Genomic DNA, 50,745 nt, shown 5'->3' on the forward strand with positions numbered 1-50,745 from the left:
ATGTCAGCCGTGACCCAAACAACGGATATGTACTCAGCGCCCCCCGACAACCACAGCACTCAACCCGTAAAAAAAATGTGTAGATACCTATGCTCATCGCAGGCAAGCCCTGCTCCCACAGGAGAATGCATTCCAGCATGAGAACACGGTCAACGGTGGGAGCTGGCTTGCCTGCGATAGCGCCAGTAAGGGCGGCACAAGACTTCAGGCCCTATAGGCCCGCATAAACAACCCCACCACTTCCTGCACATGGGCTTCGGCGGCTTCCTCATTCAGTGGCCCGCCGCAGCCATACAGCAAGCAGAAATTCGCCGTGCCCTTGAGCAGGCAAAAGAAATGCTCGGCCGCCGTCAACGGTTTGTCGATGCTCAGGGCGCCGCTCTGGTCGATCCGGCTGAGCAGGCGCTCCATGCCCTGCAGCATGCGCATGGGACCGGCTTCGAAGAAAATCTGCGAGAGTTTCACGTCCTGATTGCCGGTGGTCATCATCAGGCGATGCAGGTTCACCGACTCCTCGCTGTTGATCAGCCGATGGAACCCCCGCGCGATGTTCAACAACACAGTCTCCACCGGCATGCCTTCGGGCAATTCGAAGTACATCACCGGCAATTGCTCCTCGCACTTGGCCACGACGGCGGCGGTGAACAAGGTCTCTTTGTCGGTGAAGTGGCTGTAGACCGTCAGTTTTGACACGCCGGCCTCCAGGGCCACGGCATCCATGCTGGTGCTGGCGTAGCCATTGCTCAAAAACAGAATTTTAGCTGCTTCGAGAATTGCCTGGCGTTTTGCCATGTCCTTGGGACGCCCGGGGCTATTGGTGTTCACTCGATTGTCGGACATTTTCACCTTTAATACTGGACTGGCGAGTTTGGTATTAATAACATACCGGCCAGTATAATTATTCCTAGCTCCATTTGCGAAAGGTCCTTCAGCATGCGCAGCACTTTCCTGCCCCTTGCGTTGCCTGTCAGCCTGGTCTTCCTATTGGCCGCCTGCGGCCATGAAGAAGCGGCCCAAACCACTGTCCGCCCGGCGATGGTGGTGCAACCGCAGCCTTCCGCCCAGGCAATGGACAGCTACCCGGGTGAAGTACGTGCCCGTTATGAGCCGGATCTGGCCTTTCGTATTGGCGGTAAAGTCAGCAAGCGGCTGGTGGAGGAGGGCGAGCGGGTCAAGGCTAACCAGCCGCTGGCAGAGCTCGACCCGCAGGATGTGCGCCTGCAACTGGAAGCCACGCGTGCCCAGGTTGCCGCCGCCGAGGCCAACCTGAGCCTGGTGCGCGCCGAGCGTGACCGCTACAAGACCCTGATGGACCGTCAGATGGTCAGCCGCTCGCAGTACGACAATTCCGAAAACCTTTACCGATCCGGTGAAGCGCGCCTGAAGCAGATAAAGGCCGAATTCGATGTATCGAGCAACCAGGCTGGCTATGCGGTGCTGCGCGCCCCACAGGACGGTGTCGTCGCCAAGCGCGCGGTGGAAGTCGGCCAAGTGGTGTCCGCCGGCCAAACCGTGTTCACCCTGGCCACCGATGGTGAGCGCGAAGTGCTGATCAGCCTGCCCGAGCAAGGCTTCGGCCGGTTCAAGATCGGCCAGCCGGTGTCGGTGGAGTTGTGGAGCCAGCCAGACCAACGCTTTACCGGGCGCATCCGTGAGTTGTCGCCCGCAGCCGATCCTAAATCGCGCACATTCGCTGCTCGCGTCGCCTTCACGGGTGGCAAAGTCCCGGCCGAACTGGGCCAGAGTGCCCGAGTTTTCATACAGGCTGACGGCGTAATTCCTCTGTCGGTACCGCTGTCTGCCCTGAGTGCGGAGAACGGCGCGTCCTTCGTTTGGCGTGTGCAACCTGACAACACGCTGAAACGCACACCGGTGCGCATTGGCGCCTTTGGCGAGAAAACCGTGCCGGTCCTCGAAGGCTTGGCCCCCACCGACTGGGTGATTGCAGCGGGCGTGCATGTGCTTCATGAGGGCCAGCAAGTGCGCCCGGTGGATCGCTCCAACCGAGTTGTGAATCTGGCGGCCAAGGAGTAGTCCCCGATGGGTTTCAATCTTTCCGAATGGGCGTTGCGTAATCGCCAGATCGTACTGTTCCTGATGATCCTGCTGGCTGTGGTCGGCACTCTGTCCTACACCAAGCTGGGGCAAAGCGAAGACCCACCGTTCACGTTCAAGGCCATGGTCATCAAGACCAATTGGCCCGGGGCCACCGCCCAGGAAGTCTCGCGCCAGGTCACCGAGCGTATCGAGAAAAAACTCATGGAGACTGGCGACTACGAGCGCATCGTTTCCTTCTCGCGGCCCGGTGAGTCGCAAGTCACCTTTGTGGCCCGCGACTCGATGCACTCCGCGCAGATTCCGGACCTGTGGTACCAGGTGCGCAAGAAGATCAGTGACATTCGCCAAACCTTGCCGCCGGACATCCAGGGGCCGTTTTTCAACGATGAGTTCGGCACCACCTTCGGCAATATCTACGCGCTGACCGGCGATGGCTTCGACTACGCCGTGCTCAAGGACTACGCCGATCGCATCCAGATTCAACTGCAGCGTGTGCCGGATGTGGGCAAGGTCGAGCTGCTTGGGCTGCAGGACGAGAAAATCTGGATCGAGCTGTCCAACCTCAAACTGGCCACCCTTGGCCTGCCTCTGGCGGCAGTGCAGCAGGCATTGCAGGAGCAGAACGCCGTGTCTACGGCCGGCTTCTTTGAAACCCCGACCGAACGTGTGCAACTGCGCGTGTCAGGCAACTTCAAAACTGTGGATGAGATCCGCAGTTTCCCGATTCGCGTGGGTGACCGCACGTTCCGCATTGGAGACGTGGCCGACATCCACCGTGGCTTCAACGACCCACCGGCACCGCGCATGCGTTATATGGGCGCGGACGCCATCGGCCTGGCCGTGGCCATGCGTGATGGCGGCGACATTCTGGTATTGGGCAAGGCCCTCGAAGGCGAATTCGCACGCCTGCAGAAGAACCTTCCGGCTGGCATGGAACTGCGCAAGGTGTCGGACCAGCCGGCGGCAGTGAAAACCAGCGTCGGTGAATTCGTCCAAGTATTGGCCGAGGCGTTGGCCATCGTCTTGCTGGTGAGCTTTTTCTCACTTGGGGTGCGCACCGGTATGGTCGTGGCCCTGGCGATTCCGCTGGTGCTGGCGATGACCTTTGCAACCATGTATTACCTCGGTATCGGCCTGCACAAAATCTCCCTCGGTGCGTTGGTGCTGGCCTTGGGGTTGCTGGTCGACGACGCCATCATCGCCGTGGAAATGATGGCGATCAAAATGGAGCAGGGTTACGACCGGATCAAGGCCGCCAGCTTTGCCTGGACCAGCACCGCGTTCCCCATGCTGACTGGCACGTTGATCACGGCGGCGGGCTTCCTGCCGATTGCCACCGCACAATCGAGCACCGGCGAATACACCCGTTCGATCTTCCAGGTGGTGACCATTGCTCTGCTGGCCTCGTGGGTCGCCGCGGTGGTGTTTGTGCCATATCTAGGAGAGAAACTCCTGCCGGACCTGGCGAAAATTCACGCGGCCAAACACGGCACCGATGGCCCCGATCCTTACGGTACGCCGTTCTACCAGCGCGTAAGACGTTTGGTTGAATGGTGTGTGCGTCGACGCAAGACAGTGATTGTCCTGACCCTGCTGCTGTTTATCGGCTCGGTGGCGCTGTTCCGATTTGTGCCGCAACAGTTCTTTCCCGCTTCCGGTCGCCTGGAGTTGATGGTTGACCTGAAACTGGCGGAAGGCGCTTCCCTGAGCAACACTGCCGACCAGGTCAAACGCCTGGAAGCCTTGCTCAAGGAGCATGCAGGCATCGAAAACTATGTGGCCTACGTCGGCACCGGTTCGCCGCGTTTCTATCTGCCCCTGGACCAGCAACTGCCGGCTGCAAGCTTCGCGCAATTTGTGGTGCTGGCCAAAACCATCGAAGAGCGTGAAAGCCTGCGCACCTGGCTGATCGAAACCCTTAACGAGCAATTCCCCGAACTGCGCTCGCGGGTCACGCGCCTGGAGAACGGCCCGCCCGTGGGCTATCCGGTGCAGTTTCGTGTGACCGGCGAACACATCGAAGAAGTCCGTGCCTTGGCCCGCAAAGTGGCGGCCAGGGTGCGCGAAAATACCCATGTGGTTAACGTGCATCTGGACTGGGAAGAACCTAGCAAAGTTGTCTACCTCAGTATTGACCAGGACCGCGCCCGTGCCCTTGGCGTGAGCACCGCCAACCTGTCGAAATTCCTGCAGAGTTCACTGACCGGTTCCACCGTCAGCCAATTTCGCGAGGACAACGAGTTGATCGAAATCCTCCTGCGCGGCACCGTGCATGAGCGCACTGAGTTGTCGTTGCTGCCGAGCCTGGCGGTGCCGACCGACAATGGCAAAAGCGTGGCGCTGTCGCAGATTGCCACCCTCGAATACGGCTTCGAAGAGGGCATTATCTGGCATCGCAACCGCCTGCCGACCGTCACCGTGCGCGCCGACATCTACGGCAAGGAACAACCAGCGACGCTGGTGCAGCAGATACTGCCAACACTCGCAGGCGTGCGTGCAGAACTGCCGGACGGCTACTTGCTCGAAGTTGGCGGCACGGTCGAGGATTCCGCCCGTGGCCAGAACTCGGTCAAGGCCGGTGTGCCTCTGTTCATCGTGGTGGTGCTGACTCTGCTGATGCTGCAACTGCGCAGTTTCTCACGCACTGCGATGGTGTTTCTGACGGCACCGCTGGGCTTGATCGGGGTGACCTTGTTCCTGCTGGTATTCCGCCAGCCCTTCGGCTTCGTCGCCATGTTGGGGACCATCGCCTTGTCGGGGATGATCATGCGCAACTCGGTGATCCTGGTGGACCAGATCGAACAGGACATCAAGGCTGGATTGGCGCCATGGCAGGCGATCATTGAAGCCACCGTCCGACGCTTCCGCCCGATTGTGCTGACAGCCCTGGCGGCGGTGCTGGCGATGATTCCGCTGTCACGCAGCGTGTTCTTCGGGCCGATGGCGGTGGCGATTATGGGAGGATTGATTGTGGCGACGGCGTTGACCCTATTGTTCTTGCCAGCCCTGTATGCTGCGTGGTTCCGAGTGAGGAAGGACGTCGCGTAATCATGCTGGCCACCGTTTCAGCCCTGATGTTGTTGTTGCTCGCCCCAGGCCCGACCAACACCCTGCTGTTCCGTGCGGGGGTGTTGTTCGGGTATCGGGCTTCGTGGACGCTGGTCTTTATCGAATGCCTGGCCTACTTGTTACAGGTGTCGGTGTGGGGCGTGGCGTTGCTTTATCTCGCGGCCTATTCGCCAGGGATGTTGAACATCACGCAACTGGCGGCGGCCTGCTACTTGTTGTATGTCTCGTTCAAGCTGTGGCAGCGCAAAAGCAGTGCTATCACTGCGACCGGGGATGGTTTTTCCGGCCTGTATTTTTTCTGGCTCACCGTGATGAACCCCAAAGGCCTGCTGATCGTTTCGTTTATCGCACCGGCCAGCGCCTTTGCTTCGCTGCAAGGCTATATAGGGTTCATGACCACCCTTGCGTTGGTGGTGATACCGGTAGGGGCTGCGTGGATCGTGCTGGGCAGCCGCTTTGAAGGCATTCAGAAGACGTGGCTCACTCCATTGAAGATCAACCGCGCGACATCCGTGGCCATCGGCTGTTTTGCAACGATCATGATCGGGCGGCTGGCGAGTTCGGTCATTCATTGATTTACATGCTGATGCAAACAGGCATCGGCGGCTGTGGAACGTTCGCCTTTTTCACTCCACTCAGCATTGCCTGATGGACAGGCACGGGTTTCGACTTCGCCTGTTGGGGGTCGGGCCTGATTCAATGAGTTTATGGAGTGTCATATGTCGTTTTGTACTGCGATTGCTGCTTTCAAAGAGGCGTTTTTCGAGGCATTGGTGGGCAATCATTTGCCTCGCAAACAGGTTGAGACCACCAGGGCGAAGAGACCGGTGTATGGACAGCCCGGGCCTCGCCGCCCTTATTCCGCCCAGCCAGTTGTAGGGCATACCCAATCCGCCAAGCCGAGCCACGGTAAACCGCACCCACAGCCATACCCGATCTGTGAGCAGCCATTGCCCTACAGGCCTTTGTATCCGCTGTTTCGCTAGCGCAAGACAACTGCGCCCAGGTGTGTCAGGAACTACCTGGGCGCAGAAGAGTGAAGGGTGACTCTGAGATATTACAGCGCGCCAAACACCTTCTTCGCCAGGCTGGTGGCCGCAGCCGCCGGGTTCTTGCGAATGGTTTCTTCCTGCTGCGCAATCATTTTGAACAAGCCGTCCAGCGCCTGTTCGGTCACGTAGCTTTCGACGTTGGCACTTTTGGCATCAACCGCGCCAAATGCCGCGGCCTTGCCCGCCAGGGCGTTGTACTGCTGTGCCACGCCAACCTTGTCGGTGGCGGCCTTGACGATCGGCAGGAACTTGGCGCGGATCTCTTCGCGGCTGCTTTTGTTCAGGTATTGAGTCGCCGAGTCCTGGCCACCGGTGAGGATGCCCTTGGCGTCGGTCACGCTCATGTTTTTTACCGCATTGACCAGAATCGGTTGCGCCTGGGTCACGGCAGTTTCAGCCGCCTTGTTCATGCTGGTTTCCAGCTGTGTGACTTGATCACCCATGCCGAACATCTTCAGCTTGTCGGCCACTTTGCCGAGCTTGCCTGGCAGACCGATTTTCACTTCCGGGTTGTTGCTGAAACCACCGGGTACGCCCAGTTGTTTCACGGCGATCTGTGCGCCCTGGGTCAGTGCGTCCTTGAGGCCGCCGCTGGCGTCGCTCTGGGACAGGCTGCCAAGTGACAGCGCCATGGCGTTGGCGCCAAGCAGCAGGCCGGCGCACAGGGCTGTGAGGCGAAGGGAGTTACGGAGCATGGGCGCTTCCTTTTGATCGGGCTTATGTTCTGGAAAATATCAGTGTGCGACCGCATCCACCCGCAGGCGCAGCGGTTGTGGGTCTTGACCATTAAGCTGCACAGCGTGCCGTTCGGTGGTGATAAACAGTAGCTTGCCATCCAGCTCGATACGAGCGCTCACCGAGTAAGTGTGCCCTGGCTTGATGTGGGCCGGGTCGTAGCTCAGGTGAAACGGCAGTGGCACCTGGCCTTTTACCGGGCCTTTCTGTTCGGCGAGGGTCACGGCCGGGGCGTCCATCAAGGATACGTCCTGCAGGCTGACGCTCAAGGTGGCGGCGGGCGGCAGGGCAATGCGTTGCAGGTAGAACACTTCGCCGTCGAGGCTGGCTTTGGCGGCGGGGTTCATGGATTGGCAGGCTCCGAGCAGGGCGGTCAGGCCGAGGAGGAGGATCTTTTTCATGGTACAGCTCCTTTTCAACGGCGCCGGAATCCGCCCGACGCCTCATTCAATCTAGCGGCTTTCTTCAGGTTTGACCGGCCCAGAGTCGACTGGCGCCTCGGCTGCGCCATCAACGCGATGCAACGCCACCTGCCGGATCGACAGGCGAATATCGGCTGGCAGCACGCGCTTCGCTGCGCCTTCAGCCAGTTCACCGAGCAGGTCGTGGTAGCTCAACTTGCCGGCTTCATCGCGGCGCAGCACATCTTGCTCCAGCAAAGTCTGGATGAAATGTCGGAAAAGGCTCTTGTCGAAGAACTCCGGGGCATTGAGGCCATGCAGGATCGACAGGCGCTGGGCCATGATCGTGCACAGGTCTTCCAGCTCCTCGGCGCTGATGCTGTTCTGGCCGCTGTTGAGCAGCAGCGAGATCGCCATGTAGAAGCGTTGCAGGGTCTGGGCGATGCTCTTGGACAGCAGCGTCAGCAGCACAAAGTGCCGCGAACTGGGGGCCGGGCGCAGGTAGACGTCGTTTTCGAAGCGCAGCAGGCCTTGCTCGACAAACGCCTCAAGCCACTGGTCAACCACCGCGTCCAACTCCTCCAGCGACCAGCGGATAAACAACTCCGATTGCAGGTACGGATAGAGCGCGCGGGTGTAACGCAGGATTTGTTCGCGACTCATCCGCGAGCTGCTTTGGAAGAAGCTTGCCAGCAGTGCGGGCAGGGCGAAGATGTGCAGTACGTTGTTGCGGTAATAGGTCATCAGGACGGCATTCTGCTCGTCCAGGTACAGGATCTTGCCCAGGGCGTCACTTTGCTCGGACAACAGGTCCATGTCCTTGACGTGCTTGATCAACGCCATGCCATCGCCTTCCGGCAACGTGGTATGCGACGAGTACGGCACGCGGCGCAGCAGCGCGAGGTACAGGTCCAACTGACGCGCCATGGCCTGTTCGTCCAGGGCCAGGCGGGTGGTGGACAGTAGCGCCAGCGCCACCAGGTTCACCGGGTTGACTGCGGCGGCTTCGTTCAAGTGGCGCGCCACCTGCTCACCGAGGCGGTTGGTGGTTTCGTTGAGCCAGGCGGGTTTGTAGTTCGGCCCCAGCTCCTGGCTGCGCCAGTCAGGTTGCTCGGTGTCGAGGAACTCGGCCAGCTTGATCGGTTCGCCGAAATTGACCGCGACTTGGCCAAAGCGCTGCTTGAGCGCGCCGACCACTTTGAAAATATCAAAGATCGATTCTTTCTTCTTGCTCGCGCCACGCAGCTCGCCGAGGTAAGTGCGGCCTTCCAGCACACGCTCATAGCCGATATACACCGGCACAAACACGATCGGCATGCGCGAAGAGCGCAGGAAGCTGCGCAGGGTGATTGCCAGCATTCCGGTTTTCGGTTGCAGCATGCGCCCGGTGCGCGAGCGCCCGCCTTCCACGAAGTACTCCACCGGGAAACCCTTGGTGAACAGCGTGTGCAGGTATTCGTTGAACACCGAGGTATACAGCGGGTTGCCCTTGAAGGTGCGGCGCATGAAAAACGCACCGCCACGGCGCAGCAGGCTGCCGATCACCGGCATGTTCAGGTTGATGCCGGCGGCGATGTGCGGCGGGGTCAGGCCATTCTTGAACAGCAGGTACGAGAGCAGCAGGTAGTCGATATGGCTACGGTGGCAAGGCACGTAGATCACCTCATAACCCTGGGCAACCTTTTGCACACCCTCGATGTTATTGACCTTGATGCCGTCGTAGATCTTGTTCCAGAACCAGCTCAGTACCACTTCGAGAAAGCGGATCGCGGTGTAGGTGTAGTCCGAGGCGATCTCGTTGCCGTAGCGCAGGGCCTGGGCCTTGGCTTTTTCCGGGGTGATTTTTTCGCGTTCGGCCTCTTCGCTGATGGCTTGGCGCACCAGCGGCATATTGACCAGGCCCTTCACCAAATTGCGGCGGTGGGACAGGTCAGGACCGATCACGGCGGTCTTCAGGTTACGAAAGTGCACACGCAGGATGCGCTGGGCCATCCGCACGGTGCGTTCGTGACCTTTATTGTGCTCGATCAATTCACGCAGGTTGATAGGCGCGGAGAATTGTACGCGGGTCTTGCGACCCAGGATCAGGATGCTCAACAGCCGGCGTAGACGGCCGGTGACGGCCCAGCTGTCGGCAAACAGCAGTTTCCATGGGCTGGACTCGCTCTCGGGCGACTGCCCCCAGAACACGCTGACGGGAATGATTTGTGCATTCTCTTCGGCGTGTTCGGTCAGGGTGTTGACCAGCCGGGTCAGGGTCGGCGGCGCGCCGCGCTTGTCCTGGCGGCCAAGCCAGTCCGGCTCCGGCGTGAGGTAGAAGAATGCGGCGGGTTCGATCAGCGAGCCTACCGATACCGGCAGCACCGGGCGCGGCAGGCCGGCCTTGGTGCACTCGGTATCGACCACGGCCAATTCGGTGAGGGAGGGCGATTGCAGGACGTAGAACACCGGCCGGCTGCGGTCGAGGTTAAGGGTTAGGGACGACTGGTTGATCGTCTCGGAGCGAACCCAGAGGTACAACAGTCGGCGCAAGGTGCCAAACACCAGACGGCGGAACGGGGAGCGGGTCATAGGCGTGCTGCTTCAAGTGGAAAAAACCGAGCAGGCGCTCGGGTGGGTAGTGTGCCGTATTCGCCGAAAATCGGCAAAAAAGCGGCGATGTAAACTTGAGTTGATCGTTTTTGAGCCTGTCTTATACTCGGCAGTTCAATGCGAACGACTCAACAATAAAAATGCATGTGGGAGTAAGACAGATGGCAACGCGCGAAACCGGCAATGTGAAGTGGTTCAACGATGCAAAAGGCTATGGCTTTATTCAGCGTGAGGACGGCAAGGATGTGTTTGTGCACTACCGCGCCATTCGCGGTGATGGCCACCGTTCATTGGCCGAAGGCCAGCAGGTGGAGTACGCCGTGGTGACCGGCGAGAAGGGGTTGCAGGCGGAGGATGTGGTCGGCCTGTAAGGCCGAGCCGCAAGTGACAAGCCTCAAGCTGCAAGCGGTTTTGCTTGAGGCTTGAGGCTTGTAGCTGCTCTTAAGCCGTTTTCCAGGTGATCTGCTCTTCACCGTCCACGCTGATGCGAATCCAGGTGTCAGCGCTTTCCTCGCCTTCTTCCTCAACCCAGGTACCCGGCGCGCAACGCACTTCGACGTTCAGCGCAGCAAACGCAGCGCGGGCGCAGGCGATGTCGTCGTCCCACGGGGTCTGGTCGCTTTCCAGGTACAGGCTGTTCCATTTGCCGACGGCTTTTGGCAGCCAGGTGACCGGCACGCTGCCGGCCTTGCACTTGTAGGTCTGGCCTCTCTGGACCCAGTCGGTGCACGGGCCCAGGGCGGCGCCCAGCCAGGCGGCAATGGCCTTGTAGTCGACGTCGGCGTCCTTCAGGTAAATCTCGATATCAGGTTGGCGCATGGATGTTCCTCGTTGCGGGATTCGAAAATCCATTCGCGGATGCTTAAAAGTCGGTTATTGAAGCACGAAATAATCGTAGCGCATCGACACAGTGACCTGCAGCGGCTCGGCGGCCTCAATCACTTCGGCGCGGCGCTCGGCACTCGCGCGCCAGCCGTGGGGCGTCATCGCCAGCAGGTTGGCGCGGTCTTTGGGTTCGGCCAGGCTCAGGGTGAACGCCAGGGTTTCGCTGTGGGCCAGGCTCATGCCGTCCGGCACCAGGGCCAAATGCTTGTCGTCGGTGTATTCACGCACTTCGTCGTACAGGCGCTCGCGCAGTTCCATCAGGTGGCCCGCGGTCGGGCCAACCTTCATCAAGCCGCCACCGGGGCTGAGCAGGCGTTTGGCCTCCTGCCAGTCCAATGGGCTGAACACGCTGGCGAGGAACTGGCAGCTGGCATCGGCCAACGGCACGCGGGCCATGCTGGCGATCAACCAGGTCAGCGCCGGGTTGCGTTTGCACGCGCGCTTGACGGCTTCCTTGGAGATATCCAGCGCGTAGCCGTCGGCATCGGGCAGGGCTTCGGCGAGTTGCGCGGTGTAGTAACCCTCGCCACAGCCGATGTCCACCCAACGCTGTGGCGCACGCTCGGCGGCCAGTTCGGCCAGGCGCTTGGCCACCGGGGCGTAGTGCCCGGCGTTGAGGAAGTCGCGGCGTGCTTCGACCATGGCCAGGTTATCGCCCGGGTCGCGGCTGTTCTTGTGCTGCACCGGCAACAGGTTCAGGTAACCCTGGCGCGCACGGTCGAAACGGTGCCCGACCGGGCACGCCACGCCATTGTCCACCGCGTTGAGCGGTGCGCTGCAAATGGGGCAAGCGAGCATCAGGCGAGCAACTTGATCAGGGTTTGGTAATAGATTTCGGTCAGCACGTCGAGGTCGCTGGCCAGGATACGTTCGTTGACTTGGTGGATCGTCGCGTTGACCGGGCCCAGCTCGACCACTTGGGTGCCCAGCGTGGCGATGAAACGCCCGTCGGACGTACCGCCGCTGGTGGAAGCCTTGGTCTCGCGGCCGGTAATTGCCTTGATGCTGGCCGATACCGCATCCAGCAACGCGCCCGGTTCGGTGAGGAACGGCAGGCCTGACAGCGCCCACTCTACGTGCCAGTCCAGGCCATGTTTGTCGAGGATCGCCGCAACGCGCTGTTGCAAGCCTTCCACGGTGGATTCAGTGGAAAAGCGGAAATTGAACACCGCCGTCAGGTCACCGGGGATCACGTTGGTGGCGCCGGTGCCGGAGTTGAGGTTGGAAATCTGGAAGCTGGTCGGCGGGAAGAAGGTATTGCCGTCGTCCCAATGCTCGGCGGCCAATTCGGCCAGGGCCGGTGCGGCCAGGTGGATCGGGTTCTTCGCCAGGTGCGGATACGCCACGTGGCCTTGTACACCGCGCACGGTCAGGGTGGCGCCGAGAGAGCCACGACGGCCGTTCTTGACCACATCGCCCACCAGGGTCGTGCTTGACGGTTCGCCGACGATGCACCAGTCCAGGCGCTCCTTGCGTGCCGCCAGCCGCTCGATCACAGCCTTGGTGCCATGGTGCGCCGGGCCTTCTTCATCGCTGGTGATCAGGAAGGCTACCGAGCCCTTGTGGTCCGGGTAGTCGGTAACGAAACGCTCGGATGCCACCAGCATTGCCGCCAGGCTGCCTTTCATGTCTGCCGCACCACGGCCGCAAAGCATGCCGTCTTCGTCGATCAACGCGTCGAACGGGTCGTTCTGCCAGGCCTGCACCGGGCCGGTCGGGACCACGTCGGTGTGGCCGGCAAAGCACAGCACCGGGCCTTCATGGTTGCCGTGGGTGGCCCAGAAGTTGTCCACGTCCTCGATGCGCATTGGCTCAAGCTTGAAACCGGCGTCGCCCAGGCGCTGCATCATCAGCTTCTGGCAGTCGGCGTCGATCGGTGTGACCGACGGGCGACGGATCAGGTCGATAGCGAGTTGAAGGGTCGGCGAAAGGTCGGCATGGGCCGTCATGGGGAAACTCCGGGAAGCGTGTAAGGGGCGCGCAGGACGAATGTGGAATACAGATCTTGAAACGGCGCAGGTTCAATGTGGGAGCTGGCTTGCCTGCGATAGCATCGCCGCGGTGTACCTGCCAGACCGCGGCGTCTGCATCGCAGGCAAGCCAGCTCCCACAGAAAGCAGGGCTGGGCCAAGTCTCACAAAACGGCCGTTATCTTATAGCAAAACGGCGGCCAGAGGCCGCCGTTTAGTGCATTGCGCAAGTTTTTACTCTGCCGTTGCCGGCTCACCCTTCGGCGCCGGTTTTGGCAGCGACGAGAGGAACGCCATGATCAACGCCGCCACGTACGGCAGCGATTGCACCAGCAGCATCACTACCCAGAAGCGAATGTCATTGCTCGGCAGGCCCTGCACCAGGTAGATCCCCAGCGCCGCGCCCCACAACAGCAGCATGATGAACATTTCTTCGCGGGCTTCGGAAATGGCTACCCAGAAGCCGTGGTTATCCGCGTTTTTCGGTGTACGAAAGAACGGAATACTGGTGGTGAAGAAACCATACAGCACCGCCTTGGCGATGGTGTGAGACAACGCCAACCCGGCCAGGGCCGCGCAGAACGCGTCCTTGAGGTTCACGCCGACTGCACGGCGGTACAGGAAGACGATCTTGCCCACCTTGAACACGAACAGCGCCAAGGGCGGAATCGCGAAAATCAGCAGTGGTGGATCGACACGGGTCGGCACGATGATCATCGCCGCGGACCACAATAAGGCGCCGACGGTGAAGAAGATGTTCATGCCGTCCGCCACCCACGGCAACCAGCCCGCCAGGAAGTGGTAGCGCTGGCCACGGGTCAGCTCGGTGCCCTTACCGCGCAAGAGGCTGGCGGTGTGACGCTTGATGATCTGAATCGCCCCGTAGGCCCAGCGGAAACGCTGTTTCTTGAAGTCGATAAAGGTGTCCGGCATCAGGCCTTTACCGTAGCTGTCGTGGTAATACGCCGCCGACAGACCTTTCTCGAATACGCGCAGGCCCAGTTCGGCGTCTTCACAGATGCACCAGTCGGCCCAGCCGAGTTCTTCGAGCACCGAGCGACGGGTCATGGTCATGGTGCCGTGCTGGATGATCGCGTCACGGTCGTTACGGGTGACCATGCCGATATGGAAGAAGCCTTTGTATTCCGCGTAGCAGAGCTTCTTGAAGGTGCTTTCGTTCTGGTCGCGGTAATCCTGCGGCGACTGCACCACGGCAATTTTCGGGTCGGCGAAGTGCGGCACCATGTGCTTGAGCCAGTTCGGCGACACGCAGTAGTCCGAGTCGATCACCGCAATCACTTCGGCATCCTTGGCGGTATGCGGGATCAAGTAGTTCAGCGCGCCGCCCTTGAAACCGGCCAGGGGCGAAACGTGGAAGAACTTGAAGCGCGGCCCGAGGGTTTCGCAATAATCGCGCACCGGTTCCCAAACAGCGGAGTCCTTGGTGTTGTTGTCGATGATCAGGACTTCGTAGTCCGGGTAATCCAGGGCGGCCAGGGCGTCGAGGGTCTGTTTGACCATCTCCGGCGGCTCGTTGTAGCACGGCACATGGATCGACACTTTCGGGCGGTAGTCCGAATCCCCTTCCACTGGCAGGAATTCACGTCGGCGTTTGTGAGTCCATACCGCTTCCGCCAATTCGTGGGCTTCGGTCAGCAACACGATAAACACGCCCAGCGCGCCGAGTGCCAGCAAGATCCCGACGGTCACACTGAACCAGGTGCTGTATTGCTGGCTGTAGTCGTAGCCGATCCACACCAGCACCGACCCGCACAGGAAGGCGATAAAGGTCAGGAAGGTCCGGCCACGCTGGCGCAGGGCCGAGCCGTCGATCATCAGCAAGGTCAACGACAGCAGCGCGAGCACCACCGAGCCGATGGCCAGCACGCGCCATTGCGGGATCGCGACCACAGGTCCTTCAAAGTTGAATTTCTGCTGGCGCGCGGCGTTGTACACACCCCAGTAAGCACCGGCTGAACCTTCGTCGCTGACTTTCCACGGCTGGTCGAAGGCCTCGATCACGAAGTAGTTGTAGCCCTGGCGGTTCAGCTTGTTCACCAGCGTGCGCAGGTAAATCGCCTGGTCTGCCGGGGACGTTTCATTACCCCCACGCATGCGCCCGTTGCTCGGCCAGCCAACCTCCGACAGCAGCAGCGGCTTTTTCGGGAACAATTTCTTCAGGTCCCTGGCGCGGTCGAGTACGTACTGGCCGGCCTTGTCCATCGGAATAAATTCCCAGAACGGCAGGATGTGCGCGGCAATCAGGTCGACGTGCTTGGCCAGTTGCGGGTTCTTTTCCCAGATGTGCCATTGCTCGGACGTTGTCACCGGTACTTTCACGGCGCCGCGCACGCGATCGAGCAACACGATCAGCGCTTGCGGGGTAATTTCTTCACGGAACAACGCTTCGTTACCGACCACTACCCGCACGACGCTGCGCGAACTGTTGGCCAGTTCGATGGCGCGCTGGATTTCGCGTTCGTTACGTTCAAGGTCCGGGCTGATCCAGATACCCAGGGTCACGCGCAGACCGAACTCTTCGGCCAGCTTGGGGATATCCCCCAGGGTGCCGTCGACCGAGTAGGTACGGATGTTGTCCGTTAGCTTGCTCATGATCTCGAGGTCGCGACGCATTTCTTCGTCGCTTGGGTACTGGTCTTTCTGCGGGAACTGGCCTTGCTGGAACGGCGAGTAGGAAAACCCGGAGATCTGTTCGGGCCAGTTGGGGGCAGTGACCGGGCGGTTGATCAGCGCCCAGAAACCGGTGAACAGCGCGGCAATTGCCAGCACCACCACCAGGTTGAGTCCAAATTTACGCGATGACATAGCGATTTCGGGTTCCAAAGGGTGTGGAACGAAAAGAGGTGTCGGCCTACGCCGAACGGCGCGCATCCTACACCGGCCCGTCCCTGAGCGTATAGCAGACAGAGAAAAGCCGGACGTTAGTCAGCGAAACACCCTCTAAGTTCTTTACTTGTAGCTTGTCGCTTCGAACTTGTCGCTGCGTAGTCCATAATGCGCGCCGGTTTTTGGGGTAATGGTCATGAGCACAGAAGATCCGCGGTTTGCAGGCGTCGCCCGCTTGTATGGCATTGAAGGCCTGGAACGCTTGAAAGCGGCCCATGTGGCGATCGTCGGCGTCGGCGGCGTAGGGTCCTGGGCGGCGGAAGCCATTGCCCGCTGCGGGGTGGGCGAGATTTCGCTGTTTGACCTGGACGATGTCTGCGTCAGCAACAGCAACCGCCAGTTGCACGCGCTGGACAGCACCGTGGGCAAGCCCAAGGTCGAAGTGATGGCCGAGCGCCTGCGCGGCATCAACCCGGACTGCACGGTGCATGCGGTGGCGGACTTCGTCACGCGCGACACCATGGCCGAATACATCACCCCGAATATCGATTGCGTGATCGACTGCATCGACGCCGTCAACGCCAAGGCGGCGCTGATTGCCTGGTGCAAGCGCCGCAAGATCCAGATCATCACCACCGGCGGCGCGGGCGGGCAGATCGACCCGACGCTGATCCAGGTCTGCGACTTGAACCGTACCTTCAACGATCCGTTGGCGTCGAAAGTGCGCTCCACGCTGCGCCGCGATTACGGTTTCTCCCGCACCGTGACCCGCCATTACAGCGTGCCCTGCGTGTTTTCCACCGAGCAGCTGCGCTATCCCAAGCCGGACGGCAGCATCTGTTTGCAGAAAAGTTTTGTCGGTGACGGCGTGAAGCTGGACTGCGCCGGTGGGTTTGGCGCGGTGATGATGGTGACGGCCACCTTCGGCATGGTGGCGGCGACCAAGGCAGTCGACAAGATTGTGGCCGGGGTGCGCAGGCCGTCCGAGCGGGTCAAGCCCGCCTGACTCTCGTTGCCCTGCGCAATTCTAAAATGTGGGAGCTGGCTTGCCTGCGATGCAGGCACCTCGGTCTTTCAGGGGGGGCCGCGCTGATGCAATCGCAGGCAAGCCAGCTCCCACATTTAGTTCTGTGTACGGCTTAATTCCCGCATCCGCTGCAGAACGGCATTCAAGCCATTACTGCGCGACGGCGACAACTGTCGCGACAGGCCCAACTGTGCAAACCAGTCAGGCAGGTCGACGGCCTGCAACTCGGCCGCCGACAGCCCATTGACCCGCGCCAGCAGCAACGCCACCAACCCACGAATCATCCGCGCCTCGCTGCTCGCGGCAAACTGCCAGTGACCGGCCTGCAAGTGGCCGACCAACCACACCAGGCTTTCGCAGCCCTGCACGAGGTTGGCGTCGACCTTGTCCGCATCCGCCAAAGCCGGCAACCGCTCGCCCCATTGCATCAGCATCCGGGCGCGTTGCTCCCAGCTGCCTACGGCTTGAAACGACTCAAGCGCGCTGACGGCCTCCACCGGCAAGCTCATCGCAACATATCCAGCGCCTGGTCCAGCGCTTCAAAGAAACGCTCCAGGTCATCCGAATCGTTGTAAAGCGCCAGGGACACGCGGATCGCTCCGGATAAGTGCATCGCCTTGAGCAGCGGCATGGCGCAATGGTGCCCGGCACGTACGGCTATGCCTTGCTCGGTCAGCAGGTGCGCAAGGTCGGCGTTATGCACGCCTTCCACCACAAAACTGGCCAAAGCTACCTGCGGCGAGCCCAAGACGCGGATGCCATTGCGTGCCTTCAACCCGCGCAGCAGGTAGTCGTGCAGCGCGGCTTCATGGGCGACCACTGCCGGCTGATCCAGCGAACTCAGGTAATCCAGCGTAGCGCCCAGTCCAATCACGCCGGCAATCGGCGGCGTGCCGGCTTCGAACCCCAGTGGGGCAGGGCGGAAGCTGGCGCTTTGGTAGTCCGCCTGTTGCACCATCTCGCCACCAAACTGCCAGTGACGCAGGTGATGCAGGGCTTCGTTGCGCCCATACAGCACGCCGACGCCGTCCGGGCCGTAGAGTTTGTGGCTGGAAAATACATAAAAGTCGCAACCCAGGGCCTGCACATCGTGACGACCATGGACGATGCCCTGGGCGCCATCGACCACGGTCAGTGCGCCGTGGGCCTTGGCGAGCGCCAGCAAGGCCTCCAGCGGTTGCCAGGCGCCAAGCACGTTGGACAATTGGCTCACCGCCAGCACGCGAGTGCGCGGGCCGATCAATTCGGCGGCGGATTGCAGATCGATTACACCGTCATCACCCAGCGGCAGTACCACCAGCGTGAGTGCGCGACGTTTGGCCAATTGCTGCCAGGGCAGCAGGTTGGCGTGGTGTTCCAGGGCGCTGATGACAATCTCATCGCCCGCATTGAATAAATGCTCCAGGCCATAAGCCAGGAGGTTCAGCGCAGAGGTTGCGCCGTGGGTAAAGATGATTTGCCCGCTGTCACCTGCGTTCAACCACTGCGCGACCTTGCTGCGACTGTCTTCAAAGGCCTGGGTCGCATGGGCGCCGGGCAAATGCTGGGCACGGTGCACATTGGCTGCGCCGTTAGCGTAGTAATGGCTGATGGCATCCAGCAGGGCTTGGGGTTTTTGCGTGGTCGCGGCGTTGTCCAGGTAGGTCTGGTCTTGCCGTTGCAGGGTGGCGATGGCCGGGAAATCGGCGCGCCAGGGAGAGGGCACAAGCATGGTGTTCAAGACTCGTATAAGCGAGCCGCAACCCGAAGGCGCGGCCCGCTAGTGGCATCGAGTGGCTGCTTAGTTGTGAGCGTGCAGCGCTTCGTTCAGTTCGATGGCCGATTTGTGGGTTTTGCACTCCACGGCACCGGTCTCGGAATTACGGCGGAACAGCAGGTCAGGTTGACCGGCCAGCTCGCGCGCCTTGACCACTTTGACCAGTTGGTTCTGCTCGTCCAGCAGTGCAACCTTGGTCCCGGCGGTTACGTACAGGCCCGATTCCACGGTGTTGCGGTCGCCCAGCGGGATGCCGATACCGGCGTTGGCGCCGATCAGGCAGCCTTCGCCTACCTTGATCACAATGTTGCCGCCGCCCGACAGGGTGCCCATGGTGGAGCAACCGCCGCCCAGGTCCGAACCTTTGCCGACGAAGACGCCAGCCGATACACGGCCTTCGATCATGCCCGGGCCTTCGGTACCGGCGTTGAAGTTGACGAAACCTTCGTGCATCACGGTGGTGCCTTCGCCCACGTAGGCGCCCAGGCGGATACGCGCAGCGTCAGCGATACGCACGCCGGCCGGGACCACGTAGTCGGTCATTTTCGGGAACTTGTCCACCGAGAACACTTCCAGCAGCTCGCCACGCAGGCGGGCTTCCAGTTGGCGCTCGGCCAGCTCGTTGATGTCGATCGCGCCCTGGCTGGTCCATGCCACGTTCGGCAGTTGCGGGAACACGCCCGCCAGGCTCAGGCCGTGCGGCTTGACCAGGCGATGGGACAGCAGGTGCAGCTTGAGGTAGGCCTCAGGCGTGGAGGTCAGTGCAGCGTCTTCGGCCAGCAGGGTCGCGACCAGCGGAGTGTGGCTTTCAGCCAGGCGGCTCAGCAGGGCGGCTTGGGCTGTGTCGACGCCTTTGAGTGCGTCGGCCAGTTGCAGGGCCTGGGAGACGGTGAACGTGATGGCCTGGTTACCTTCGGTGTAACCCAGGATCGGTGCGATGGCAGCGATGATTTCGGCCGACGGGTTGAGCAGCGGTTGTGCGTAAAACACTTCCAGCCAAGCACCTTGGCGGTTCTGAGTGCCGACGCCGAAGCCCAGGCTGAACAGGGAATTGGACATGCTGTTACCTCTACAAAAATGGAAGGCTGGCCTACTTGAGGGCTGCCGAATAACTATCTGGCTTGAAGCCAATCAGGGTTCTGTCACCGAGATCAAGCACCGGGCGCTTGATCATCGAGGGTTGTGCGAGCATCAATTCAATGGCTTTCGACTGATCGAGATCGGCTTTGCGTTCGTCTTCGAGTTTGCGAAAGGTGGTGCCCGCACGGTTCAAAACCACCTGCCAACCGTGCTCGTTGCACCATTGGGTCAAGTGTTCGCGGTCGATACCGGCCGTTTTGTAGTCGTGGAAGTCATAGCTCACAGCGTGCTCATCGAGCCAGGTGCGGGCCTTTTTCATGGTGTCGCAGGCTTTGATGCCGAAAAGGTGCAACGTTTTGCTTGAAACGGTCAAGGAATTGCCCCCCTTTGGGCCAATGGAAAACGAAAGGTCACGGATTATGCCATGCCTGGAGCATTTGGGTGCCGCTGGTCAGCATCGTGCGACTTTTGTGCAAAAGCCAGCGCGCAGCATAGGCAGGTAACATAGCCGGGTAATATGGCACTTCAACGGCCAGTTGTTGCCTGATGTGTGTCGCTGCAAGTCGATTGTCCGGGAAACCCGCGTGATGCAAACCGCCTATACCGTTCTTATCCTACTGATGCTGGTCAGTGTTTCGCGTCTTGTCGGGCGTGTGATCCCTCTGCCTTTACCCTTGGTGCAGATCGCTGCGGGCGCCTTGTTGGCCTGGCCTACGTTGGGGCTGCATGTGGCGCTGGACCCCGAACTGTTCCTGTTTCTGTTCTTGCCGCCCTTGTTGTTCTCCGATGGCTGGCGCATGCCCAAGCGCGAGTTGTGGCGATTGCGCGGCCCGATTCTGACGTTGGCGGTGGGGTTGGTGCTGTTCACCGTGGTCGGCGCTGGCTACTTCATTCATTGGATTTTGCCTACGATCCCGTTGCCAGTGGCCTTCGCCCTCGCAGCTGTTTTATCACCGACGGATGCTGTGGCGGTGTCGGCCATTGCCCAAAATCGTTTGCCCAAGCCGCTGATGCACATGCTTCAGGGCGAAGCGTTGATGAATGATGCCTCGGGCCTGGTGACCTTCAAGTTCGCCCTCGCGGCGGCATTGACCGGCGTGTTCTCCCTGGCGGATGCCAGCCTGACCTTCGTGCTGGTTGCCGTGGGTGGCCTGGCGGTGGGTGTAGCGCTGAGCTGGCTGGTCGGCCGGCTACGTACATGGATGATCGCGAGTGGCTGGGACGACCCGGCCACTCACGTGGTGTTCATGTTGCTGCTGCCGTTTGCCGCGTATGTATTGGCTGAGCGTCTGGGCGCCTCGGGCATTCTCTCCGCAGTGGCGGCGGGCATGATGCAAAGCTGGCTCGATCTGTTGCCACGCCAGACCAGCACGCGCTTGCTCAATCGCAGCGTCTGGTCGCTGCTGGAGTTTGCGTTCAATACGCTTATAGTTTTTTCAGTATCATTACGTAAACCCGTTGCGGGCCGTGGGGTTTGTAAGGCTTCAGTGTTATCGCCTTAGCTGCCGAGGCCATTAACAAAGGCTCTCAATCAAGCAAAGGTATTCTTATACGGCCACAAATATACCATGCGCCAGGTCCTAGATGTAAACAAGCCACTTTTCAGCTTTTTTTATGCAGGATGTAAACTTATTTTTTTAGGTTCAGGCCTTCGGGATCCAGAAAGGGTCTGAACAGGTAAACAAGCTCCTTATTACGTGGCTTGGAGGGTTTACATTAGCTTTGAGGAGCACTGGGGAAGAGATGCTTCGGCGAGTATCCGACTTTTTTGCGAGGGAGCTCCTCTTTCAGGCATCTCATGCATAATCGGCTCCATGTTCTCGATGATTGACATTTCAGTCTGTTGGTCATGTGAAAAAAGGATTGCGACACGCAATTCACCGCATCTGTGATCGAGCGCTAACTACCGCGAGTGAGAGCCCCGACCCCGTGTTAGCGCATAAAGTTAGCGGAACTTATCTGAGTAGGGGATTTATTCATGTCTTTTATCTGCTAGCTTCCAATAACGACTCACTGTCGATTTGGCTAATCCTAATTCTTTTGATATCTGAGCTTGACTGAAGCCTAGCGAACGCAAATGGGTTACGGCGGTAATGTTTTTAGCGTTCGCGGGTTTACCAGGACTTCTTGGTTTGATTTTTCCTTCAGCCAGTTGAGAACGGAGCTGCACAAATCCCCCTTGGGATGAGAACTCAGCCAACGTGTTGGACGAACGCTCAATGATTTTTTCAGGGGCCGTGTTCTCGCTAAGCGCCACGCAAATGGCTACCAACGCCACGAAATCAAAATCCAACGCCTTGGCAAGCTCAGCTAGCTTACTAACAGATACGTTCACTTGAGCTTGCTCCAAGGAGCTGATGCTACGGCGGACACTGACATCAGCGAGGTCCTCGTATCCTAGAGCTTTCATGCTTCGTATCGTCCTGATTGCTGCCGCGATTTCGTGACTGAGCACTCAATGATCCTCAAAAACGAGGATAGAGCCACATCACGACAGTTCCGATAAATTCACTATACTGCTCTTATGGGAATCTTTAGGGCGTCACAAAGACGATGAGCTCCCCTGGAGTTGACCGCTGAGCTATTTTTTGGGCTATGCCATTGGTGTTATTCAGGAAAAATTATGTTCAGAACGATGCGCAAAGCCGAGCTGATGCCCGGATTGAACCGTTCGACAAGCGATTTTCAGTTTTGGTCGTTTGTGGAATTGGAAACGTTGTGGCCATGGTTCCACGTTGAGACCATCGACTCTACTGGTGATAGTCATCATACAGGAACAGTTCTCGCTCCGAACGTCCAGCTCTTGAAGGATCTGGTGAACTGTAGAGTTAACGCCGCATGGGTTAACCAAGTTCAAATAGTAACGCCGGGGTGTATAAACGGCTCCGGGTCTTGGAAAATGGAAATACTAGAACGTCTCTATGAAGTAGTTGATGGTGACGGAAGGGTATTGGGCCATGATTATCAAGTCTCGACAGGGAGCGTATATTCAACTGTAGTAGACACTAATCAGAATGGCTCTCAAAAGTTATTGTACATTTCTGTTGGTAGTGAATGATTGCGTGAAATCCGATGGTCGGCTTCACGATTGCTCGGGTTTGTCAGTTTTAGCTGAATCGGTTGGGTAAGCATATGGGCGTTCTAGGTGATTTTGAGACAGCAGCAAATGCTTTGCGGGGCGCTCGAAGAGTTGTATTTTTTACTGGTGCGGGCATTTCTGTAGAGAGCGGAATACCGACTTATCGAGACAAGCTAATTGGGCTCTGGGGTACCTATGATCCCCAAGGTTTGGAAACTGCCAAAGCGTTTCGGGATAATCCGGCATTGGTTTGGGGGTTTTACTTGTGGAGAAGATTTCAAGCAAAAAGTGCCAAACCAAATGCCGCACACCTAGCAATTCCAAAATTGGCGAGTGATGTACGCAAGGTTTCGATAATAACGCAGAATATTGATGACCTACACGAACGCGCCGGATCAATAAGCGCGTTGCATCTTCATGGTAGTCTTGAGCGTCCTAAATGTTTTGCCTGTAATAGGGTTGCGCGGTTACCGTTAGAGCAATTTAATCTTCCTGCGAGTGGTCTGGAAAAAAATCCTCCTCGTTGCGATCACTGTAATGGTCGCATTCGTCCGGGAATTGTTTGGTTCAAAGAAGACTTGCCGCCTGGTATTTGGAAGGAGTCTATCCGGTTGGTCCGCAGTTGCGACGTCCTTGTTTCGGTAGGTACGTCAGGGATCGTTACTCCAGCTGCTGATATTCCAGAAATCGCATGTGCATGTGGCGCAGTTGTCATTCATTTCAATATCGAGGATGTCTCACTGGGCGGAGAGAATGAGTTGATGCTGATTGGTAAGGCAACTGAGGTGCTGGAGGCTCTGCTCAATGAGCTGGGCTAGTTGCTTCTCTCGCCGAGATCGGAGTATTCTGATGGTTATTTACGAGTTTCTAAGAAACTGTCCTGCATCACATAGCGTTTGCTGGAGCCGAGAGCTGCGCTACTACAGGCTTAGGCGAAATCATATTTTAGTCATAGCAACGCATTTGTTTGGCAGTAGAGTACATGCTCATCAGTGGCTACACCAGAAAGCATTTGGATTGAACCATTTGGCCCCATGCAGTCTTTTGTCGAGCGGCCATGGATATTTAATGGTTAGAGATTTCCTGACGCGAGTGGAATACGGTATTTACTGCTGACTATTGCCCGGTCTCTGGCAGGCCGATACAGCGTCACGCCTGGTCCGTATTTGATATGGGAAGAGCAGAACTAGTCCGAAACGGCTAACACCATGACGTGCACTGAATTAAGTCATTGCTTCGATCAGCATCCGCTGTTGCCGTGTACACCATCGCCTCAAGCGACGGTGTCAGGAGGGTGTGTTACCCTGACGTACATGGGCGCCCCCTGTTTGCCAAGCCTATATTTAGAAAAGGTTTGAAGGTGAAGATTGCACCCGTGCATTCGGATTTTTGCTGCGAGACGTGCAGGTCATACTGAATTTGCTTCGTGTCCTGATACTCGTCTACCAGAACATATGAGAAGACCGAAGCGAGAAGTGACGCAATATGCTTTTGATCACGCATCAGAACCTGCGCATATCAAGGGATTAGCTCGAAATCGATCTGACGCGCTTCGGCGAGCTCTCGTAAATACTCATCAAGAATTTTATGAGGCGTCTCATGCTTCCAAGCATCTTCGCAGCCTAGGTGATAGCCCGTTTTGCTAAAGTAGTAATCGCAATCCCAGTGCGTGATCTTTGCTTAGGGCGCGCATAGGCATACCGATGACCTGCGCCGTCGAGCCCGCAAATTATTAGACTACTTGATCTATTGTGAAAACGAAGGACTTAGTCGCCGGACTCTATATGGTGGTATAGATTATCCCTGGGTCGATACTGGTTCAAAACTTGAGGACGGTACGGGATGAGCTTCAGTTGCCCTGCAGCTTCATACGCTGAAATAGAATGTCTGTGGACGATTTACTTGATGTCGTTGCAAAATGTTAGAAAAATTTTGCGATGGGTGCCCATTCTTAACTGGACTTGACTCGAAATGACAATGCTGTTTGTTTTTCTCCGGGTGACCCCGCCTAGTTTTGCCTCACCACCGCCGTTCCGAATTATTTTACGAGCGCAGGAACCACATGCAAGCGGTCCAGTTTAAAACCTGAAAACCGGAATTGTGGATGGGAGCTTGTCTCGTGATGACGCTCTCTTGGAACAACGCACTGCATTGCCTTGACGCTACTGCCGGACTCGTTATGTTCCGGTTGAACTTATCGATTGCTGTCAGTCCCCGTCATCGGGTTTGACTTTCGGTGCACATCTACAAGTGAGGTTAAAACATGATTTGGTTTCTCGAAGGGCAGTCTAGCCAGCGCGATATTATTCAAGGTGCGCGTGATGCGCTGCCACCTGAGGTGAAGATTTTCGCCTCGCATCGCGATGATCGCCCTGAAATCACGGCCGGTGCAGATATCAGTTTCACCGAACCTCGTGGTGCTGAAGAGCGAATCTCGTGGGTGATTTCGACTGCACACACCTATGGCATCAAAGTAATCCTGGCAGGTCGATTGGGGGGGGTATTTGAGCGGGCCCGGGCTCGATTCGAAAAAGCTGGCCTGGTGCTGGTAACCGGTGGGACATCGATGCGAACCTTCGACCTCGTTGATGACAAGAGCAGGTTTACTGCTGAGGCAGAGCGTGCTGGCTTGGCCTGCGTGCCGGCGATCACTGCTACGAATGCTGAGGATATGTTTGCTGCTTACGAAACTCTTTCGGCGTCGGGTGAGGTCTGCGTAAAACCTGCAGTCGGCATCTATGGCCAAGGCTTTTGGCGTTTCAAAGAGGGTGCTGATCCCTTTTGCTGCTTTGCTGATCCCGATGCAAGGGTTGCGAATTTCGCTACATACATGCGTGCTTACAGCGAAAGAGCAATGCCGCCAGCGATGCTTGTGATGCCTTACATGCCCGGGAGCGAGTGTTCGGTCGATATGGTCTGCGAGGCTGGCCGAGCGATCGCGTTCGTGGCCCGGAGGAAGACCGGCGTCCATCAGATTTTTGAAAACGATGGTGCAGCGGTTGAGCTTGCACTCAAAGCGGCCGAGCATTTCCAGTGTGACGGCATTGTGAACGTTCAGACAAAGGATGATGCGCAGGGTATACCCCACTTGTTGGAAATCAACCCGCGCTACTCTGGTGGCGTTGGTTATACCCGGGAGGCTGGCGTCAATTTGGCGGGTATATTTGCTACGCGCCGCCTGAATCTCCCTGAGCCAGCTACCGTTTGGCGGCCAGACGTACGTGTGAAAGGGGTCACCGTTGCAGCTGTAGTGCCAAAATGACATCCTGAGGCATTGAGAAACCTGAAGTTTGGTACCATTGCAGCGCTGTGGTTTTAGCACTTAAGGAGTAATCAAGGAATGATGGTGCTCGCGCCAGGCGCAAACACCGCGGTATCAGGTCCACGGAGTGAATGGACTCTGGAATGCGGAAACTCCTCGGCTTTCGGGGAGTACGCGGCGATTGCCATACTGCCGGTAAATGACAAACGCCAACCCACGGGTGAGGCTGCACTATTCCAGACTACACAGTCATGGATGGAGTGGCGCGGCGACCAAGCGAAGGTTGGTTGTAAGTTGAACCTGTCAGCTCTCCCTCCCGGCAGCGATCGAGTGCTTCTTATCGCGTACACATTTTCCGCAGCCGGCCCGGTAAGCGAACTTCGTTCGTTGCATCTGCTTGTGGACGAACAGATCGAATACCGATTGGACCTCCACGATAACGGTGAAGCGGCGATCATCATTGGCGAGTTCTACATCCGTAATCAGCAATGGAAGTTTCGCGCACTGGCTGAGGGGTCGGCTTATGGTTTGGCCGCTCTAGGCCGCCGCATCGGGATCGATATTAATGACGCCCATCCAAAAGGGCGCAGTAGCTCTGCGGAGGCTGAACGCGCACGAACGGGCGCAACCGGCACTGGTTTCGCTGTTTCCCATCAACATCTTCTCACCTGTGCTCATGTAATCGAGGGCATGAGTGACATATTCATTTCCTCCTTTGAAGGTCGTTATCGTGCAGAGCCGGTCGTCGTCGACCAGCGTAATGACATCGCTCTCCTCAGAGTGATTGAGTCCCCTGTCCTCAGATCTGTCTCTTTTAAGGAAGGCTCCGGCTGCGACTTGGGAGAATCTGTAGTCGCGTTGGGTTTCCCTATGTCGGGGTTCGCCGGTGGTGGGGTCCACGTGACCCAGGGCGGCGTGTCAGCGTTATTTGGCCTGCATAACGATTCCAGCCTTCTACAATTTACTGCTGCTATTCAACCTGGCTCTAGCGGATCTCCCTTATTTGATTCGACAGGCGCTGTTATCGGTTTGGTAACTTCGACAATGCCTGATGCTCAAAATATGAACTTTGCCGTTAAAGCGTCTTTGCTCCTCTCCTTTCTGGATGCGTGCCGCGTTGATGCAGTTCAAACATCCAGCAGCAAGACGTTCACAACTGCTGAATTAGCACGTTCGGCCCAAGCATCTATGTGGCGCGTCGAAGCCAAGAATTTTTAGACCCTATTTTGACTTGAAAGCTGCGGAAGAGACGTTAGGTTATCGACCTCACGCTACCCTAGGAATTTTTTTCATGGAAAGTAACGCAGTTAAACAAGCTCTAAGCGCACAGCTGATGCGCGGGCGTCTCGATGTCACCGTCGATGCCACACATATCGACCCGGGCTCGTTGTTCGGTTTTGCCGAGCGCCGTAATCCAAAGCGTGCGTTTCTTTTCGTTTCCAAAGTTCTTGGCCGCCACATACCTGTGCGGCCTTCGATCATGAAGGCGAGCTTCAAAAGCCTCGCGGCGCAAATTCCTGACGACCTGCCTGGGCCTGTGCTCGTTATTGGTATGGCTGAAACAGCAGTTGGCCTGGGTGCTGGTGTGCATCGTGCCTTCAGCGAGACTCGCCCTGATACGGTCTACATGGTCAGCACGCGCCACCCTACTGGCAATGATCTGTTCGCCCATTTTGAAGAAGAGCATAGCCACGCCAGTGCGCACCTCATTCATTTGCCGGTAGATGCCGATGTCCGGGAAATGATGCTGAATGCCCGTTCGCTGGTGCTGGTCGACGACGAAGCTTCAACGGGAAAAACTTTCATAAATCTTCACCGCGCGCTTGTCGATGCCGGCTTGACCCGAGTGGAGCGTGTCGTGACATGCGTACTGACAGATTGGTCTGGCGATGCAGTGCGCAAAACTATCGGGGACTCTGCATGTCAGGTGTCGCTGTTGCAGGGTTCTTATACTTTCCACGAGGACGCTGAGGCGCCGCTCCCGGAAATGCCGGCCGTAGGTACCATCGAACCTGGAGAGTGGGAGTTGTCGGCGGAGAGTGACTGGGGGCGTCATGGTGTTCGCGCCGTAGAAGACACGCTAGCTCTCGACCTGAAGGTCAAACCAGGTGAGCGGGTACTTGTGGTAGGTACCAGTGAATTCGTCTGGCGTCCATTTCTGCTCGCTGAACGCTTGGAGCGTGCTGGTGCTGATGTGCATTTCAGTTCGACCAGTCGCTCGCCAATCGCTCTGGGCCATGCCATCGGTCACGCGCTGTCGTTCGCGGACAACTACGGTCTAGGTATCCCCAATTTCCTCTACAACGTGAGCCCTGGGCAGTTTGATCGAGTTCTGATTTGCTCGGAAACACCGGCGCAGGCTGTGTCCGCCGCTCTGATTGGATCCCTGAGCGCGGAGGTGATTGTCGATGGTCAATAAGCGCCCCCTCGCCCTGGTCGATCTCGACGACACCCTGTTCCAGACTGCTCGCAAAATGCCAGAAGGTTCTCAGCGGATTACTGCGACTCTTGATATCGAGGGTCAGCCCAATGGCTACATGAGTACGGTCCAACACTCCCTCGCCCAGTGGCTCTTGTCCACGACCGATGTGGTCCCAGTTACAGCGCGCAGCGTTGAAGCATTCAGTCGTGTGAAACTGCCTTTTATGCACGGTGCCGTCTGCTCCCATGGCGGCGTGATCCTTGGTGCTGATGGAAAGCTTGACGAGGAATGGCAAGCTCGCATGAGCGATGTTCTTGCTGACTATCAGACTCGCTTGCCAGGCCTCAGTGAAGCAACCCTTGCCATTGGCAAGGAGCTTGGCATTTCCTTGCGCGGATGGGTTGTCGAGGAAGAAGGCCTCCGCCACTACGTGGTGACCAAGCACAACGAATCCAATGATGAAGTCCTGCAAACGGTTCTCGCTGAAGTACAGGCCCGCGGTTTATTAGAAGGCATGCACATCCACGGCAATTCCAACAACCTCGCGTTCTTGCCGCAGGGCCTGTCGAAGGAAGTGGCTGTTCAAGAATTGTTGCACCGTGATCGTAAGGCCAATGGTGAGCGTCCGGTGCTGGGCTTTGGGGACAGTATCACTGACCTCGGTTTCATGCGGGAATGCCATATGTGGGCGACCCCAGCGCGTAGCCAATTGGCCAAGCTGGTTGGAGGGAAAGTCCATGACTAAGGCTATTGCAGGTCTGGTTACCGTGGGGCCCGGCAGCTATGCAGCAGAGGATGTTCAGTTCCTGCTGCAGGCCGTTCAGATGGAGACCACTGATGTCTTGGAGAAGGAGCGTCTGATTCAGTCGAAGCAGAAGCACTACTCCGAAATGATCAGCCTTGAGAGTGCCCCGACGGACGTGCACAAAGCCCTTTACGAGCGCGCACTCGAACAAAACGGTACCCGCATGGCCATGGACGTTCAGTCCCTGGCGCTGGCGCTGAGCGAGGCATGCACGGCCCCGTCTATTGTGCTTGTGTCGTTCGTTCGTGCTGGCTTGCCGCTCGGCGTGTTGTTGCGTCGGGCCCTGCTCGACATGGGTCGAGATGCGCACCACTACGGAATCAGCATAGTCCGAGATCGGGGGATCGACAAAGTCGCCCTCGAGGCCATCATTCAGGCTCATGGTTCCGAGAACATCGTCTTCATCGACGGCTGGACAGGGAAGGGCGCAATCTCTGGCGAGATTCAGCGCAGCCTCTATGGCGACTCGCGCTTCCCTGAGGAACCCCGGCTTGTAGTGCTGGCAGATCCCTGCGGCCGTGCGTGGTTGTCCGCGTCGGCTGAAGACTGGGTTATCCCCTCCGGCATCCTTGGTGCGACGGTGTCTGGTCTGGTTTCGCGCTCCATATGGCCCGCAGATGGAGGCCTGCATGGTTGTGTGGTTTATGACCATCTGCGAGAGCACGATGTCACCCGCGAGTTCATCGAGCAGATCGAGGAGAAGCGAAAGGCGCTGGGTATGGTTCCTCAAGCCTCTCCATGGACCGATCCCCAGCGTTTTGAACTGCAGGGAGCAGCTTCGCACGTAGTCAAGTCGCTGGCCTCCCAGTTCGGCATTACCAATCTCAATCGAGTAAAGCCTGGTATCGCCGAAGCAACCCGCGCGGTACTGCGTCGAGTACCGGATCACGTCTTGGTCCGCAGCCGTAGCGACAGTGATGTTCAGTTGCTCATGCACCTGACTGAGGGCGCTGGGGTCGCGGTGGAAGAAGTGGGTGCTGCATTAGGCCCTTACCGGGCGGTAACCATCATTCGGAGTGTGAGCTGATGAAAGTCCTTTCTCCTTACGCCTTGGGGGCAACGCTCTACATGCCGGCTACACGTGCGGATCTGCTTGATGTTGTTTTCCGCACCAAATTTCCAGAACTACGTTCTTTGGTCGTGTGTCTGGAGGATGCGGTCGCGGAAATTGACGTCGACACGGCGTTGAGGAACCTGAATGGCCTGCTGACCGCGATCAACGAGCGCGGTGGGCGTCCGTCCAATGGTCCGCTGCTGTTTGTTCGTCCCCGAGACTCGGTGATGGCTGCTGTGCTTAATGATTGGCCGTTGATGGCCCACATTGATGGGTTCGTTGTGCCGAAATTGACCCTGCGCAACCTCGGGGAATGGGAACAGGCCGTTACGAACCCGGCGTTGTACCTCATGCCGACGCTGGAAACTACAGACGTGTTCAACCCTGTGGCAATGGTCGAGTTGGGCCAGGCGCTGAAGGCGAAACTGAATCACCGGATTATCGCCCTACGTATCGGTGGGAACGACCTGATGGGAAGTCTTGGACTTCGAAGGAATCCTGCAACAACGCTCTATAGCACCCCTATGGGCTACGTGATCCCAATGTTGGCAGGCGTCATGGGATCCCAAGGTTTCGCACTGACGGCACCGGTGTTCGAGCAACTCGCGACACCGCATTTGCTGATGGAGGAGCTGGAACTCGACATCGCCCATGGCTTGGTAGGGAAGACGGCGATTCATCCATCGCAGATCAGCACGATCCAGGACACGTTGCGCGTAAGCCTCGAAGACCTCAACTGCGCGAAGATGATTGTCAGTGACGTTGCTCCTGCAGTGTTCAAGCACAACGATGCCATGTGCGAGCCTGCGACCCATTACAAGTGGGCGGTCAACATCCTTGAACGAGCGGAATGGCACGGAGTTCGTCAGCCGGATGTAGGTCTTGTCGAGGCGCCTATCCGCTTGGCTGAGGCCCTGCGATGACATTGAAAGCTGACAAAGCAGCCACGCAGGGAACACAGGTGGTGCCGGTCTCAGACTTCGACGGCACACTGACTCGGAGCGACAGCTTCGTTCCTTTCCTGAAGTTCGCTTTCGGAAGCATCGAATTTAAACGACGAATTTTTGGCTTGCGCTGCCAAGCGTTCGATTCCTGACTCGAGATTTGAAACGTGAAGAGTTGAAGGCACATCTGATCAGTACGTTTCTTACTGGCGAGGATGTGAAGTGCTTTCAAAAGCGAACCGTGAAATTCTGAGGGTTGTATTGGGTACAGCTCATGCGGCCTTCAGGTTTAGAATCTGTCGCAGTTGAGCTAGAGGCTGGTGCTGTCGTTACTCTCTGCATCCCCAGCGTTGATTCTCCAGCCTTTTGCAAATCGCCTTGGCATCAAGGTGATCGGTACCGAGCTTGAAGTGGAAGACGGTCTGTTGAACGGGCGTATGACTGGCTACAACTGTAGATGCGAGAACAAAGTGCTCAGACTTGACGCTGTGTATCGGTCACTTGGCCATTACCGGTTTAAAGCATGGGGCGACACCCGCGGCGATTTCGAGTTGTTGGCTGCGGCGCAAGAAGCATACTGGCGAAACTTTCATCCCGCATGGTGTCGACTTCGCCTGCGGGCAGATAGAAGCGGGAATGGGGCGTGAGCAATGTCGCGCACGCCAACCTGCAAGTGACGGTCAACGCTGACCGGCACACGAACACAGACGACCAACAAGGAGCGTAACCATGGCACTCACCCTGCAAAAAAAGCAATCCATCTCCCTGGCTAAAACGGCCGGCAGTTCGCTTACCAGCATTAGCCTAGGTTTGGGTTGGGACCCGGTCAAGGCGGCTGGCTTCCTTGGCAAGATGTTTGGTGGCAGTACCGAGATCGACCTCGACGCTTCCTGCATTCTGCTCAATAGCGACTTTCAGAAAATCGACCTGGTCTGGTTCCGTCAATTGAAGTCCCAGGACGGATCGATCCAACACTCCGGTGACAACCGTACAGGCGATGGCGATGGGGATGACGAGACGATCCATGTTGACCTGCAGCGTCTGCCTTCAACCGTTAAATACCTTATTTTTACTGTGAATTCCTTCACTGGCCAGTCATTTGAGAAAGTCGAAAAGGCCTACTGCCGTATCGTGAATGGCAGCAACAACGCTGAGCTCGCACGCTTCAACCTTTCGGAAAAAGGTGGGCACACCGGAATCGTCATGGCGAGCCTGACCCGCGAGAATGGCGACTGGGAATTCAAGGCAATCGGTACGACCACGAATGGCCGAACTGCCGACGACCTGATCACTCTGGCCGTTCAGGCGCTGCGCTAATGGCGAATCTCGTACCTGGTGGTAATGCGCCGGTTGCCAGCGGCCAGCTTCGCGTTGATATCAATTACTCGCCAATCCCGGGGGCCGACATTGACGTCTCGGCCTTCGCACTGGGCGCCTCGGCCAAAGTCCGAGGCGATGGCGACATGTGTTTCTATGGCCAGCCTCAAATTCTGGGTGGCGCCGTTCAGCTGACCGAGTCCTCGGCCGGGCGCGCAGTGTTCTCCCTCGATACGAGTCGTCTTGAGTCTGCAGTTGAGAAAGTGGCCCTTACCGCCACTATCTACGAGAACAAGGCGAGCTTTGAGCGCGTGTCACAACTTTCGGTTGTGGTGACGGGTGGCATTGAAGCTCAAATCCCTACTGGCGGCATGAAGGAAACAGCACTCATCCTCGGCGAATTTTATCGCCGAAATGGTGACTGGAAATTCCGCTGTGTGGCCCAGGGCTTCAATGGCGGCCTTGAGCCGTTGGCCAAGCACTTTGGTGTAGAGGTCGCCGCATCAGCGCCGGCCCCAGCAGCTGCCCCAGTGGTACAAACGCCGCCGCCTGCTCCGGCCGCTGCACCTAAATCTACGATCAGTCTGAGCAAGGTCACCCTCGATAAAACACGATCGTCTATCAGTCTTGAAAAGACTGCAGCCGGTTTCGGCGAAATCAAGGTGAACTTGAACTGGAACAAAGGCAGCTCGGGCGGGTTCTTCAAGCGAAGCCAATCTGTCGACCTAGACGTTGGTTGCCTGTACGAACTGCAGGACGGCGAGAAGGGAGTTGTTCAAGCCCTCGGAAAATCGTTCGGTAGTCTTACACGTGAGCCTTTCATTCAGTTGATGGGTGACGACCGTACTGGCTCTGTCGCTGGTGGTGAGTGGATGCACATCAACGGGACCAAGTGGAGTGAAATCCGCCGGATCTTGGTCTTCGCCTTCATCTACGATGGTGCTCCGAACTGGAGAGAAACCGATGGTGTTGTGACCATTTTCATCCCAGGTCAACCTGAAATTGAGGTGCGTCTCAATGAAGAAGGCGGCCGTGAACCAATGTGTGCCATTGCGATGCTTGAAAATGTGAACGGCGCCGTTAAGGTCTCTCGGCGTGTGGACTTCCATCGAGGTCACGCAGTTATGGACAAAGCTTACGGCTGGGGTATGAACTGGCGAGCAGGCTCCAAATAGAAAATCTGGCGGGGTCTGTCGACCCCGCCCTTGGAGGAAAACAACATGTTTGCATGGCTTAAACAAAATGTAGTTGCAGCGCGTGAAGCACTGACTACTGAAGTTTCAAAGTTCAAGAACCAGAAATTTCTTGATGCGATGACTGCGAATTGCGCGCTCATCTCGGCGGCGTCAGGTGGTATATCTTCTGAAGAAAAACAGAAGATGACCGGCTTCATTCAAAACTCGCCTGAGTTGAAAGTGTTCGACATGGGCGATGTGATCAAGGCGTTCAACGCACACTGCGAAAAGTTCGAGTTCGATTTTCAGCTTGGCCAGGCCGAAGCACTGAAGGTTATCGGCAAGATCAAGAACGATGCTGGCGCTGCACGCCTCTTGGTTCGCGTCGGCTGCGCCATTGGTGCGTCTGACGGCGACTTCGATGACAAAGAAAAAGCAGCGTGCCGCTTGGTCTGCCTTGAGCTGGGCCTTAACCCAGCTGATTTTGAACTTTAAGGAGCGGTACTTTGGACACTCACATCGGTTTCCCTCCGCTTACCATGGCGGTATTCGTCGGGATCGCGCTCAGCGCGCTTCTCCTCGACATGGTCACTCACCGCGGTGACAAGCCAATTTCCCTGGCTAAGGCTTCGATTTGGTCGATCTTCTGGATCGCTATCTCGTTAGCGTTCGCCGGCTTCCTATACGTACAGCACGGCCCGGAAGTCGCCAGCCTGTTTGTAACTGGCTACGCATTGGAAAAGGTTCTGAGCGTCGACAACCTGTTCGTGTTCATGGCAATTTTCGCCTGGTTCAAAGTGCCGGATGGCATGCGTCACCGAGTCCTGTATTGGGGCATCATCGGCGCCATCGTGTTCCGCGGCATCTTCGTAGCCATTGGTACCGGACTGTTGGCTTTCGGTCCGTGGGTCGAAATCGTCTTCGCAGTAATCGTGGCTTGGACCGCAGTTATGATGCTGCGCGCCGGCGGTGATGATGACGAGGAAGAGGACTACTCCAAGCACATGGCTTACCGCTTCGCACAGAAGCTGTTCCCTGTGTGGCCGAAACTCTATGGCCATAACTTCTTCGTCAGCCGTAAACAGCTTCAGGTTGAGTTGAAGAAGCCTGAAAACAAAGGCATGACCCTGGCAGCAAAAGGAACAATTTTTGCTACCCCGCTATTCCTTTGCCTTGTTGTGGCAGAAGTGTCTGACGTCCTGTTCGCATTCGACTCTGTGCCGGCGGTAATCGCGGTTAGCCGTGAACCTCTGATCGTCTACTCAGCCATGCTGTTTGCGATCCTGGGTCTGCGTACCATGTACTTCGTGCTCGAAGCGCTGAAACGCTACCTGGTCCACCTAGAAAAATCTGTAGTCGCGCTGCTGTTCTTCATCGCCATTAAACTCGGTCTGAACGCAACCGACCACATGTTCCACCATGGCTACACAATCGATGCAAACACCAGCCTGCTGATCGTTATGGTTGTACTGGCGATCGGTGTGGTTGCAAGCCTTGTCTTCCCAGGCAAGGAAGAAGCTCAACCTGAAACCGCTGAAAAATAGCCCATACCACAAGGAGTAATACCCATGGCGTTGACCCTACAGAAAGGTGGCAATCTCTCGTTGACCAAAACCGACCCGAGCCTGACCAAAATATTGGTAGGCCTGGGCTGGGACCCGCGTGCTACTGATGGTGCTGAGTTCGACCTGGACGCAAGTGCGCTACTGCTGGGCGCAAATGGCAAAGTACGCGGCGAGGCCGACTTCATTTTCTACAACCAGCTGAAAAGCGTTGACGGTTCGGTTGAGCACACTGGCGACAACCGCACCGGTGCGGGCGACGGCGACGACGAAGTAATCAAGGTAGACCTGAGCCGCATCCCGGCCGACGTGGACAAAGTGGTGTTCATCGTTACCATCCACGATGCAGAAGTACGCAAGCAAAGCTTCGGTCAGGTTGGCGGCTCCTTCATTCGCATCGTTAACGATACGACCAATGCGGAAGTTGTTCGTTACGACCTGGCAGAAGACGCCTCGACTGAAACTGCGATGGTGTTTGCTGAGTTGTATCGCAACGGCGGCGAGTGGAAATTCCGCGCTGTTGGCCAGGGTTATGCCGGCGGCCTGAAAGCTCTGGCCAATAACTATGGCATGAATTTTTAACGCCTAAGTCGTTAATCTAATTATCTTTTTTTACTTGGCCTTCATCTAAAGGTCTTGTCTACCTTACTTAAAGGAATCGAAAATGGCCGTATCTCTGCAGAAAGGCGGGAACGTTAGTTTGTCTAAAGAGGCCCCAGGCCTGACCGAAGTCACTGTAGGTCTGGGTTGGGACGCACGAGTTACCGACGGTTCGAAATTCGACCTCGACGCGTCGATCTTCATCCTGGGTGAAAGCGGCCAAGTCCTCGACGACGCCAGCTTCATTTTCTACAACAACAAGAAATCGGTTGATGGTTCTGTTGAACACATGGGCGACAACCAGTCCGGCGAAGGCGAAGGTGATGACGAGCAAGCCACCGTCAAGTTGAACGGTCTGGCTGCCGCTGTGAAGAAGCTGGTTTTCGCAGTGACCATTCACGACTCTGAAGCGCGCAAGCAGAGCTTCGGTCAGGTTGCCAATGCATACATCCGTGTAGTGAACAAGGCTGACGGCAAAGAACTGGCGCGCTACGACCTGAGCGAAGACGCTTCGACTGAAACCGCCATGATCTTCGGCGAGCTGTACCGTAATGGCGACGAGTTCAAATTCAAGGCGATTGGCCAAGGTTTTGCTGGTGGCCTGGCGCCTCTGGCTAAATCGATGGGCGTGAACATCGGCTAACCCGCAAGGGTTGAGAAAGCCCCCGCGAAACGGGGGCTTTTTCTTGCCTACTGAAAGACCACGGAGTTGGTCCTGTAGGCGGTTTCGACGAATTCATCACTAGGAGCGACTGCTGGCGATCGCCACGGCAGTCTACCGGTTCTCGGGTTTAAAAGGATATTTGGATGGGCATGTTTCGTGGGGTTGTAGCTGCAGGTGTTTTGGTTTCTATGTCAGGCTGCGGAGCCTACAACGACTTCCAGGCAAACAATGCAGTTCAAGAATACAGGCAGGCATGCCTTGGAAATTATACGAACGAGTGTGAAAGCAAACTGGTCGACACGAACATTGTCATGCTCGAGCTCGCACGAAGCAACATCGAGCGGGAGAAGGACTCGATCGTGCAAGTCGTCGGCAAAGATGGATTTGATCGTTTCTCAAAAACTGCCAATGAGCTAATTGACCACTTGGTCGATCAACAGGAAAACAAGCGTCCAGGTTTTTTTGCGCGATGGTTCCTGGGTGAAGGTCAACCGTTCGGCAATACCCGCAACCAACTTTTAGACATTTCAGACATGCAAGAACTGCGTGCTGCAGTGCTTCAAAAGATCAGTGCCGGTATTCAAGCAAGCAAAGCATCTGCTAAGCCAAATGAACCAATGACTGAGACTGAGGCAATCTTGTTAGGCAAGGTGCCTCAAGCACCGACTCCAGCTCAGGTCACCCCGACTGCCCGGCTGGCGGAACCAGCAGCTCAGGCCGTCGAACCGACTGTTCAGGCAAAGGCATTAGTGCCATCCGACCTTGCTGCATCTGCAGATCGGATGATCGCGAGTGAAATCGCCCAGGATGGCGGGGATGAATACAAGGAGGGCCGTCAGGTTATTTTTGCTGACCTAAATAACGACGGCATCAAGGATGCCGTGATGCTTTACACGATCGAAGGTCAAGGTGGCGGTAATGGCTACTTCCAAACCCTTGCCGCGTTCATTGGCAACTCGGCAGGTTGGGACTTCCGTGGAAAAGCTGTAGTCGGCAATGGTGTCCAGGACATTCAGGTAATTGATCCCCAGGCCGTCAAACTGAAGGTTCTCTCCGTCGGTCCGGATGATGCGGATTGCTGCCCGAGTGTTCAGAGCACCGAAAACTACAAGTGGGACGGCACGACATTTCTTCAAGCCCCAGCGTCGTAAGTAAGAGCTAGGCTTCAGGTACCTAGCCGTGTGCATACGAGCGCGGTTAGGCATGGCTCTGGCGAAACGCTGGAGCAAACAAAATGAAGGAAAAATCGAATATGTCGCGATTCAACATCGGCTCTGGCCTTTTCGTCATTATGCTCACCCTGGTATCAGCCCACTCCAATGCCACCAGCTTTGATTGCAACAAAGCTGCAAGCTTTGCTGAGAAATCGATTTGCACAGATTCTGCACTCAGTCGTCTGGATGAGCAGATGAACTCTGAATATGTCCGCGCTTTAGACGCTGCGCCGAACAGGGCTCAGGTCCGTCAAGATCAAAGAGACTGGTTGCGTCTGCGCGACAACTGCGAGACCGCCAGTTGCTTAACCGCTTCGATGACTGATCGGCTCAGTGTTCTATTAAGCACCAAGGTTGATCAGCCATCTAAAGCGCCAACCTCCGTTGCCGCTACCTGGGTTGATCAATCTGAAACGAATGTGATTTCAAAGGCCTCTACCTCCCCAATGGCCCCCCCCGTGGTGAAGCCGGCAGCCCCGCGAAATGCAACGGATGATCATCAAGCGATCCTGAACTTGAAGATTAGCTTGTTCGTGATGGCAATGTTGCTGCTGGTCTGCATCTACCTGCACCGTCGGGGGACCATTACGATCTATCAGGACTACACCGACGCGCTTTGGACAACCTTGACTCCGATCTTGGGGATTGGTGCGTATTTCGTCGCGAGCTCCTGGCTTGAGGTGCCACGCAACTACTCCATCATTGTTGGCTGTGTCCTTGGTAGTCTTATGTCATTGCAGGTGCTTATCCAAACGTACAGAAGCAACAGTATCTGGTTTTTCCTTTTATCCCTCTTCGCAAAGGTCATTCTGCTGACTTTCTACCTCCTGATGATGGCCCTCCTTCTGTGCGGCGGTGCGCGGACCAAAAGTGAGGCCCGGCGGCGGCGCGGCTGGGCAGTCCTTGCCACGACCGTATTCGTATTCCTCTCAGGCTGGATGTGTCGGCATCGGCAATTCAGTTCGATCGACGATTACATAGCCGGACGGGCATAAGTGACATATCGGAGGTCGCCCTATTGCCACATGCGCGGCCACCGATGCAAATGGACGTCGGGCCAGTCTAAATGGCTGGACCGCAGCCGGCATTTCAAACATCAAAGAATCCAGGAAGAAGGATCAAGGAGTAGTCATGGGATTTCGTTTCAGCAAGCGAATCACGATTGTGCCTGGCGTACGCCTTAACATTAGCGGCAAAGGGGTAAGTACTTCGATAGGGCCTCGTGGTCTGAGTATGACGATGGGCCGCAATGGCACCTATCTCAATGCGGGCTTACCCGGTACTGGTCTTTCATATCGTGAAAGGATCGACCGGCCCAGCAGATCGAGTAGCTCCCACCCAGGCCCTGCCGGAAGCGAATACTCTGGCCAGGTAAAGGTGAAAGTAAACGACGATGGCACGTTGTTGATTACGGATATGGATGACATCGAGTTGCCGGCTGCTGTCATCAAACGCGTCAAGTCCGAGATGGCCGATTCCATTCAGGACTTGCTGACGAAAGCAGCTGATAAAGTCAATCAGGATCTCGTATCATGCCTAGGTGTGCACCTACTGACACCTCGGCCGGGGGGCATGCCGGTAATCCCAGCTCCTTTCGCCATTGAAGAGCCCACGAGGCCTACCCAGCAAACGCCAGGCTTAATGGATCGAATGCTACTGCGCAGCGCGAAGATTGAGCGTGAGGCCGAGTCGGCGGAAGAGCAGTATCGACAAGACCTCGCGAACTGGCAGGCAACCCGGGACGCCCATGAATTTGAACGCACCGAAATCGAGAAAGCATTCCGGCTGGCGGCAAAGGGCTTCAGTGCTCAGATGGAACGTGCCCTGGACTATGTGTTGAGCGGCATTGCCTGGCCAAAAGAAACCCAGGTGGACTATGAGTTCTCACAAGACGTTACCGGCGTCGCGCTCGATGTTGATTTACCTGATGAGGGCGATATCCCGCAGCGCAGCGCTGAAGCCCGTGGCAACGGCAAACTAACCTTCAAAAATCGTTCAGATGCCCAGGTACGTAGAGACTTTGTCGCGCTGTGCTATGGATCTCTGTTTCGAGTTGTAGGGGAGGTGTTCGCTCTACTGCCGGCGATCCAGAAGATTCTGGTGTCGGGTTATATCCAGCGTGACAACCCCGCTACCGGGACAGTGGATGATCAATACGTGCTCTCGGTCTTGGTAGCGCGAGATCAGTGGGATGCGATTGATTTTAATCGTCTGGATGCGATCGATCCTGCAGCGACCCTGAACGCGTGTGGCGCAGTGGTAAAGCTGGACCGCTCTGCGCGTTTTGTTGAGGTGACACCAATGGATATGTCGGTCATGAACTGAAGACAACCGCGGCGGCTTAAGCCGCCGCGGTGTAGGGCAGGGCAGGGCTGGCACGAGAGGGTTAGCGAATAATTCCTTTGCGCTTTGCCTCCAAGATCCACATCGGGAATTCCTGCATTAGCCGGTCGTACAATTGCTCTTCCGTCATGTCGTGCAGGTCATCCAGGGCAAAGAATCCGCAGTTGTCCACGACTCTCCCGGGCATGGTGTCCAGTTTCTCCAGAATGCCGTAATTCCGGCCTGCTAAACCTACGTATTGCCAGAAGATTCCCAGCTTCGCTGCATCCACCATTAGTTGCGTGATCTTGCGGTTTTCAGACACGCCACCGTCGCTAATGAAAACGACAAACATTGGAGTTTTGTCTTTAGACGCTTCGAAGGACTCGATCACTTTTTGGATCGCTCTCGGCTCATCATTGTAGCGTCGACCCACGTCCCACTTGGTCCAGCCATTGTTGTCGGCCGCGACAAAGTTCTGGTAGTTGTTCAGTGTCACAGGTGAGAGTCGCAATGGCCGTTCGGCAAATGTCCAACACTCAAGTTCGGCGTCTGTATCTAGGGCGACGGCGATTGGCACAAGTCGATTGAGTACTTCCTGCACCCGGCCGGTTTTGTATTGATTTCTCATCGAGTCGGTGACGTCGAGCACGAGCAAAACGCGAGCTTTCATTCCAACCAGGCAGGCTTTCTCGAGGCTAACCTGTGCCTTCTTCGCCAGACTGACCAGTTCCGGCGCGACAGCAGCTACACGCTTCTCCAGAGAGATTGTGGAGGGAGATGGGGCCGGTGCAGCCTCTTCAACTTCGCCGCCAAAATGCCTCACGAGAGCGTCCAAGCCCTCGGCAAACCCCTGAAGGTTTGAGGCCAACCGCCACTCCCCATTCTTACGGTAAAGCTCAACGATCATTACCGCTTTCTCGGTTGTGAATGTGAGCCCTGAGAATGCGCAGGTCGCTCCTATCTCACCAGATGGGCTGATTACTTTGAAGTTGCCATTCTGGATGTCACTCATAGCCCCGGCACCATCGATGGAGGCTGTAAAGACCAAGCGATCGATAGAGGCGGGCAGGGTGGCTAGATTAATTTCAAACTGGCCACCGGGGGTGATAACCAAACTGCGGCAAGGCGTGAAAGGCTGATTGAAGAAGACCATGTAGCGATCATCAGAAAGTTTGCCATGTTCGTCGACACCGAAACAGACGAAGTCGATTGCGCTGGGGCTTTCGATGTTGACCGAGAGAGTGAGTGAGAGACCGGGAAGAATATTTGCCAGAGGCATACGCTGGCCTTGGGTGATCTGCATGCATGGTTCCTTGTGACGATTAGAGCGCCTGATTAAGAAACGGCAAAGGTGATACAGCCGTTTTCACAGGAGTGGCTGGTATATCCGTAGGCTTAAACTTAACGGCGCTCGATGTTTCTGCAAGTCTTATAAGGCCAATGAGGTCGCCGCGGGAAATTCCTATGGGAAGAACTGTTCATTCTCTCGAGGACACGGGGCAATTCATAATGGGTTGACGAGGCCGATCATGCTTGCATACAACCAAAATAGAAATCCCGCGGCGGCCGTGTGCCGTCGCGGGAGTACTTGTCAAGCATGAATCTGCTGAAAGCGCTTGCTAGCACGAAAGCTTAGACATACTGTTTTTTGCCGCTCCTTTCGATTGGGTGGCCTTTAAATACGTGTGGACCGTCCATAGTCAGCTCAATTTTGTCTCCCTTTCGAGTCAGCCACGGGGTGGCTTCGCTGCCGGCTTTGGAGGTAACTCCGGACGGGCTAAGCAGCACAAAGTCCTGGGAAATTTCGATCTGCCCGATCACATAGGTATACACCATTGAGCTAAAAAACCCGGACTTGAACTCGAATGCGCATTCCACGACCTGGTCGCCATACTCCATCCGCATCTTAGGTTTCAGCGATGCCACCGAAATCGCACCGTTATCTACTGCTGAATAAACGCTGCAGACCAGCGCTACCTTGCCGCCCATGAGCTGCGAGATTGCTGGGTTAATTTCGACGGTTTCAATACCAGGAGCGGAGGCGCTGGCGCTGACTACGTCACCGGTATGGAAAACGAAGGGATCGATGTCCAAAGCCCCACGCTTGTCAGGTGCCTGGATGATGGACATTCGTCCATCAGGACGAAGGATGCCGATTCGCAGATCGAGGTCGTCGTTGTCAGATCCGTCGCCGTTATCAACCCACGTAGCGCTGACGCGAATTACCTTTGGAGCTGACGGCCCTTTTTCAAGGGACACCTTGTGGCTGCTGCCAGGCTTGTCCAGTTTTACCACAGTCTTAGCGATGTTGACGGGCTTCGGAGGCGGTGCAGGTGTTACCGCTTGCCCGGAGGATGCATCGTCTTCAACTTCGATGCCATAAAACCCGCAAAGTCCGGCAAGACCTGAGGCGAAACCTTGCCATACAGAGCGCGCTTTGAGCTGGCCGTTCCGGACGTACAACTCAAGCACGATGATGCCCGTCTCTTGTGAGAAGGGCTCAGGTGCCAGTTCCAGGGTTTGGTCCCCGGCAATGACGATAGCGCGTAGGTCTTTGACTGCTTCGAAGCCGCCGGCGCTGCCGTCTTGCGTCAAAGTAATAGCGATCTTCGTTATGTTGGACGGGAGTCGAGACGAGTCGAAGCTGATGCTGTGACTCACCGTGTCGACACGAGCGACCGGGGGCGCGAATGTCGCCGCGCCTGAAGAGTGCTCGGGTGCATTGAAGAAAACCATGCCGCTGTCATCCACTACCTTGCCAGTGTCGGTGACCAAAAACGCAGTAAGGTTTACGTCCAGGTTGTTACCTGCCGCATGTGTAACTTCCACCCGCCCTTGGGAGGAAGAGATCGTTGTGTTCTCGCCGGGTTTGAGTGACTGATTCAATTCATGCCGCCTATTCCATGGGTTTTCGTGACGCATTGTTCATGCGCTGCGCTTTTGTTGTTTGAGCGCGAAGGCCGGCCAATGGGAAACATCCCCTCATTGGTACTGATCGCATTGATGCAGTTTAACGGCTTGGCCGCCGGCGACCGCCGAGACATCCATTCCCCATTTACACACCCTCTGAAACCCAAGATTGGAACGTACGAGAGGGAATGTTGTGCGCGACATTGAAAGTCCTCTCAGTCCCGTTAAGTTCTGATCGTAGGAAACAAAAACATCTGCCCGGCGTTCTGCACCGGAATTCGACAAGGCATTTTGAGTGGTGCGGTCTCCTGCTAGATGGCAATATGCTACATCTATTTGCGCTCCCCCTCATCATCCAGGGTCTGGCGTTTAATTTCTGACAAGGACCCGTTGGATGCTAATCGCACTTGTGGTTTTGAACGCCCTTTATTTGATCTGCAGTCTGCTGTTCAACGCCGAGCTGCTCAACATGGCTGGCGCTGATATCCCCCTCCGAAAACTCGAAGTCCTTGAGACCTATAGCCAGATCCTGGCGGCGACGAGTATGTGCTTGCTGGTATGGCGAATCTGTTATCGACGATACCAAGGCAAGGGGAGGGTGCTGTGGGTTTGGCTCGGAGCATCGACACTTGTCGTTACGCCGTTGACGTGGTGGTTTCAGGGTGCGGCACCGGATTGGGTCGCAGAGCAGTTCCCCGGCTCGCTACGGGTCAGTAGCCTCTACGCATACGTCACCAAAAAGGGATTGCTCTATGACTCCCTGACTATTCCGCAGATCCCCTATAAGGCTTACAAGGATCAGGGAGAGGGGAAGGCTTTTATAGCAAACCTCGGCGTTCTGATGAGTGTTCAAGGCTCCTACGTCGAGCGCATCGACAGGAACTTCCAAGGCTTTTCAGCTGCAGTTTTTCGTGGCTACACCGTCCGTAATGGAGATGCGTTATACGAGCGCTTGCAAGAAACTGTCGTGCCCTCCATCAGTGACATCAGCAGGGCGTATGCACAGCTTGAAGGTTTTCGTGCGGGAGGCATCTCGGGGAGTGAGTGGCGACCGATCAAATGGCCGAATGCAGGGGAAGATCTGGGATACCAGCCGACCATTGACGAGTACGCCCGGTCAATCAATCCCGGTGTGCGGACACGAGATGCTCTGGCCAACACCACCGAGGTTCGCCACATGGCGAAGACCAAGCTCGGTCCTCTCTATGTGAAGGGCATGAACCTTCTGGCTACGCGAGAGCAGTACCAGGCTTATCTGCCTGGCATTGCCGACAACATGGCCTATGACGTCGCTCACACCGACATCCACGGCGCTGAAGGTTTGAACGTCCTCAAGAATATGTGGTTTATCCCCTTCTCCCTTCTTAGCGGGTTGTTCTTCGGCGGCATCAGTCTTGTGGTCTTGATCATCTCGGGTGTTGAGGCGCTTCGAAGCCTCCCCGGGCGAATTCGCTTCGTTCGACCGGTCGCCGTGATTTCGATCGTTATGCTGCCTCTCGTTGTTGGCAACGCAATTGTCGATAGCCCCGGTTATAGAGATGCGTTCAGGAGCTTGGGCAAACAGCCAGTTGTGCTTGCCACCGTTTTCCATTGGGCCATGTCCTCAGAAGCAATGCTTTACAACATTACAAGGCCTCTGCTGAAAGCAGAGTGACCTACACAAAGGGAGAGTCACCGTGCGTAAAAAGTTTCTCGTTTCAGTACTGGCATTGACCATCGCAGCATCAACCTCTGGCTGCGCTGAGTTGGGTATCAACAAGCAACAGGCTGGTACCGCAGTGGGTGTCGTCGCTGGCGCTGTCATCGGGCAGTTCATCGGGAAAGGCAACGGACGGATCGTGGCAACCCTGGTCGGCGGTGCACTGGGCGGTTACATAGGTAACAAAATCGGTGCAAAACTCGATGAGCAGGATCAGCAGGCCCTAGCACAACGCACGCAAGATGCATTGAACGCCTCGCCGAGCGGGTCCAGTCTGCCCGTGTTCTGGACATCGGCCCATTCTGGCGCGTCGGCGGAGATCGTTCAGGGCAAAGAGTTCACCCAAACTAAAACGGTTGAAGTGAAACGTGCTCCGAAGATCGTCGCCGTCCCTTCGATGAAGCTCATCAACGAACAGTACGTCACCAAAAGTAGTTCGAATGTGCGCGCCGCGCCTGAAAAAGGCTCAGACAAAGTGGGTGGTTTGAAACCTGGCACCGAGTTCACTGCCGTTGGTTCGACAGGCGACTGGATTCTTGTCGGCCGCAAGGGTGTAACTGTCGGCTACGTCCACAAAGATTTGGTTGAACCAAAATCAGTAGCCGTTGCGAAGCGTGTGAAGTCCGCGGCCAACCTGGACGAGATGAACGTCGCTGCCGACAAGGAAACAAGGGCCTTCGATCTGGATTCGATCCCGACGTTGCCAACTCAGCAGGTCGCTGCTGAAACGTCTTGCCGGCCGGTGACCGTGAGCCTCAAAGCGGCCGACGGAAACACTGTGCAGGAGAAGAACACCTTCTGCAAACAAGCCAACGGCACCTGGGAACTCATCTAAGGGATCTTCATGAAAAACCGCGCACTCGCTCTCGTTGTAGTGGGTGCTTGCGGCATCGCGCCGCAAGCCTGGGCTCACCAGCTCGCCTACTCGAAGACAGAACAGATCCAAGTGAACGTTGATGGTGAGGCGACCACCTGGTGCAAACCTGAAGTGGCCATCACCATGCAGCGCCCCACGTGGGATGACCAGAAGCCGCTGAACACGCTTCTATCGAAGCTCTCTTATATTCTCGGCCAGGAATGCCCGACGGCCAAGGTCACCTGGAAAGCAGTCGACGCAAAGGGGGCTGTTTACGCCACCGGCGGGGGGTCTGCGACCAATCTGGGCCTGGCCACGCTGACTTCACCACCTGCCGCTACGGCCGCTGCCGCGCCCGCTGTATCGGTAGCCCCCGTGGCTTCTCCTCCTACGCCACCAGCAGCTGTGGCGGCTGCATCTGTACTACCAGCCGCCGCTGCGCCTACTGAGCCTGCCGTCGCAGCGCCTGTGGTTGCTGCACCGGCCCCAGCGCCTGTAACGGCACCTGTGATACCACAACCAGCACCAGAGGCTTCACCCGCGCCAGTGCAACCGGTGCCGGTGGCTCAAGTACCTGTGACGGTTGCCCCTGTAGCTGCCGTGGCCACTGTACCTGTGGAGGCAGCTCCAGCCGCCACCCCTAAGCCTGCCGCTCCAGCTGAAGCGCCGGCCGCTGTTGCCGCCGTTCCTACCGGTGACTTCGGCCGCTCATTGGTGCTGGCCAACCAGAACCTGATGGGGATTACCGACGGAAGCGGATGCAAATGGGTTATCAGTAAGTCGGTAACTGATGAGTCCGATCCAAGTCTGTCCTTTGCGTCAACACCCGCCATGCCTTGCTCTGCATCGGGCTATGCCGAGGGGTCCTATGACAAATTGCGTTGGGCGGTACCGAACACCTATCGCGGTGATACCTGGTCAAAAACAACCGTGCACCCGAGCGGTCTGATGTTCAACCAGGCACTGGTCCCAGCGGTGAAAGGCAAGGCGCTTTCTTTCCTGAATAGCCGGGCAGACCAAGCACTCTTTCTGGTGGGTGAACTGCCTGCGCGTAACATGAAGGTGTATTTGGCCTTTGAGCGCCCCAACTACCGTGTCCTGTCGCCGTTCTCCAGTGATCCGTATTATGTAGTGATCACTGCAGATGAGGCATTTGCTCTTGATGCGGTTGAGTTGAAGCGCGCTGTGGTTGAGGTCTACCAATTGGTGAAGGCAACGTCGCCAACGACCGTCGGCCTGTCGAACCTCTTCTTCGCCAAGAACTTCGAAGCGCTTTACCCCGAGGGATACGCGTCGGAAACCAAAGACAGCATTCTCAAAACGCGTATGGGCGAGAACCGTGGTGAGTTCTACTTCGATGCTCGCCAAGGCAATAACTTCGCCCTGCGTCGCGAGGAGATCCGCCTGAGAGAAGTACGTCGTCTGCAGCAGCAAATGGCAGAGCTGCACACACGCGTCTTGGCGCGTTACGAACAACTCAAATCCGGGATGAAGGAATTCGAAGGCCGGGAGGCTGAGGCGCTGGCGCAGATGGCCGGTATCAAAGTCACCTTCCCATCGCCGATCGCAATGCAGGACCCGAGCTCTTCAAAGTCCGCTGTGCCGATGATGATTCACGTCACTGGAAAGAGCGGCGACTTCTACGAGGTCGACTTCCCACGTAAGGGGCGTGTACAGGCTGATGCTGAACTGGAGAGCCAGTGGTACGTGCTGCCGGCGGCAAACATGACACCCTTCCTGGCGCTCGAAGACGGTCGCGCCGTTCCTACGTATCGCGTGTATACCGCTGGCGCGGCTGAGGCCTGCAAGCAAGACCACTGTGCTGACAGAGTGTCATTTGGTGCCGTACTGGCCAAGGAATTTCCTAGCGCCGGGATCGACTTCAACTGGACGCCTGCCGTCTCTCAGCAGCACGTGATTGATTGGCAGCAAGCATCTGCTCAAATTCAGTAAGGCAACCGACTATGAAAACGATGAACAAGAAGCACATCCTCATCGCCGCTGCGGTCGCCGGTATTGCGATTCTTGCAGCTGGTGTGGGGTTATCGAGCTCCGGCAAGAAGCAAGCGCTGCGTCAGTACGATGAGATGAAGGAACAGTACTTCCTCGAGAACGTCCTGAGCGAGGGAGATATTTCCTATTCCTTCTGGTCGGGAAACGTCACCGTTGAAACACCAGAAATCCGCCTGGTTGCAGCAGAGACCAACGGCGCAGATAAATTCCTGAAAGGGATTATGGGGCTGCTCGGTGGAATGGACTCCGGGGCAAAAGAGTCTGCCCTGGTCGAATGGTCAGGGTATCTGCTTTCGTCCAGTACTGGTGGCGGTCGTGCCGGTGGCGTTTACTTGAAGGCCGACGCCCTCAAGGTTAGCCGCGAAGGTGATAACAAGAAGGGCGAGATTCATGTCCAATTGTTGGGTATGGACATGAGTACTCCTTACCTGTCGCACAAAGGCACGGATGTGGTCCTGCCCTCGGAAGTAGCGGATGAGATCCAGCCGCGCGCGGAGATGGATCAGTACGGAGGCGTGGTCAAGTCGCCCTACTCGTGGGGTAGCAATATCGTCCAACGTCTGCCGTTCACTGGTGCATTTATCACCAGCGCTACAGGGGAGTTCGGCACCAAAGTTGACTTGGACTTCAAGCTCACGCGCTCTAGCGACGGCGAAGGCTCTGTCGAGTTTGTAGTGGTGCATCGTAATGACGGCAGTGAAGTTGGCCGGATTGTGCGCGAGGCTAAATTTGCGTCCATCCCAGAGCTTGACGATGTCCAGGCGCAACTCAAGAGCGCGCTAAGTGGCTTCATCATGGGGGCTTACAGTACGTCCATGGGCCAGGCTGTAATTGCGGAAGCCGCAGGTGAATTTGCTCGTAAGACCAAGGTGGCCAGCTACTCGCTGACCTACAAGGGCTTCGACCAGTTAAAGGAGTCGTTCGACGAATTCAAGGCCGCTACCAAGAGTGAGGAGTTCACCGGGTTTTGCAATGAAACAGGCCTATCACTTTATCAGAGTGACTTTGGAGTCAAGGGCAAGGATCACAGCGATTCGGAGTGCGCGATCGCTCAAAAGCTGGCCAGCGATGCCAAGTTTGAAGAGTCCTACATTTTCAAGGAAGACAAGTCGTTATTTTCCGGCCTGTTCGTGAGCAAAAGCTTCACGCTTGAGACGAACTGATCACCACATTTCCTAGAACCTGGAGTGCGGTTCGCCGTTCTCCACTGTCACCAAAAAAAATCTCAAGACAAAGGCAGGCATTTCATGACGAACGTTTCCAAATGGGCAATCACGGCGTTCTGCTCGGTGCTGCTGGCCGGTTGCGGTTCAAGCCAAGACAAAGCTGAAGAGCTGGTCAAGTTGATGGGCATGGACGTCCAATACAAGATGCTAGTGCAAGTCGCCACGTCGGGTTATGCATCCAAATATCGCGAAGTCGCGCCAGAAAAAATCAAGGCCGTGATCGAGGACAACATTTCCCAGGACCTACTGAAAGATACCTTGGTCCAGGTTTACGCAGATCACTTTGATGCCGACGAGCTCGAACTGATGATCGAGGCCAACAAGCATCCTGATCAGGCGATGAAAATGATTATGGGCTCTAAGGACGGGATGAAGTTGGCAAAAAAATCCATGGACGTCCAGGTAGATCTGCAGCGTGACATGGCCAAGGCGTTCGAGGATCGCGATGAGGACATTGTCGACGAACTGGACGACCTCCGAAAGGAAGCCCGCGGCTGATCCTTCATTTGCTCCGAACCACGATAATCGACGCGGCTACTACGAACAGTTCGAGGTAGCGTTTGGCAATTCATGGAGGGTGGGATGAGGCTTATTTTGGTAATGCTGCTGGTGCTCAGCGGCTTCGCTCACGCCGGTTGCGGCAGCATCAACAACGACGATCAACGCGCCTACTGCTACGTCAAAGAGGGGAATGGGAGCTGCGCGAGCATTAAGGACGACGATCTGCGCGCTACCTGCTATGTGGAGGCCGGCAATGGCAGTTGTGCGAGTATCCGTGATGATGACAAACGCAAATACTGCTATGTGAAAGTGGGCAACGGAAGCTGTGCAAGCATCAACAATGACGACTTGCGTAACGCCTGCTACGTCGAAACAGGCAACGGGAGTTGCGCGAGTATCCGTGACGACGATCAGCGATACTTGTGCTACGCCAAGACTGGCAATGGCAGTTGCGGGAGCATCAAAAACGATGACTTGCGACGTCAGTGTGAAATGGTAAAGCGCTGACTGGCTGGCGTTAGCCAGGCCGGATAAAGGAATCTCACCTACAAAAAATGCCAGTCAGGTAACTGACTGGCATTTTTCATTCTGCGGCTAACGAATCTTCCAAGCTGAAAAGGCGAGTTGTTCAACCGCTCAACCCAATACTTCGCCCCTGGTCTTGCGCTTGAAACGCCGGCGCAGGAAAAAAACCACATACAAAATCAGCAGCGTGCCTACGGTGAGGAAAATCGTGTTGAACCAAGGAAACGGCTCTTCGCGACTAATCGTGGCTTCGATGTCTGTGATGTTTGGGAACACGGACAAGATTTGAATGCGCCAGCCGTAATAACGGATGAGAGCCAGCTGCTGGGCATCTCGTGAGTAACCCTGGGCCTTTGCCTGAACGTCGGCCGAGTCAAACTTTAAGTACCACGGAAAACTCCACCCGGTATCTTCATTGCGATAGACCATTACCTTTTTAGATGTTGGGTGTTCAGTGTTAATGAAATACACATCCCGGGTTGGGCCGTCTGCTGGGTTTTCAGCATTGATGACGCCGTCATCGTCCACACGTTTTACCTCAACGCCGGTGATGGCCACCACGTCGTACTGCGGCAAAACATAAAACAGACCCAGTCCCGCGCCAGTGATTACGAGCAAGATTGCGCCGATAATCACCCCTTTAATCCACTTCATTTATGTGCTCCATTTTGATCGTCGAATTCTGCCCCAATTCGATCTTGGGTTTTCACCTTTGACCGCTGGGGTGCTACTAAACTTGGTTAGCAAATGTGTAGGTGCTGCAGTGATAGTAACGACGGCTCAAAAAAAGCCCAGGAAATCTCCCGGGCTACTTGTTTGCTGAAGCACGCGATCGCGTTCCGATCGCCCTGGCTTATGCAGGTGCTGTATCAAATTCCAGGCATTCGGAAAGTGAGGTGAACTCAGGTCGCCGGCAGACCCAGGCAGTAAAAGCGGTGTAAGCCACCGACAAGCCTGTGATCAGAGCCATTGTTTGCTTCTTCTCTCGACTGTTTCTCGCAGCAGCACGAGCTTGAGATTCACCTTTGCGTCGAGCACTGTTTGAATCGCCCCGGATTTTCTAGACACTCTCCAGGCTCGCTGCGTAACGCTTTTCAAACTCTACCGGTGACAGCTGATT

At 56.6% G+C, this 50,745-nt stretch carries 46 protein-coding genes and 2 pseudogenes; 31 read left to right on the top strand and 17 right to left on the bottom strand.

Features of this window, described 5'->3' with window-relative positions; genetic code table 11:
- Positions 1–204: 204 nt before the first annotated feature.
- A complete protein-coding gene (locus ACI77D_RS27510; RefSeq protein ID WP_064451049.1) occupies positions 205–840 on the bottom strand; it encodes a TetR/AcrR family transcriptional regulator in 636 nt (211 codons plus the stop codon).
- Between the two features lie 93 nt (positions 841–933).
- On the opposite strand from ACI77D_RS27510, the gene ACI77D_RS27515 reads away from it, so the two are divergent.
- Genes ACI77D_RS27515 through ACI77D_RS27525 form a run of 3 tightly spaced genes read left to right on the top strand, consistent with a single transcriptional unit; the run spans position 934 to position 5,702 of the window.
- The gene (locus tag ACI77D_RS27515) at positions 934–2,034 is read left to right on the top strand and encodes an efflux RND transporter periplasmic adaptor subunit (protein WP_221294080.1); all 1,101 of its coding nucleotides are present in this window, start codon (positions 934–936) and stop codon (positions 2,032–2,034) included.
- Between the two features lie 6 nt (positions 2,035–2,040).
- On the top strand, positions 2,041–5,106 hold the full coding sequence (locus ACI77D_RS27520) for an efflux RND transporter permease subunit (protein ID WP_064451051.1): 3,066 nt from the start codon (positions 2,041–2,043) through the stop codon (positions 5,104–5,106).
- Between the two features lie 2 nt (positions 5,107–5,108).
- Positions 5,109–5,702, top strand: a complete 594-nt coding sequence (locus tag ACI77D_RS27525; RefSeq protein ID WP_064451052.1) for a LysE family translocator — start codon at positions 5,109–5,111, stop codon at positions 5,700–5,702.
- A 482-nt stretch (positions 5,703–6,184) separates the two neighbouring features.
- On the opposite strand, the gene ACI77D_RS27530 is transcribed toward ACI77D_RS27525, so the two are convergent.
- The 3 genes from ACI77D_RS27530 to plsB are packed head-to-tail and all read right to left on the bottom strand — an operon-like array spanning position 6,185 to position 9,886.
- The gene (locus ACI77D_RS27530; RefSeq protein WP_064451053.1) at positions 6,185–6,874 is read right to left on the bottom strand and encodes a DUF4197 domain-containing protein; all 690 of its coding nucleotides are present in this window, start codon (positions 6,872–6,874) and stop codon (positions 6,185–6,187) included.
- A 39-nt stretch (positions 6,875–6,913) separates the two neighbouring features.
- A complete protein-coding gene (locus ACI77D_RS27535) occupies positions 6,914–7,315 on the bottom strand; it encodes a YbaY family lipoprotein (RefSeq protein ID WP_407017895.1) in 402 nt (133 codons plus the stop codon).
- 51 nt (positions 7,316–7,366) lie between these two features.
- On the bottom strand, positions 7,367–9,886 hold the full coding sequence (plsB, locus tag ACI77D_RS27540; RefSeq protein WP_407017896.1) for a glycerol-3-phosphate 1-O-acyltransferase PlsB: 2,520 nt from the start codon (positions 9,884–9,886) through the stop codon (positions 7,367–7,369).
- A gap of 182 nt (positions 9,887–10,068) precedes the next feature.
- On the opposite strand from plsB, the gene ACI77D_RS27545 reads away from it, so the two are divergent.
- Positions 10,069–10,278, top strand: a complete 210-nt coding sequence (locus ACI77D_RS27545) for a cold-shock protein (RefSeq protein WP_032891681.1) — start codon at positions 10,069–10,071, stop codon at positions 10,276–10,278.
- A gap of 70 nt (positions 10,279–10,348) precedes the next feature.
- On the opposite strand, the gene ACI77D_RS27550 is transcribed toward ACI77D_RS27545, so the two are convergent.
- The 4 genes from ACI77D_RS27550 to ACI77D_RS27565 form a co-directional block, all read right to left on the bottom strand.
- Positions 10,349–10,726 (bottom strand): hypothetical protein, encoded by a 378-nt coding sequence (locus tag ACI77D_RS27550; protein ID WP_064451056.1) that lies wholly within the window; start codon positions 10,724–10,726, stop codon positions 10,349–10,351.
- 54 nt (positions 10,727–10,780) lie between these two features.
- Positions 10,781–11,590, bottom strand: a complete 810-nt coding sequence (locus ACI77D_RS27555; protein ID WP_064451057.1) for a putative RNA methyltransferase — start codon at positions 11,588–11,590, stop codon at positions 10,781–10,783.
- Positions 11,590–12,741 carry a succinyl-diaminopimelate desuccinylase gene (gene dapE, locus ACI77D_RS27560; RefSeq protein WP_221294084.1) on the bottom strand — a complete coding sequence of 384 codons (1,152 nt, stop codon included), beginning with the start codon at positions 12,739–12,741 and terminating at the stop codon, positions 11,590–11,592. The genes ACI77D_RS27555 and dapE overlap by 1 nt, the downstream gene beginning before the upstream one ends.
- 255 nt (positions 12,742–12,996) lie before the next feature.
- Entirely contained in the window at positions 12,997–15,588 is a 2,592-nt protein-coding gene (locus ACI77D_RS27565; RefSeq protein WP_407017897.1) for a glycosyltransferase, read from the bottom strand.
- 217 nt (positions 15,589–15,805) lie between these two features.
- Between ACI77D_RS27565 and tcdA the strand changes: the two genes are divergently transcribed.
- Complete coding sequence (gene tcdA, locus ACI77D_RS27570; protein ID WP_407017898.1) at positions 15,806–16,615, top strand: tRNA cyclic N6-threonylcarbamoyladenosine(37) synthase TcdA; 810 nt, start codon at positions 15,806–15,808, stop codon at positions 16,613–16,615.
- 116 nt (positions 16,616–16,731) lie between these two features.
- Here tcdA and ACI77D_RS27575 read toward each other — a convergent pair whose 3' ends face one another.
- The 4 genes from ACI77D_RS27575 to ACI77D_RS27590 all read right to left on the bottom strand — a co-directional run bounded on the left by ACI77D_RS27575 (position 16,732) and on the right by ACI77D_RS27590 (position 19,845).
- Entirely contained in the window at positions 16,732–17,145 is a 414-nt protein-coding gene (locus tag ACI77D_RS27575; RefSeq protein ID WP_064451061.1) for a SufE family protein, read from the bottom strand.
- On the bottom strand, positions 17,142–18,347 hold the full coding sequence (locus ACI77D_RS27580; RefSeq protein WP_262667162.1) for an aminotransferase class V-fold PLP-dependent enzyme: 1,206 nt from the start codon (positions 18,345–18,347) through the stop codon (positions 17,142–17,144). Before ACI77D_RS27580 ends, ACI77D_RS27575 begins: the two co-directional genes overlap by 4 nt.
- Positions 18,348–18,416: 69 nt before the next feature.
- The gene (gene dapD, locus ACI77D_RS27585) at positions 18,417–19,451 is read right to left on the bottom strand and encodes a 2,3,4,5-tetrahydropyridine-2,6-dicarboxylate N-succinyltransferase (RefSeq protein WP_064451063.1); all 1,035 of its coding nucleotides are present in this window, start codon (positions 19,449–19,451) and stop codon (positions 18,417–18,419) included.
- A 31-nt stretch (positions 19,452–19,482) separates the two neighbouring features.
- On the bottom strand, positions 19,483–19,845 hold the full coding sequence (locus ACI77D_RS27590; protein ID WP_407017899.1) for an ArsC family reductase: 363 nt from the start codon (positions 19,843–19,845) through the stop codon (positions 19,483–19,485).
- 214 nt (positions 19,846–20,059) lie between these two features.
- Here ACI77D_RS27590 and ACI77D_RS27595 point away from each other — a divergent pair.
- Positions 20,060–20,929, top strand: a pseudogene (locus ACI77D_RS27595) (Na+/H+ antiporter); the annotation flags it as partial.
- 515 nt (positions 20,930–21,444) lie between these two features.
- On the opposite strand, the gene ACI77D_RS27600 reads toward ACI77D_RS27595, so the two are convergent.
- A complete protein-coding gene (locus ACI77D_RS27600) occupies positions 21,445–21,882 on the bottom strand; it encodes a resolvase (protein WP_407017900.1) in 438 nt (145 codons plus the stop codon).
- Positions 21,883–22,095: 213 nt separating this feature from the next.
- Here ACI77D_RS27600 and ACI77D_RS27605 point away from each other — a divergent pair, with 213 nt between their 5' ends.
- The 3 genes from ACI77D_RS27605 (at position 22,096) to ACI77D_RS27615 (ending at position 23,667) form a co-directional block, all read left to right on the top strand.
- The gene (locus ACI77D_RS27605) at positions 22,096–22,530 is read left to right on the top strand and encodes a hypothetical protein (protein WP_407017901.1); all 435 of its coding nucleotides are present in this window, start codon (positions 22,096–22,098) and stop codon (positions 22,528–22,530) included.
- A 74-nt stretch (positions 22,531–22,604) separates the two neighbouring features.
- The gene (locus tag ACI77D_RS27610; RefSeq protein ID WP_407017902.1) at positions 22,605–23,369 is read left to right on the top strand and encodes an SIR2 family NAD-dependent protein deacylase; all 765 of its coding nucleotides are present in this window, start codon (positions 22,605–22,607) and stop codon (positions 23,367–23,369) included.
- A gap of 31 nt (positions 23,370–23,400) precedes the next feature.
- Complete coding sequence (locus ACI77D_RS27615) at positions 23,401–23,667, top strand: antitoxin Xre/MbcA/ParS toxin-binding domain-containing protein (protein ID WP_407017903.1); 267 nt, start codon at positions 23,401–23,403, stop codon at positions 23,665–23,667.
- A gap of 183 nt (positions 23,668–23,850) precedes the next feature.
- Here the strand turns inward: ACI77D_RS27615 and ACI77D_RS27620 are convergent, their stop codons facing one another.
- The gene (locus ACI77D_RS27620; protein WP_407017904.1) at positions 23,851–24,054 is read right to left on the bottom strand and encodes a UvrD-helicase domain-containing protein; all 204 of its coding nucleotides are present in this window, start codon (positions 24,052–24,054) and stop codon (positions 23,851–23,853) included.
- Between the two features lie 760 nt (positions 24,055–24,814).
- Between ACI77D_RS27620 and ACI77D_RS27625 the strand changes: the two genes are divergently transcribed.
- The 16 genes and pseudogenes from ACI77D_RS27625 to ACI77D_RS27700 all read left to right on the top strand — a co-directional run bounded on the left by ACI77D_RS27625 (position 24,815) and on the right by ACI77D_RS27700 (position 39,895).
- Positions 24,815–25,813 carry an ATP-grasp domain-containing protein gene (locus ACI77D_RS27625; RefSeq protein WP_407017905.1) on the top strand — a complete coding sequence of 333 codons (999 nt, stop codon included), beginning with the start codon at positions 24,815–24,817 and terminating at the stop codon, positions 25,811–25,813.
- Positions 25,814–25,891: 78 nt separating this feature from the next.
- Entirely contained in the window at positions 25,892–27,031 is a 1,140-nt protein-coding gene (locus ACI77D_RS27630) for a trypsin-like peptidase domain-containing protein (protein ID WP_407017906.1), read from the top strand.
- A gap of 73 nt (positions 27,032–27,104) precedes the next feature.
- On the top strand, positions 27,105–28,232 hold the full coding sequence (locus ACI77D_RS27635; RefSeq protein WP_407017907.1) for a phosphoribosyltransferase domain-containing protein: 1,128 nt from the start codon (positions 27,105–27,107) through the stop codon (positions 28,230–28,232).
- Positions 28,222–28,980, top strand: a complete 759-nt coding sequence (locus ACI77D_RS27640; protein ID WP_407017908.1) for a trehalose phosphatase — start codon at positions 28,222–28,224, stop codon at positions 28,978–28,980. The genes ACI77D_RS27635 and ACI77D_RS27640 overlap by 11 nt, the downstream gene beginning before the upstream one ends.
- Positions 28,973–30,067, top strand: a complete 1,095-nt coding sequence (locus ACI77D_RS27645; RefSeq protein WP_407017909.1) for a cysteine protease StiP family protein — start codon at positions 28,973–28,975, stop codon at positions 30,065–30,067. The genes ACI77D_RS27640 and ACI77D_RS27645 overlap by 8 nt, the downstream gene beginning before the upstream one ends.
- Positions 30,067–31,017, top strand: coding sequence for an HpcH/HpaI aldolase/citrate lyase family protein (locus tag ACI77D_RS27650; protein WP_407017910.1), 951 nt, complete (start codon positions 30,067–30,069; stop codon positions 31,015–31,017). Before ACI77D_RS27645 ends, ACI77D_RS27650 begins: the two co-directional genes overlap by 1 nt.
- Positions 31,014–31,685 (top strand): annotated as a pseudogene (locus ACI77D_RS27655) (HAD-IB family phosphatase). The gene ACI77D_RS27650 and the pseudogene ACI77D_RS27655 overlap by 4 nt, the downstream one beginning before the upstream one ends.
- Before the next feature lie 82 nt (positions 31,686–31,767).
- On the top strand, positions 31,768–32,355 hold the full coding sequence (locus tag ACI77D_RS27660; RefSeq protein ID WP_407017911.1) for a TerD family protein: 588 nt from the start codon (positions 31,768–31,770) through the stop codon (positions 32,353–32,355).
- Positions 32,355–33,530: a TerD family protein gene (locus tag ACI77D_RS27665; protein WP_407017912.1), complete on the top strand. Its 1,176-nt coding sequence runs from the start codon at positions 32,355–32,357 to the stop codon at positions 33,528–33,530. The genes ACI77D_RS27660 and ACI77D_RS27665 overlap by 1 nt, the downstream gene beginning before the upstream one ends.
- Before the next feature lie 45 nt (positions 33,531–33,575).
- Complete coding sequence (locus tag ACI77D_RS27670) at positions 33,576–34,025, top strand: tellurite resistance TerB family protein (protein ID WP_069553158.1); 450 nt, start codon at positions 33,576–33,578, stop codon at positions 34,023–34,025.
- Positions 34,026–34,069: 44 nt separating this feature from the next.
- Positions 34,070–35,074, top strand: coding sequence for a TerC/Alx family metal homeostasis membrane protein (locus ACI77D_RS27675; protein WP_122562042.1), 1,005 nt, complete (start codon positions 34,070–34,072; stop codon positions 35,072–35,074).
- A 24-nt stretch (positions 35,075–35,098) separates the two neighbouring features.
- The gene (locus ACI77D_RS27680; protein WP_046071045.1) at positions 35,099–35,674 is read left to right on the top strand and encodes a TerD family protein; all 576 of its coding nucleotides are present in this window, start codon (positions 35,099–35,101) and stop codon (positions 35,672–35,674) included.
- Positions 35,675–35,756: 82 nt separating this feature from the next.
- The gene (locus tag ACI77D_RS27685; protein WP_122562002.1) at positions 35,757–36,335 is read left to right on the top strand and encodes a TerD family protein; all 579 of its coding nucleotides are present in this window, start codon (positions 35,757–35,759) and stop codon (positions 36,333–36,335) included.
- 164 nt (positions 36,336–36,499) lie between these two features.
- On the top strand, positions 36,500–37,507 hold the full coding sequence (locus ACI77D_RS27690; RefSeq protein WP_407017913.1) for a hypothetical protein: 1,008 nt from the start codon (positions 36,500–36,502) through the stop codon (positions 37,505–37,507).
- An 83-nt stretch (positions 37,508–37,590) separates the two neighbouring features.
- Entirely contained in the window at positions 37,591–38,565 is a 975-nt protein-coding gene (locus ACI77D_RS27695; protein WP_407017914.1) for a lysozyme inhibitor LprI family protein, read from the top strand.
- 136 nt (positions 38,566–38,701) lie between these two features.
- Positions 38,702–39,895 (top strand): DUF4236 domain-containing protein, encoded by a 1,194-nt coding sequence (locus tag ACI77D_RS27700; protein ID WP_407017915.1) that lies wholly within the window; start codon positions 38,702–38,704, stop codon positions 39,893–39,895.
- A 61-nt stretch (positions 39,896–39,956) separates the two neighbouring features.
- Here the strand turns inward: ACI77D_RS27700 and ACI77D_RS27705 are convergent, their stop codons facing one another.
- Both ACI77D_RS27705 and ACI77D_RS27710 read right to left on the bottom strand, forming a co-directional pair.
- On the bottom strand, positions 39,957–41,198 hold the full coding sequence (locus ACI77D_RS27705) for a VWA domain-containing protein (RefSeq protein ID WP_407017916.1): 1,242 nt from the start codon (positions 41,196–41,198) through the stop codon (positions 39,957–39,959).
- Between the two features lie 329 nt (positions 41,199–41,527).
- Positions 41,528–42,781 carry a TerD family protein gene (locus ACI77D_RS27710; RefSeq protein ID WP_407017917.1) on the bottom strand — a complete coding sequence of 418 codons (1,254 nt, stop codon included), beginning with the start codon at positions 42,779–42,781 and terminating at the stop codon, positions 41,528–41,530.
- A gap of 418 nt (positions 42,782–43,199) precedes the next feature.
- On the opposite strand from ACI77D_RS27710, the gene ACI77D_RS27715 reads away from it, so the two are divergent.
- From ACI77D_RS27715 to ACI77D_RS27740, 6 genes are all read left to right on the top strand, one after another.
- A complete protein-coding gene (locus tag ACI77D_RS27715) occupies positions 43,200–44,459 on the top strand; it encodes a hypothetical protein (RefSeq protein WP_407017918.1) in 1,260 nt (419 codons plus the stop codon).
- Between the two features lie 22 nt (positions 44,460–44,481).
- Positions 44,482–45,339 carry an SH3 domain-containing protein gene (locus ACI77D_RS27720; RefSeq protein WP_407017919.1) on the top strand — a complete coding sequence of 286 codons (858 nt, stop codon included), beginning with the start codon at positions 44,482–44,484 and terminating at the stop codon, positions 45,337–45,339.
- A gap of 9 nt (positions 45,340–45,348) precedes the next feature.
- Complete coding sequence (locus ACI77D_RS27725) at positions 45,349–47,313, top strand: hypothetical protein (protein ID WP_407017920.1); 1,965 nt, start codon at positions 45,349–45,351, stop codon at positions 47,311–47,313.
- Positions 47,314–47,324: 11 nt separating this feature from the next.
- Complete coding sequence (locus ACI77D_RS27730) at positions 47,325–48,536, top strand: hypothetical protein (RefSeq protein WP_407017921.1); 1,212 nt, start codon at positions 47,325–47,327, stop codon at positions 48,534–48,536.
- Between the two features lie 84 nt (positions 48,537–48,620).
- Positions 48,621–49,097, top strand: a complete 477-nt coding sequence (locus tag ACI77D_RS27735) for a hypothetical protein (protein ID WP_407017922.1) — start codon at positions 48,621–48,623, stop codon at positions 49,095–49,097.
- Between the two features lie 84 nt (positions 49,098–49,181).
- A complete protein-coding gene (locus ACI77D_RS27740; protein WP_407017923.1) occupies positions 49,182–49,607 on the top strand; it encodes a hypothetical protein in 426 nt (141 codons plus the stop codon).
- A 129-nt stretch (positions 49,608–49,736) separates the two neighbouring features.
- Here the strand turns inward: ACI77D_RS27740 and ACI77D_RS27745 are convergent, their stop codons facing one another.
- A complete protein-coding gene (locus ACI77D_RS27745; RefSeq protein ID WP_407017924.1) occupies positions 49,737–50,279 on the bottom strand; it encodes a DUF1523 family protein in 543 nt (180 codons plus the stop codon).
- Between the last annotated feature and the right edge of the window lie 466 nt (positions 50,280–50,745).

Origin of the sequence: Pseudomonas sp. O39, from assembly GCF_045447295.1 — a bacterium.
Classification (GTDB): Bacteria; Pseudomonadota; Gammaproteobacteria; order Pseudomonadales; family Pseudomonadaceae; genus Aquipseudomonas; species Aquipseudomonas antarctica_A.

What these genes read in the sequence shown, in the direction of transcription:
- ACI77D_RS27510 (WP_064451049.1), bottom strand. Translation starts at nt 840, where the DNA reads ATGTCCGACAATCGAGTGAACACCAATAGCCCCGGGCGTCCCAAGGAC.
- ACI77D_RS27515 (WP_221294080.1), top strand. Translation starts at nt 934, where the DNA reads ATGCGCAGCACTTTCCTGCCCCTTGCGTTGCCTGTCAGCCTGGTCTTC.
- ACI77D_RS27520 (WP_064451051.1), top strand. Translation starts at nt 2,041, where the DNA reads ATGGGTTTCAATCTTTCCGAATGGGCGTTGCGTAATCGCCAGATCGTA.
- ACI77D_RS27525 (WP_064451052.1), top strand. Translation starts at nt 5,109, where the DNA reads ATGCTGGCCACCGTTTCAGCCCTGATGTTGTTGTTGCTCGCCCCAGGC.
- ACI77D_RS27530 (WP_064451053.1), bottom strand. Translation starts at nt 6,874, where the DNA reads ATGCTCCGTAACTCCCTTCGCCTCACAGCCCTGTGCGCCGGCCTGCTG.
- ACI77D_RS27535 (WP_407017895.1), bottom strand. Translation starts at nt 7,315, where the DNA reads ATGAAAAAGATCCTCCTCCTCGGCCTGACCGCCCTGCTCGGAGCCTGC.
- plsB (WP_407017896.1), bottom strand. Translation starts at nt 9,886, where the DNA reads ATGACCCGCTCCCCGTTCCGCCGTCTGGTGTTTGGCACCTTGCGCCGA.
- ACI77D_RS27545 (WP_032891681.1), top strand. Translation starts at nt 10,069, where the DNA reads ATGGCAACGCGCGAAACCGGCAATGTGAAGTGGTTCAACGATGCAAAA.
- ACI77D_RS27550 (WP_064451056.1), bottom strand. Translation starts at nt 10,726, where the DNA reads ATGCGCCAACCTGATATCGAGATTTACCTGAAGGACGCCGACGTCGAC.
- ACI77D_RS27555 (WP_064451057.1), bottom strand. Translation starts at nt 11,590, where the DNA reads ATGCTCGCTTGCCCCATTTGCAGCGCACCGCTCAACGCGGTGGACAAT.
- dapE (WP_221294084.1), bottom strand. Translation starts at nt 12,741, where the DNA reads ATGACGGCCCATGCCGACCTTTCGCCGACCCTTCAACTCGCTATCGAC.
- ACI77D_RS27565 (WP_407017897.1), bottom strand. Translation starts at nt 15,588, where the DNA reads ATGTCATCGCGTAAATTTGGACTCAACCTGGTGGTGGTGCTGGCAATT.
- tcdA (WP_407017898.1), top strand. Translation starts at nt 15,806, where the DNA reads ATGAGCACAGAAGATCCGCGGTTTGCAGGCGTCGCCCGCTTGTATGGC.
- ACI77D_RS27575 (WP_064451061.1), bottom strand. Translation starts at nt 17,145, where the DNA reads ATGAGCTTGCCGGTGGAGGCCGTCAGCGCGCTTGAGTCGTTTCAAGCC.
- ACI77D_RS27580 (WP_262667162.1), bottom strand. Translation starts at nt 18,347, where the DNA reads ATGCTTGTGCCCTCTCCCTGGCGCGCCGATTTCCCGGCCATCGCCACC.
- dapD (WP_064451063.1), bottom strand. Translation starts at nt 19,451, where the DNA reads ATGTCCAATTCCCTGTTCAGCCTGGGCTTCGGCGTCGGCACTCAGAAC.
- ACI77D_RS27600 (WP_407017900.1), bottom strand. Translation starts at nt 21,882, where the DNA reads ATGAAAGCTCTAGGATACGAGGACCTCGCTGATGTCAGTGTCCGCCGT.
- ACI77D_RS27605 (WP_407017901.1), top strand. Translation starts at nt 22,096, where the DNA reads ATGTTCAGAACGATGCGCAAAGCCGAGCTGATGCCCGGATTGAACCGT.
- ACI77D_RS27610 (WP_407017902.1), top strand. Translation starts at nt 22,605, where the DNA reads ATGGGCGTTCTAGGTGATTTTGAGACAGCAGCAAATGCTTTGCGGGGC.
- ACI77D_RS27615 (WP_407017903.1), top strand. Translation starts at nt 23,401, where the DNA reads ATGGTTATTTACGAGTTTCTAAGAAACTGTCCTGCATCACATAGCGTT.
- ACI77D_RS27620 (WP_407017904.1), bottom strand. Translation starts at nt 24,054, where the DNA reads ATGCGTGATCAAAAGCATATTGCGTCACTTCTCGCTTCGGTCTTCTCA.
- ACI77D_RS27625 (WP_407017905.1), top strand. Translation starts at nt 24,815, where the DNA reads ATGATTTGGTTTCTCGAAGGGCAGTCTAGCCAGCGCGATATTATTCAA.
- ACI77D_RS27630 (WP_407017906.1), top strand. Translation starts at nt 25,892, where the DNA reads ATGATGGTGCTCGCGCCAGGCGCAAACACCGCGGTATCAGGTCCACGG.
- ACI77D_RS27635 (WP_407017907.1), top strand. Translation starts at nt 27,105, where the DNA reads ATGGAAAGTAACGCAGTTAAACAAGCTCTAAGCGCACAGCTGATGCGC.
- ACI77D_RS27640 (WP_407017908.1), top strand. Translation starts at nt 28,222, where the DNA reads ATGGTCAATAAGCGCCCCCTCGCCCTGGTCGATCTCGACGACACCCTG.
- ACI77D_RS27645 (WP_407017909.1), top strand. Translation starts at nt 28,973, where the DNA reads ATGACTAAGGCTATTGCAGGTCTGGTTACCGTGGGGCCCGGCAGCTAT.
- ACI77D_RS27650 (WP_407017910.1), top strand. Translation starts at nt 30,067, where the DNA reads ATGAAAGTCCTTTCTCCTTACGCCTTGGGGGCAACGCTCTACATGCCG.
- ACI77D_RS27660 (WP_407017911.1), top strand. Translation starts at nt 31,768, where the DNA reads ATGGCACTCACCCTGCAAAAAAAGCAATCCATCTCCCTGGCTAAAACG.
- ACI77D_RS27665 (WP_407017912.1), top strand. Translation starts at nt 32,355, where the DNA reads ATGGCGAATCTCGTACCTGGTGGTAATGCGCCGGTTGCCAGCGGCCAG.
- ACI77D_RS27670 (WP_069553158.1), top strand. Translation starts at nt 33,576, where the DNA reads ATGTTTGCATGGCTTAAACAAAATGTAGTTGCAGCGCGTGAAGCACTG.
- ACI77D_RS27675 (WP_122562042.1), top strand. Translation starts at nt 34,070, where the DNA reads ATGGCGGTATTCGTCGGGATCGCGCTCAGCGCGCTTCTCCTCGACATG.
- ACI77D_RS27680 (WP_046071045.1), top strand. Translation starts at nt 35,099, where the DNA reads ATGGCGTTGACCCTACAGAAAGGTGGCAATCTCTCGTTGACCAAAACC.
- ACI77D_RS27685 (WP_122562002.1), top strand. Translation starts at nt 35,757, where the DNA reads ATGGCCGTATCTCTGCAGAAAGGCGGGAACGTTAGTTTGTCTAAAGAG.
- ACI77D_RS27690 (WP_407017913.1), top strand. Translation starts at nt 36,500, where the DNA reads ATGGGCATGTTTCGTGGGGTTGTAGCTGCAGGTGTTTTGGTTTCTATG.
- ACI77D_RS27695 (WP_407017914.1), top strand. Translation starts at nt 37,591, where the DNA reads ATGAAGGAAAAATCGAATATGTCGCGATTCAACATCGGCTCTGGCCTT.
- ACI77D_RS27700 (WP_407017915.1), top strand. Translation starts at nt 38,702, where the DNA reads ATGGGATTTCGTTTCAGCAAGCGAATCACGATTGTGCCTGGCGTACGC.
- ACI77D_RS27705 (WP_407017916.1), bottom strand. Translation starts at nt 41,198, where the DNA reads ATGCAGATCACCCAAGGCCAGCGTATGCCTCTGGCAAATATTCTTCCC.
- ACI77D_RS27715 (WP_407017918.1), top strand. Translation starts at nt 43,200, where the DNA reads ATGCTAATCGCACTTGTGGTTTTGAACGCCCTTTATTTGATCTGCAGT.
- ACI77D_RS27725 (WP_407017920.1), top strand. Translation starts at nt 45,349, where the DNA reads ATGAAAAACCGCGCACTCGCTCTCGTTGTAGTGGGTGCTTGCGGCATC.
- ACI77D_RS27730 (WP_407017921.1), top strand. Translation starts at nt 47,325, where the DNA reads ATGAAAACGATGAACAAGAAGCACATCCTCATCGCCGCTGCGGTCGCC.
- ACI77D_RS27735 (WP_407017922.1), top strand. Translation starts at nt 48,621, where the DNA reads ATGACGAACGTTTCCAAATGGGCAATCACGGCGTTCTGCTCGGTGCTG.
- ACI77D_RS27740 (WP_407017923.1), top strand. Translation starts at nt 49,182, where the DNA reads ATGAGGCTTATTTTGGTAATGCTGCTGGTGCTCAGCGGCTTCGCTCAC.
- ACI77D_RS27745 (WP_407017924.1), bottom strand. Translation starts at nt 50,279, where the DNA reads ATGAAGTGGATTAAAGGGGTGATTATCGGCGCAATCTTGCTCGTAATC.